At 43.3% G+C, this 54,957-nt stretch carries 71 protein-coding genes (2 of these 71 only partly in view); 15 read left to right on the forward strand and 56 right to left on the reverse strand.

Annotated features, from left to right (window positions below; genetic code table 11):
* The 3 genes in view from ICN26_RS10520 to ICN26_RS10530 are tightly spaced (at most 29 nt apart) and all read right to left on the reverse strand, a layout consistent with a single transcriptional unit that may run on beyond the window.
* Nucleotides 1-188, reverse strand: the beginning of a protein-coding gene (locus tag ICN26_RS10520; RefSeq protein WP_216268335.1) for an MFS transporter. The gene continues 1,057 nt to the left of window position 1, outside the view; the window shows 188 of its 1,245 coding nt (coding positions 1-188); the start codon lies at nt 186-188; the stop codon falls past the left edge of the window.
* A gap of 6 nt (nt 189-194) precedes the next feature.
* Entirely contained in the window at nt 195-950 is a 756-nt protein-coding gene (locus ICN26_RS10525) for a 2OG-Fe dioxygenase family protein (protein ID WP_216268336.1), read from the reverse strand.
* A 29-nt stretch (nt 951-979) separates the two neighbouring features.
* Nucleotides 980-2,281: a TAXI family TRAP transporter solute-binding subunit gene (locus tag ICN26_RS10530; RefSeq protein ID WP_216268337.1), complete on the reverse strand. Its 1,302-nt coding sequence runs from the start codon at nt 2,279-2,281 to the stop codon at nt 980-982.
* A gap of 115 nt (nt 2,282-2,396) precedes the next feature.
* Here ICN26_RS10530 and ICN26_RS10535 point away from each other — a divergent pair, with 115 nt between their 5' ends.
* Nucleotides 2,397-3,158 carry an SDR family oxidoreductase gene (locus ICN26_RS10535; RefSeq protein WP_216268338.1) on the forward strand — a complete coding sequence of 254 codons (762 nt, stop codon included), beginning with the start codon at nt 2,397-2,399 and terminating at the stop codon, nt 3,156-3,158.
* Here ICN26_RS10535 and ccmI read toward each other — a convergent pair whose 3' ends face one another.
* The 17 genes from ccmI to ICN26_RS10620 all read right to left on the reverse strand — a co-directional run bounded on the left by ccmI (nt 3,159) and on the right by ICN26_RS10620 (nt 15,906).
* Nucleotides 3,159-4,349 (reverse strand): c-type cytochrome biogenesis protein CcmI, encoded by a 1,191-nt coding sequence (ccmI, locus tag ICN26_RS10540; protein ID WP_216268339.1) that lies wholly within the window; start codon nt 4,347-4,349, stop codon nt 3,159-3,161.
* Nucleotide 4,350: 1 nt separating this feature from the next.
* On the reverse strand, nt 4,351-4,839 hold the full coding sequence (locus tag ICN26_RS10545) for a cytochrome c-type biogenesis protein (protein ID WP_216268340.1): 489 nt from the start codon (nt 4,837-4,839) through the stop codon (nt 4,351-4,353).
* Entirely contained in the window at nt 4,839-5,363 is a 525-nt protein-coding gene (locus ICN26_RS10550) for a DsbE family thiol:disulfide interchange protein (RefSeq protein WP_216268341.1), read from the reverse strand. Before ICN26_RS10550 ends, ICN26_RS10545 begins: the two co-directional genes overlap by 1 nt.
* Nucleotides 5,360-7,279 carry a heme lyase CcmF/NrfE family subunit gene (locus ICN26_RS10555; protein WP_216268342.1) on the reverse strand — a complete coding sequence of 640 codons (1,920 nt, stop codon included), beginning with the start codon at nt 7,277-7,279 and terminating at the stop codon, nt 5,360-5,362. Before ICN26_RS10555 ends, ICN26_RS10550 begins: the two co-directional genes overlap by 4 nt.
* The gene (gene ccmE / locus ICN26_RS10560; RefSeq protein ID WP_216268343.1) at nt 7,279-7,710 is read right to left on the reverse strand and encodes a cytochrome c maturation protein CcmE; all 432 of its coding nucleotides are present in this window, start codon (nt 7,708-7,710) and stop codon (nt 7,279-7,281) included. The genes ICN26_RS10555 and ccmE overlap by 1 nt, the downstream gene beginning before the upstream one ends.
* A complete protein-coding gene (gene ccmD, locus ICN26_RS10565) occupies nt 7,707-7,895 on the reverse strand; it encodes a heme exporter protein CcmD (RefSeq protein ID WP_216268472.1) in 189 nt (62 codons plus the stop codon). The genes ccmE and ccmD overlap by 4 nt, the downstream gene beginning before the upstream one ends.
* Nucleotides 7,895-8,665, reverse strand: a complete 771-nt coding sequence (ccmC, locus tag ICN26_RS10570) for a heme ABC transporter permease CcmC (protein WP_216268344.1) — start codon at nt 8,663-8,665, stop codon at nt 7,895-7,897. The genes ccmD and ccmC overlap by 1 nt, the downstream gene beginning before the upstream one ends.
* A complete protein-coding gene (ccmB, locus tag ICN26_RS10575; protein ID WP_216268345.1) occupies nt 8,662-9,327 on the reverse strand; it encodes a heme exporter protein CcmB in 666 nt (221 codons plus the stop codon). The genes ccmC and ccmB overlap by 4 nt, the downstream gene beginning before the upstream one ends.
* Nucleotides 9,324-9,971, reverse strand: a complete 648-nt coding sequence (gene ccmA, locus ICN26_RS10580) for a cytochrome c biogenesis heme-transporting ATPase CcmA (RefSeq protein WP_216268346.1) — start codon at nt 9,969-9,971, stop codon at nt 9,324-9,326. The genes ccmB and ccmA overlap by 4 nt, the downstream gene beginning before the upstream one ends.
* A 161-nt stretch (nt 9,972-10,132) precedes the next feature.
* Complete coding sequence (locus tag ICN26_RS10585; protein WP_216268347.1) at nt 10,133-10,885, reverse strand: transporter substrate-binding domain-containing protein; 753 nt, start codon at nt 10,883-10,885, stop codon at nt 10,133-10,135.
* Nucleotides 10,886-10,992: 107 nt separating this feature from the next.
* The gene (locus ICN26_RS10590) at nt 10,993-11,973 is read right to left on the reverse strand and encodes a quinone oxidoreductase family protein (protein WP_216268348.1); all 981 of its coding nucleotides are present in this window, start codon (nt 11,971-11,973) and stop codon (nt 10,993-10,995) included.
* 28 nt (nt 11,974-12,001) lie between these two features.
* Nucleotides 12,002-12,454 (reverse strand): DUF2452 domain-containing protein, encoded by a 453-nt coding sequence (locus ICN26_RS10595; protein ID WP_216268349.1) that lies wholly within the window; start codon nt 12,452-12,454, stop codon nt 12,002-12,004.
* Nucleotides 12,455-12,542: 88 nt separating this feature from the next.
* The gene (locus tag ICN26_RS10600) at nt 12,543-14,069 is read right to left on the reverse strand and encodes a cryptochrome/photolyase family protein (protein WP_216268350.1); all 1,527 of its coding nucleotides are present in this window, start codon (nt 14,067-14,069) and stop codon (nt 12,543-12,545) included.
* Between the two features lie 47 nt (nt 14,070-14,116).
* A complete protein-coding gene (locus ICN26_RS10605) occupies nt 14,117-14,671 on the reverse strand; it encodes a DUF3833 domain-containing protein (RefSeq protein WP_216268351.1) in 555 nt (184 codons plus the stop codon).
* Nucleotides 14,671-15,225 carry a chalcone isomerase family protein gene (locus ICN26_RS10610; protein ID WP_216860411.1) on the reverse strand — a complete coding sequence of 185 codons (555 nt, stop codon included), beginning with the start codon at nt 15,223-15,225 and terminating at the stop codon, nt 14,671-14,673. The genes ICN26_RS10605 and ICN26_RS10610 overlap by 1 nt, the downstream gene beginning before the upstream one ends.
* 10 nt (nt 15,226-15,235) lie before the next feature.
* Nucleotides 15,236-15,631: a thiol-disulfide oxidoreductase DCC family protein gene (locus tag ICN26_RS10615; protein ID WP_216268352.1), complete on the reverse strand. Its 396-nt coding sequence runs from the start codon at nt 15,629-15,631 to the stop codon at nt 15,236-15,238.
* A gap of 5 nt (nt 15,632-15,636) precedes the next feature.
* A complete protein-coding gene (locus ICN26_RS10620) occupies nt 15,637-15,906 on the reverse strand; it encodes a TIGR03643 family protein (protein WP_216268353.1) in 270 nt (89 codons plus the stop codon).
* Nucleotides 15,907-15,977: 71 nt separating this feature from the next.
* Between ICN26_RS10620 and ICN26_RS10625 the strand changes: the two genes are divergently transcribed.
* Genes ICN26_RS10625 through ICN26_RS10635 form a run of 3 tightly spaced genes read left to right on the forward strand, consistent with a single transcriptional unit; the run spans nt 15,978 to nt 17,695 of the window.
* Nucleotides 15,978-16,673, forward strand: coding sequence for an SDR family NAD(P)-dependent oxidoreductase (locus ICN26_RS10625; RefSeq protein ID WP_216268354.1), 696 nt, complete (start codon nt 15,978-15,980; stop codon nt 16,671-16,673).
* Nucleotides 16,674-16,686: 13 nt separating this feature from the next.
* Nucleotides 16,687-17,262, forward strand: a complete 576-nt coding sequence (locus ICN26_RS10630) for a histidine phosphatase family protein (protein WP_216268355.1) — start codon at nt 16,687-16,689, stop codon at nt 17,260-17,262.
* A gap of 52 nt (nt 17,263-17,314) precedes the next feature.
* On the forward strand, nt 17,315-17,695 hold the full coding sequence (locus tag ICN26_RS10635; RefSeq protein WP_046330671.1) for a DUF2237 family protein: 381 nt from the start codon (nt 17,315-17,317) through the stop codon (nt 17,693-17,695).
* Nucleotides 17,696-17,699: 4 nt separating this feature from the next.
* On the opposite strand, the gene ICN26_RS10640 is transcribed toward ICN26_RS10635, so the two are convergent.
* Nucleotides 17,700-18,962 carry a DASH family cryptochrome gene (locus ICN26_RS10640; RefSeq protein WP_216268356.1) on the reverse strand — a complete coding sequence of 421 codons (1,263 nt, stop codon included), beginning with the start codon at nt 18,960-18,962 and terminating at the stop codon, nt 17,700-17,702.
* Entirely contained in the window at nt 18,962-19,159 is a 198-nt protein-coding gene (locus ICN26_RS10645; protein WP_216268357.1) for a DUF2256 domain-containing protein, read from the reverse strand. Before ICN26_RS10645 ends, ICN26_RS10640 begins: the two co-directional genes overlap by 1 nt.
* Before the next feature lie 66 nt (nt 19,160-19,225).
* Here ICN26_RS10645 and ICN26_RS10650 point away from each other — a divergent pair, with 66 nt between their 5' ends.
* Both ICN26_RS10650 and ICN26_RS10655 read left to right on the forward strand, forming a co-directional pair.
* A complete protein-coding gene (locus ICN26_RS10650) occupies nt 19,226-20,128 on the forward strand; it encodes a histone deacetylase family protein (RefSeq protein WP_255534477.1) in 903 nt (300 codons plus the stop codon).
* A gap of 22 nt (nt 20,129-20,150) precedes the next feature.
* On the forward strand, nt 20,151-21,032 hold the full coding sequence (locus ICN26_RS10655) for a transporter (RefSeq protein WP_216268358.1): 882 nt from the start codon (nt 20,151-20,153) through the stop codon (nt 21,030-21,032).
* Nucleotides 21,033-21,041: 9 nt separating this feature from the next.
* Here the strand turns inward: ICN26_RS10655 and ICN26_RS10660 are convergent, their stop codons facing one another.
* From ICN26_RS10660 to ICN26_RS10715, 12 genes are all read right to left on the reverse strand, one after another.
* Complete coding sequence (locus ICN26_RS10660) at nt 21,042-21,497, reverse strand: ion channel (RefSeq protein WP_216268359.1); 456 nt, start codon at nt 21,495-21,497, stop codon at nt 21,042-21,044.
* 36 nt (nt 21,498-21,533) lie between these two features.
* Entirely contained in the window at nt 21,534-21,938 is a 405-nt protein-coding gene (locus ICN26_RS10665) for a translational machinery protein (RefSeq protein WP_216268360.1), read from the reverse strand.
* Nucleotides 21,939-21,988: 50 nt separating this feature from the next.
* On the reverse strand, nt 21,989-22,255 hold the full coding sequence (locus tag ICN26_RS10670; protein WP_216268361.1) for a DUF1488 family protein: 267 nt from the start codon (nt 22,253-22,255) through the stop codon (nt 21,989-21,991).
* 95 nt (nt 22,256-22,350) lie between these two features.
* Nucleotides 22,351-23,163, reverse strand: coding sequence for a spermine/spermidine synthase domain-containing protein (locus ICN26_RS10675; protein ID WP_216268362.1), 813 nt, complete (start codon nt 23,161-23,163; stop codon nt 22,351-22,353).
* A 17-nt stretch (nt 23,164-23,180) separates the two neighbouring features.
* Nucleotides 23,181-23,465, reverse strand: coding sequence for a cupin domain-containing protein (locus ICN26_RS10680; RefSeq protein WP_216268363.1), 285 nt, complete (start codon nt 23,463-23,465; stop codon nt 23,181-23,183).
* Nucleotides 23,466-23,520: 55 nt separating this feature from the next.
* Nucleotides 23,521-24,447 (reverse strand): hydroxymethylglutaryl-CoA lyase, encoded by a 927-nt coding sequence (locus ICN26_RS10685; RefSeq protein ID WP_216268364.1) that lies wholly within the window; start codon nt 24,445-24,447, stop codon nt 23,521-23,523.
* A gap of 15 nt (nt 24,448-24,462) precedes the next feature.
* On the reverse strand, nt 24,463-25,668 hold the full coding sequence (locus tag ICN26_RS10690; RefSeq protein ID WP_216268365.1) for a CaiB/BaiF CoA transferase family protein: 1,206 nt from the start codon (nt 25,666-25,668) through the stop codon (nt 24,463-24,465).
* Between the two features lie 69 nt (nt 25,669-25,737).
* A complete protein-coding gene (locus ICN26_RS10695) occupies nt 25,738-27,039 on the reverse strand; it encodes a lipase family protein (RefSeq protein ID WP_216268366.1) in 1,302 nt (433 codons plus the stop codon).
* Nucleotides 27,040-27,059: 20 nt separating this feature from the next.
* Entirely contained in the window at nt 27,060-27,713 is a 654-nt protein-coding gene (locus ICN26_RS10700) for a cupin domain-containing protein (protein ID WP_216268367.1), read from the reverse strand.
* 67 nt (nt 27,714-27,780) lie between these two features.
* Complete coding sequence (leuD, locus tag ICN26_RS10705; protein WP_216268368.1) at nt 27,781-28,422, reverse strand: 3-isopropylmalate dehydratase small subunit; 642 nt, start codon at nt 28,420-28,422, stop codon at nt 27,781-27,783.
* The gene (gene leuC / locus ICN26_RS10710; RefSeq protein WP_216268369.1) at nt 28,415-29,836 is read right to left on the reverse strand and encodes a 3-isopropylmalate dehydratase large subunit; all 1,422 of its coding nucleotides are present in this window, start codon (nt 29,834-29,836) and stop codon (nt 28,415-28,417) included. The genes leuD and leuC overlap by 8 nt, the downstream gene beginning before the upstream one ends.
* Nucleotides 29,833-30,735, reverse strand: a complete 903-nt coding sequence (locus tag ICN26_RS10715; protein WP_216268370.1) for an alpha/beta fold hydrolase — start codon at nt 30,733-30,735, stop codon at nt 29,833-29,835. The genes leuC and ICN26_RS10715 overlap by 4 nt, the downstream gene beginning before the upstream one ends.
* Before the next feature lie 201 nt (nt 30,736-30,936).
* Here ICN26_RS10715 and ICN26_RS10720 point away from each other — a divergent pair, with 201 nt between their 5' ends.
* The gene (locus ICN26_RS10720; protein WP_216268371.1) at nt 30,937-31,593 is read left to right on the forward strand and encodes a DsbA family oxidoreductase; all 657 of its coding nucleotides are present in this window, start codon (nt 30,937-30,939) and stop codon (nt 31,591-31,593) included.
* A 168-nt stretch (nt 31,594-31,761) separates the two neighbouring features.
* Here the strand turns inward: ICN26_RS10720 and ICN26_RS10725 are convergent, their stop codons facing one another.
* The 5 genes from ICN26_RS10725 to ICN26_RS10745 all read right to left on the reverse strand — a co-directional run bounded on the left by ICN26_RS10725 (nt 31,762) and on the right by ICN26_RS10745 (nt 35,664).
* Nucleotides 31,762-32,796 carry an STAS-like domain-containing protein gene (locus ICN26_RS10725; RefSeq protein ID WP_216268372.1) on the reverse strand — a complete coding sequence of 345 codons (1,035 nt, stop codon included), beginning with the start codon at nt 32,794-32,796 and terminating at the stop codon, nt 31,762-31,764.
* 138 nt (nt 32,797-32,934) lie between these two features.
* Nucleotides 32,935-33,081: a hypothetical protein gene (locus ICN26_RS10730; RefSeq protein ID WP_216268373.1), complete on the reverse strand. Its 147-nt coding sequence runs from the start codon at nt 33,079-33,081 to the stop codon at nt 32,935-32,937.
* A gap of 145 nt (nt 33,082-33,226) precedes the next feature.
* Nucleotides 33,227-33,799 (reverse strand): hypothetical protein, encoded by a 573-nt coding sequence (locus ICN26_RS10735; RefSeq protein WP_216268374.1) that lies wholly within the window; start codon nt 33,797-33,799, stop codon nt 33,227-33,229.
* 279 nt (nt 33,800-34,078) lie between these two features.
* The gene (locus ICN26_RS10740) at nt 34,079-34,945 is read right to left on the reverse strand and encodes a nucleotidyl transferase AbiEii/AbiGii toxin family protein (protein WP_255534478.1); all 867 of its coding nucleotides are present in this window, start codon (nt 34,943-34,945) and stop codon (nt 34,079-34,081) included.
* Nucleotides 34,946-35,019: 74 nt separating this feature from the next.
* The gene (locus tag ICN26_RS10745; protein ID WP_223146604.1) at nt 35,020-35,664 is read right to left on the reverse strand and encodes a DUF6088 family protein; all 645 of its coding nucleotides are present in this window, start codon (nt 35,662-35,664) and stop codon (nt 35,020-35,022) included.
* Nucleotides 35,665-35,776: 112 nt separating this feature from the next.
* Here ICN26_RS10745 and ICN26_RS10750 point away from each other — a divergent pair, with 112 nt between their 5' ends.
* Nucleotides 35,777-37,069: a hypothetical protein gene (locus ICN26_RS10750; protein ID WP_216268375.1), complete on the forward strand. Its 1,293-nt coding sequence runs from the start codon at nt 35,777-35,779 to the stop codon at nt 37,067-37,069.
* Between the two features lie 537 nt (nt 37,070-37,606).
* Here the strand turns inward: ICN26_RS10750 and ICN26_RS10755 are convergent.
* Together ICN26_RS10755 and ICN26_RS10760 are read right to left on the reverse strand one after the other, a co-directional pair.
* On the reverse strand, nt 37,607-38,002 hold the full coding sequence (locus ICN26_RS10755) for a COG4315 family predicted lipoprotein (RefSeq protein WP_216268376.1): 396 nt from the start codon (nt 38,000-38,002) through the stop codon (nt 37,607-37,609).
* Nucleotides 38,003-38,176: 174 nt separating this feature from the next.
* Nucleotides 38,177-38,656: an arsenate reductase ArsC gene (locus ICN26_RS10760; RefSeq protein WP_112314311.1), complete on the reverse strand. Its 480-nt coding sequence runs from the start codon at nt 38,654-38,656 to the stop codon at nt 38,177-38,179.
* Between the two features lie 105 nt (nt 38,657-38,761).
* On the opposite strand from ICN26_RS10760, the gene arsH reads away from it, so the two are divergent.
* Entirely contained in the window at nt 38,762-39,475 is a 714-nt protein-coding gene (arsH, locus tag ICN26_RS10765) for an arsenical resistance protein ArsH (protein ID WP_216268377.1), read from the forward strand.
* A 278-nt stretch (nt 39,476-39,753) separates the two neighbouring features.
* Here arsH and ICN26_RS10770 read toward each other — a convergent pair whose 3' ends face one another.
* Entirely contained in the window at nt 39,754-39,984 is a 231-nt protein-coding gene (locus tag ICN26_RS10770) for a helix-turn-helix domain-containing protein (protein ID WP_216268378.1), read from the reverse strand.
* 123 nt (nt 39,985-40,107) lie between these two features.
* Here ICN26_RS10770 and ICN26_RS10775 point away from each other — a divergent pair, with 123 nt between their 5' ends.
* Nucleotides 40,108-40,557 (forward strand): bactofilin family protein, encoded by a 450-nt coding sequence (locus tag ICN26_RS10775; protein WP_216268379.1) that lies wholly within the window; start codon nt 40,108-40,110, stop codon nt 40,555-40,557.
* Between the two features lie 106 nt (nt 40,558-40,663).
* On the opposite strand, the gene ICN26_RS10780 is transcribed toward ICN26_RS10775, so the two are convergent.
* Both ICN26_RS10780 and ICN26_RS10785 read right to left on the reverse strand, forming a co-directional pair.
* Nucleotides 40,664-40,942, reverse strand: a complete 279-nt coding sequence (locus tag ICN26_RS10780; RefSeq protein WP_216268380.1) for an HU family DNA-binding protein — start codon at nt 40,940-40,942, stop codon at nt 40,664-40,666.
* 737 nt (nt 40,943-41,679) lie between these two features.
* Nucleotides 41,680-41,913, reverse strand: a complete 234-nt coding sequence (locus tag ICN26_RS10785; protein WP_216268381.1) for a hypothetical protein — start codon at nt 41,911-41,913, stop codon at nt 41,680-41,682.
* A 303-nt stretch (nt 41,914-42,216) separates the two neighbouring features.
* Here ICN26_RS10785 and ICN26_RS10790 point away from each other — a divergent pair, with 303 nt between their 5' ends.
* Complete coding sequence (locus ICN26_RS10790; RefSeq protein ID WP_216268382.1) at nt 42,217-42,396, forward strand: hypothetical protein; 180 nt, start codon at nt 42,217-42,219, stop codon at nt 42,394-42,396.
* On the opposite strand, the gene ICN26_RS10795 is transcribed toward ICN26_RS10790, so the two are convergent.
* Nucleotides 42,393-42,575 (reverse strand): hypothetical protein, encoded by a 183-nt coding sequence (locus ICN26_RS10795; RefSeq protein ID WP_216268383.1) that lies wholly within the window; start codon nt 42,573-42,575, stop codon nt 42,393-42,395. The two genes, ICN26_RS10790 and ICN26_RS10795, sit on opposite strands and share 4 nt — an antisense overlap.
* A 253-nt stretch (nt 42,576-42,828) precedes the next feature.
* Here ICN26_RS10795 and ICN26_RS10800 point away from each other — a divergent pair, with 253 nt between their 5' ends.
* Complete coding sequence (locus ICN26_RS10800) at nt 42,829-42,990, forward strand: hypothetical protein (protein ID WP_216268384.1); 162 nt, start codon at nt 42,829-42,831, stop codon at nt 42,988-42,990.
* Nucleotides 42,991-43,099: 109 nt separating this feature from the next.
* Nucleotides 43,100-43,642 carry a GNAT family N-acetyltransferase gene (locus ICN26_RS10805; protein WP_216268385.1) on the forward strand — a complete coding sequence of 181 codons (543 nt, stop codon included), beginning with the start codon at nt 43,100-43,102 and terminating at the stop codon, nt 43,640-43,642.
* Nucleotides 43,643-43,655: 13 nt separating this feature from the next.
* Here the strand turns inward: ICN26_RS10805 and sixA are convergent, their stop codons facing one another.
* From sixA to ICN26_RS10825, 4 genes are all read right to left on the reverse strand, one after another.
* Complete coding sequence (sixA, locus tag ICN26_RS10810; protein WP_216268386.1) at nt 43,656-44,138, reverse strand: phosphohistidine phosphatase SixA; 483 nt, start codon at nt 44,136-44,138, stop codon at nt 43,656-43,658.
* 69 nt (nt 44,139-44,207) lie between these two features.
* Nucleotides 44,208-44,801 carry an SRPBCC family protein gene (locus ICN26_RS10815; protein ID WP_215354598.1) on the reverse strand — a complete coding sequence of 198 codons (594 nt, stop codon included), beginning with the start codon at nt 44,799-44,801 and terminating at the stop codon, nt 44,208-44,210.
* Between the two features lie 268 nt (nt 44,802-45,069).
* Entirely contained in the window at nt 45,070-46,383 is a 1,314-nt protein-coding gene (gene lplT, locus ICN26_RS10820; RefSeq protein ID WP_216268387.1) for a lysophospholipid transporter LplT, read from the reverse strand.
* An 8-nt stretch (nt 46,384-46,391) separates the two neighbouring features.
* The gene (locus tag ICN26_RS10825) at nt 46,392-47,645 is read right to left on the reverse strand and encodes a glycosyltransferase family 4 protein (protein ID WP_216268388.1); all 1,254 of its coding nucleotides are present in this window, start codon (nt 47,643-47,645) and stop codon (nt 46,392-46,394) included.
* Nucleotides 47,646-47,762: 117 nt separating this feature from the next.
* Here ICN26_RS10825 and ICN26_RS10830 point away from each other — a divergent pair, with 117 nt between their 5' ends.
* Nucleotides 47,763-48,398 carry a hypothetical protein gene (locus ICN26_RS10830; RefSeq protein ID WP_046331151.1) on the forward strand — a complete coding sequence of 212 codons (636 nt, stop codon included), beginning with the start codon at nt 47,763-47,765 and terminating at the stop codon, nt 48,396-48,398.
* Nucleotides 48,399-48,419: 21 nt separating this feature from the next.
* Here ICN26_RS10830 and ICN26_RS10835 read toward each other — a convergent pair whose 3' ends face one another.
* Nucleotides 48,420-50,072: an aminotransferase class III-fold pyridoxal phosphate-dependent enzyme gene (locus ICN26_RS10835; RefSeq protein ID WP_255534479.1), complete on the reverse strand. Its 1,653-nt coding sequence runs from the start codon at nt 50,070-50,072 to the stop codon at nt 48,420-48,422.
* A gap of 53 nt (nt 50,073-50,125) precedes the next feature.
* On the opposite strand from ICN26_RS10835, the gene asd reads away from it, so the two are divergent.
* On the forward strand, nt 50,126-51,010 hold the full coding sequence (asd, locus tag ICN26_RS10840) for an archaetidylserine decarboxylase (protein ID WP_216268389.1): 885 nt from the start codon (nt 50,126-50,128) through the stop codon (nt 51,008-51,010).
* Between the two features lie 23 nt (nt 51,011-51,033).
* On the opposite strand, the gene ICN26_RS10845 is transcribed toward asd, so the two are convergent.
* The 6 genes from ICN26_RS10845 to ICN26_RS10870 form a co-directional block, all read right to left on the reverse strand.
* Nucleotides 51,034-51,570 (reverse strand): SRPBCC family protein, encoded by a 537-nt coding sequence (locus ICN26_RS10845; RefSeq protein ID WP_216268390.1) that lies wholly within the window; start codon nt 51,568-51,570, stop codon nt 51,034-51,036.
* A 121-nt stretch (nt 51,571-51,691) separates the two neighbouring features.
* A complete protein-coding gene (locus ICN26_RS10850) occupies nt 51,692-52,132 on the reverse strand; it encodes a tautomerase family protein (protein ID WP_216268391.1) in 441 nt (146 codons plus the stop codon).
* A gap of 464 nt (nt 52,133-52,596) precedes the next feature.
* Entirely contained in the window at nt 52,597-53,067 is a 471-nt protein-coding gene (locus tag ICN26_RS10855) for a DUF411 domain-containing protein (RefSeq protein ID WP_439650736.1), read from the reverse strand.
* Nucleotides 53,068-53,100: 33 nt separating this feature from the next.
* Nucleotides 53,101-53,379 carry a copper-binding protein gene (locus ICN26_RS10860; RefSeq protein WP_216199542.1) on the reverse strand — a complete coding sequence of 93 codons (279 nt, stop codon included), beginning with the start codon at nt 53,377-53,379 and terminating at the stop codon, nt 53,101-53,103.
* Nucleotides 53,376-53,852 (reverse strand): cupredoxin domain-containing protein, encoded by a 477-nt coding sequence (locus ICN26_RS10865; protein WP_216268392.1) that lies wholly within the window; start codon nt 53,850-53,852, stop codon nt 53,376-53,378. The genes ICN26_RS10860 and ICN26_RS10865 overlap by 4 nt, the downstream gene beginning before the upstream one ends.
* Nucleotides 53,853-53,861: 9 nt before the next feature.
* A protein-coding gene (locus ICN26_RS10870) for a multicopper oxidase family protein (RefSeq protein ID WP_216268393.1) crosses the window boundary here: on the reverse strand, nt 53,862-54,957 show its 3' portion. The gene runs 308 nt beyond the window's last position; the window shows 1,096 of its 1,404 coding nt (coding positions 309-1,404); the start codon falls outside the window, past its right edge; its stop codon occupies nt 53,862-53,864.

Consider the following 54,957-nt stretch of genomic DNA (forward strand, 5'->3'; position numbering starts at 1 on the left):
GTTGCTAATGGAACCATCAGCATGTAACCAAAGAAGAAGGCGCTAGCAATGAGTCCAGACTGTAAATTACTGAGATGCCATTCATCTTGCAATGTTGTTAACACCACTGCGTAACAGGCAAAACCCAAGAGCGCACAAGTTTGCGCTACCAGCATTAGGGGTGTGTAACCAGTGGGTTTCAAACGCATAAGAACTTACTGCTGACTGCTATTAGGGGAATCCTGGAAGCCGTTTGAGCGGAAAGTGAGTACCAAAGTATCCCTATAGCCGTACTGATCCAAGGGCTGAATCGGAGTAGATTCATGAATCATTCTTTCATCATTCATCAGTAATAAAGACCAGGGCTCAGTGAGAGTAAATCGCAAACCAGCAGAACCGGTTGCAGCAAAAATTCGGGTCTCGCCACCCTTAATGCCAACCCGATTGAGTAAAAAGACGGCTACAAAATCAACACCGTCACGATGAGCTCCCTCTGGAGTTGGTCGCCCTATCCCATCCGTTGTATCAATCCGAAATTGGTGAGCCTCAATAAACCAGGTATTTACTTGCTTAACGCTATTGAGAATATGAGTTAATCCCAGTAAAAGAGCATGCCAAGTAGGCTTGCTAGTGAGATCAGCTTGCGAAGGCTCAAACCAACGCTCGATACCTCCATGAAGGGCGTTGTAATTAACAGACTGCCAGTGAGCACGATGCGGCACGATAGCCAAAGATTCTCCCTTGACCTCAAAGCTTGAGTGGCGGCGAAAGCGATATCGCCCACCGTCCTTAAGATAGGGATCTCTGGGCAAGCCTTCCCAGAACTGAGTGAGATTGCGTAGCTGATCAAGATCCACATGTGCAATTGCCGCAACATCATGAGCAGAGACAACTGCAAAACCATCATCTCGTAAAGATTGAACCAACTCCCTAGCGGGCGTTAGTGGAGGCAAAAGGCTGGAAAGAGTCATGGGTTTATTTTAGGCGCATACCAATTCATTTAGGAATAACGACTCAAACGGCTGCGCACCTCTCCCACATGGCCTTTTAGGTCATACAACTCTTTTGCATCCAACATGGACACTTTGATATTACCCACCCTTCGCTCAATATTCTCCAAATCCTTCAGGTTCTTTTCTTTTAAATCGGGATTGGAGGCATTTTTTTCTACCACCTTAAGTTCCTCATAGACCTGCGATAACTTGAGTCGCAAGAGTAAATTTTTAGCTGCAGGGATATAGGTAAATAAAGGAATCAAAATCACTAGAAGTGGAATCACAATTTTTGCGAAGCGTCCAATCCATACTGCCGTCCAGAAAGGCAAGTGACGATGCAAAAAAGACGGGCCATCCTTTAAGTAGATTTCAGCATCAACATGCAAAGGAAAATCAAGGCCAGTACCGGATGGAAACTCTCCCGGCTTTTGTAAATATGAATAAGTTTTTAAAATATCGTAGGTGGAGCCAAGCAACAGTGTTACTAATGCAGGACTAACATCGTTCTTACCCACTAAGGTAGCTGTTGCAGCCAGCACCTGAATGTCTTGACGCGGAAGATCGTAGGCGATGCTGACGACACCACGTGGCACTGTTACTTTTGAGAGGAAAGGGAATAAGTGAACATAGGCTTCAGCCTGCTCAAAGCTCATTAAGCGAATGCCCGGAGTTTCATAAAATTTTTTGACTAAAGGAGCTTCGGCAGCACTTACCAAAAATACAGCATCTAGCTCTCCTTTTTTGAACTTCTCCAAAGCATCAAGTGGTTTTAATTTTTCAGCACGAATATCGCTCAGACTCAATCCACTTGCCGCAAGTAATTGAGAGGACAGGGACAAGGTGCCACTACCTTCATTGCCGATTGATACTCGCTTACCTTTTAACTGACTCAATAAACCTAATCGTCCGGATTCACTTGGAAAACTAGACTCTCTATACCAAACCCATACCGGCTCATAAAATACACCGGCGATAGAAATAAAATCGGGGTGCTTGGATAAGTCAGCTACGCCACCCTGAACCATCGCAAAATCAACGCCAGCGTGTGGATCCTTTAACAACGCTAAGTTATCAATTGTTCCACCAGTGGTTCTCAACTTGAGAGAAATGCCCTCCCCAGCAAGTTCACTTTGGAGCTTTTCACCAAATTGTTGATAAAGACCGGTTGGGAAACCCGTCGCTAACTCAATCGACCTAGGTGGGGGTGGCACCAACACCCAGAGTGTGGCAAATAGTATGACAACTAGCATCAAAAAGGCGATGACCACTGCCACAGGATTATGGATATTTTTGCGAATGAAGTTCATAAGAATTCAGCTTGTTTTTGCCATTATGCCCCGAGCCCAAGGATCTGGAGCGGAATGAATTGATTCGAATTATTTCAGGATAAGATGGGGGTTTTAAAGAGCCATTAGGAGAATAATGAATTCAGCTGCCAACAAAGTAGCCCTGGTCACAGGAGCCGGAACAGGTATCGGAAAAGCTGCAGCAAAAGCGCTGCTGCAAGGTGGATTTAGAGTCGTTCTCACTGGTAGAAATCTAGAGAAGCTCAATTTAGCCATTCGCGATATTGGAGGAAGTAGTCAAAACTGTCTCGCAGTGAGTTGCGATGTCGGCAAACCAGAGCAAGTAAAGAAGTTATTTTCTGAAATCCAAAAACAGTTTGGCCGCATTGACGTGCTATTTAATAATGCCGGCATGGGAGCACCTGCCATCCCTATGGAAGATCTGAGTTACGAACAATGGATGAATGTTGTTAATGCTAATCTCTGCGGAGCTTTCCTATGCTCTCAAGAGGCTATCCGCATGATGAAGGCTCAGACTCCGCAAGGTGGGCGAATCATTAATAATGGCTCGATCTCTGCACATGCGCCCCGCCCGATGTCTGCTCCATACACAGCCACCAAACATGCCATGACTGGATTAACCAAGTCTATTGCATTGGATGGTCGTCAATTTAAGATTACCTGCGGTCAAATCGATATAGGTAATGCCGGCACTGAAATGACTATTCCTATGGCTGCCGGTATTTTGCAGCCAGATGGCTCAAAAAAGGCAGAGCCACTCATGGATGTAGATCATGTCGGGCAAGCCGTCCTGCAGATGGCTCAACTGCCTTTAGAAAGTAATATTCTGTCGATGACCATCATGGCAAGCAATATGCCATTTGTTGGTCGGGGCTAATTAAGGCCTAATCTGTCCAATGATGAGGCGAGCATTAGTCGTGCCCACCTTGATCGTTTGTGGCGTAGATATCAAGTCACCGGCTTCTGGCATTGCCATTCCTGTTTTTGAAATACGCACCTCAACCGACACTTCAGCCATTTGAGAAATCAATGCATTGGGGCTCATTGCCAATGCATCATTCAAAACAAAGTTCATTGGGAATGCAGCCACCGGAGTTTTGAGAACAGCCACCGGCATACGCTCACCTGGCTTACGAGCAATCACCATCAAAACATCGCCTGCTTTAATTTTAGATTTCAGTTCTGGCGCAATCTCTACTTGTCCGCTCACGCCTTGATTGTTGATTACTGGCGCAATAGCCGGCGCAAGTCCACCCTTGCTACGCGCCTCTGCAATAGAAGCTGCAATCGTACGAGCTTCATCGGACTCGGGGGGCAATAGCTTTGCTAACTTCTCCCAGGACCGCACTGCCGCTTTATAGTTCTGCGCATTAAAATCAGCAGTTCCAGAAAGCCAAAGAGCCAATAAATTATTTGGATCTTGGGCTAATGCCTGATTAATGAGTTGCTGTGGCTTACCTGCAAAATTACCATTCGCATTGGCTGCTAATACATCGGCATAGTCAGCCAATAATTGGGGGTCAGAATCAACAAAAGAGCCTGCACGAGCATAAGCATTTGCAGCGTCAGTATTGCGACCCAAAATACGATATGAGCGAGCCAGCATGGCCCAACCCTTGAGATTATCAGGCTCTTTATCCATCTTGGCTGCAAACTCTGCAACCATCTTTTCAACTGACTCTTGAGTCATCGGTTTCTCAGCACTCTTCTCGGCAATCTGAGCGGCATCACCAAGGTAGAAATAGAAACCCGCTGAAAGTATCGATACAAAAAGGCAAATCCCAATAATGGTTTTCTGAGGTGAGCCTAATACTGCATGATCATCCGCTTCATCCGTATCCTGAAAAAGCCGTTGACGCATTTCTGCATGAGTCTGCTCATAGCTATGACTATCTACAGTTCCCGCTAAACGATCAGCCTCAAGCTTATCAAGCTCCTCCCGATAGATAGCTGCATTCATCTGACGACGCGAGGTAGCAGATTCTTTTGCAGGAAAAAACAATGGACGTAGTAGCAGTACCAAGACCAGGATCAATAAAAGAAGAGCGGAAATTACAAAACTAGTCATATTATTTTTCTATTGAACTGGACTTGGCATCCTGAAGTAGTGCATCAATGCGACGATTATCTGCTTCAGATAGCGTGGTACTGGGCACAGCCTGATTTCTGCGACGCAGATACACCATCAAGCCAATAATTCCTGCAAGCAAAATTACAAAAGGGCCTATCCATAGGAGCCAGGTGATCGGCTTAACAGGAGGGCGATATAAAACGAAGTCGCCGTAACGCTCCACCATAAAATTCCGAATTTGCTCGTCCGTCTTGCCCTCATTAATCAGGATACGAATTTCTCGGCGCAAATCATTTGCTAGCTCAGAGCGTGATCCCGCAAGGGATTCATTCTGACAAACTAAGCAGCGCATTTCTTCCGAAATCACAATCAGACGCTGCTCGGTGACTGGGTCATCAGCCAAAGGTACTGCATCCTTAGCAGACGCACTGATAGAACACAGCACGACAAAAGTGAGCAAGAGGGATTGAAGCGTCTTTTTCAACATTATTTGAGCTCATCCAACAAAGGAATGATCTTCTTACGAAGTAATTCCATCGTGATCGGTCCAATATGTTTAAACCGAATGACGCCAGTCTTGTCAATCACGTAGGTTTCTGGAACGCCATAGACACCATAATCAATACCCACTCGGCCATTGGCATCAAAAGCCGATAATAGGTACGGGTTACCTTGAAGAGCAAGCATGGTCATGGCGTTCTCACGCTTGTCTTTGTAATCCAATCCAATAATTGGCGCCACTTGCAATTTACCCAGCTCAACAAGTACGGGGTGCTCCTCACGGCAAGCTACGCACCAAGAGGCCCAGACATTCAAAATCCAAGGCTTACCTTTCATGCTCTCTGGTGAAAAGGTCTTTTGAGGATCTGCCAGTTGAGGCAATTCAAAAGCAGGCGCCTGCTTCCCAATCAGTGGCGAAGGTATTTCCTGTGGGTCACGATTTAAGCCTACCGCTAAAAATCCAACCAAAATTACAAACAAAATTAGCGGAATTAAAAACTTGGCTTTCATGCTGCTGCCTTCTTTAATTTCATGCGATAGCGCTTATCAGACATCGCCAGCAAACCACCCAGAGCCATCAATACACAACCACCCCAAATCCAATCAACAAATGGCTTGTAATAAACCCGGACTGCCCATGCTTTGTCATCCAACTCTTCACCTAATGAAACATAGATATCTCTCGTAAGACTGGCATCAATCGCCGCCTCGGTCATAGGCATCGTTGATGAAAAATAACTGCGCTTTTCTGGGTACATCGTCGCTTCTAGCTTACCATTGCGAGTTAACAAGAAAGTACCTTGCATCGCTTTATAGTTTGGCCCAGGAACAGGGCTAACGCCCTGCAGCTGAATGTCATAGCCACCGACACTAACGCTTTCACCGGCGAGCATACGCACATCTTTTTCCTCTTGATAGGTGCCCACCATGGTGACGCCAATCGTAAAGACTGCTATCCCTAAATGCGCTAGCTGCATACCAATAAATGAACGTGTTGGCTTACCCGCCTTTGCTTGGCGAATAATTTGCAGCACCCCAGAAGAAATCACCCAGAAAGCCAATAAGAAACCAAGGCTGCTAAGCCAAGTAAATTCACCCATAGCAAACGGAATTAAAGCCGCCGCAATCACAGCTACTAGGGCTGCAATCCATAAGCGCTTGATCACATCCAAGAGATTCGAGTTCTTCCAACTTGTCCAAGGCCCAATCCCCATCAGAACTAACAAAGGAATCATGATGGGCACAAAGACGCTATTGAAATATGGAGGCCCTACTGAGATCTTTCCTAAATGCAGCGCATCAATCAGTAAAGGGTAAAGAGTGCCCAAGAGTACTGATGCAGCAGATACCACTAAGAAAACATTACCAAGCAAGATAAAGGTTTCGCGCGACGCTAAGCTGAACTTACCGCCAAGAGTACTTTTGGGAGCACGCCAAGCGTAAAGCGTCAAAGAAGAGCCCACCACCAGTACCAAGAAAATCAAGATAAAGACGCCGCGTGTAGGGTCAGTTGCAAATGCATGTACTGAAGTGAGCACTCCAGATCGAACCAAGAAGGTTCCCAAAAGCGATAGTGAGAAAGCGGTAATTGCTAACAACACCGTCCAACTCTTAAAGCCGCCGCGCTTCTCGGTGACCGCAAGCGAATGGAGCAAAGCGGTACCAACCAGCCAAGGGATAAATGATGCATTCTCCACAGGATCCCAGAACCACCAGCCACCCCAACCGAGTTCGTAATAAGCCCACCAAGAACCCAGTGCAATACCGAGCGTGAGAAATACCCAAGCAGCCGTTGTCCATGGCCGCGACCAGCGCGCCCAAGCAGCATCTAAACGGCCGGACAACAAAGATGCAATCGCAAATGCAAACGCCACTGAGAAACCAACATATCCCATATACAACATTGGCGGATGAAACACCAAGCCTGGATCTTGCAGGAGTGGATTGAGAGATCGTCCATCCTGGGCGGCTGGTAGCAATCTCTCAAAAGGATTGGAGGTGGCGATCACGAACAGTAGTAGACCGGTAGTCACTAAACCCAATACACCGATTACGCGCGCCACCATAAATTCATCTAGCGCCTTCGAAAGCTGAGCCACTAAAAATGTCCAAGTCGATAGCAAGAAAACCCAGAGTAATAGTGAACCTTCATGACCGCCCCATACCGCACCCAAGCGGTAAATGACGGGCATTTGTGAATTTGAATGCTCTGCTACATAAAGAACAGAAAAATCATTTGAGTAAAAGCTCCAAGCCAAAATCACAAACGCAATACCAAGCAATAGAAAAACAGTTTGTGCAGCTGGTCTTGCTAACAAAATCCATTCACGGCGACTTTGATGCGCGCCGACTAATGGAAGTGCCCCTTGAATGATGGCGATACATAAGGCAAGTATTAGTGCGTAATGTCCAAATTCAGGAATCATTATTTATTTCCATTTTTTTGAGCCTGCTCCAAAGCATGCTTCGCCTCTGGAGGCATATAGTTCTCATCGTGCTTAGCTAAAACTTCACTTGCAACAAATTGTCCACTTGGATCGAGACGACCTTGAATCACTGCGCCCTTACCCTCTTTAAACAAATCCGGAAGAATGCCAGTGTATGCCACCGAAATATCTTTCACCATATCGGTAATCACAAAGTGCACCGTTAAACCATCTCGTTTAACCGATCCATCCTTGACCATGCCACCAATACGGAAGACTTGACCAGCCGGTGACTTACCAGCAGCTACCTCACTCGGGGTGACATACAGAGCAATATTACTGTTAAGGGCATTCAAAATTAATACTGCCGCGATGCTAATGGCAATCAGTGCGCCAACAATAATGGCAGCTCGCTTATGTCTTGGTTTCACTTGCCACCCTTTTGATCAAACTGCTCAGCCAAAACTTCACGTTGCAGTCTGCGTACGATTGCCCGATGGCGCGTACGAACAGCCAGAGGCTCTAATAAGAACACCAAGGCGCAGGCACCAAAGCTGCACCATACATATAGGGCATAACCACCCATGGCAAAGAATTCAGCCGAACTATTCCACATCAATGCTTCACCTCATTTAATTGCCTAACCCAATCAGTATGAGCTTCGCGCTCCAAAATGATGGCGCGCACACGCATTAACCCTACTGCAATTGAGTACATCCACAAGCATAAAGCCATCAGTAGCATCCCCCAAAGCATAGTCTGGGCCATGGCTGGTGCCTTAGTGAGCGAAACAGAGGCACCTTGGTGCAAGGTATTCCACCATTTCACTGAAAAATAAATAATAGGCACATTGACCACGCCCACTAAGGCCAAGATCGCACCCGCTTTATCGGCACGGCGGACATTATCAATAGAGGCTTGCAAAGCGATAAAACCGAGATACAAAAAGAGTAGGATTAATTCCGAAGTTAAGCGCGCGTCCCATACCCACCAAGCGCCCCACATAGGCTTACCCCAAAATGCACCAGTCCATAGGGATAAGAAAGCCATCCAGGCGCCGATCGGGGCTAAAGCCTGAGCCATCATGGCCGATAGGCGAGTATTAAATATCAGACCCAGTCCAGCCCATACAGCCATCACTACATAGATGAACATCGACATCCAAGAAACGGGTACATGAACAAAAATAATGCGGTAGCCCTGACCCTGAACTGCATCTACTGGCGCCACAAAGAAACTGACCCACAAACCGGCAGCTCCAAAAATCATGGTGAGCGCCCAAAACCAAGGAATCATTTTTCCAGCTAGCGGATAAAAGGCGCTCGGACTCGAGAATTTGAACCAGCTCATTACGTGACTAGAAGATAAATTGTTTACATTACTCATTCAATAGCAATCTTTACGGCGCTCGCACAAACCCAAGGTACAAATGCTAATGCCAAAATCAATAAAGCGCCTAACAGTGAAAAATGCCCTGTGATATCGAGCCCTACACTACTGGCGTATACGGCACCTGCACCAAAAATTAATACCGGAATATAGAGCGGCAAGATCAGAAGGCTCATCAATACGCTACCACCCCTCACTCCAAGGGTTAGGGCCGCCCCAACAGAGCCTAGCAATGATAAAACAGGTGTTCCGAGCAACAAGGCTGCCATTAGCACACCTAAAGACTGGGCATCTAAGTCAAACTGAATACCGATCACCGGCGCTAACAACACCAAGGGCAGCCCACACACCAGCCAATGGGCTACGATCTTGCCAAATACTAAGGCGGTAAATGAATTCGGGGACAAGACCAGTTGCTCTAAGGTGCCGTCTGCGTAATCAGCCGCAAACATCCGCTGTAAACCAAGCAAGGTTGAGAGTAAGGCTGCAACCCAAATCACACCAGGCGCAATCTTTCTCAACAAGGCAGTATCAGCACCAATTCCCAATGGAAATAAGCTCGTCACAATCACAAAGAAAGATAATGCAGTAAGAACCTCGCTCTTACGACGCATCACTAGCAACAGGTCGCGATGAACAATGGCGATAAAGGCGTTCATAGGTCTAGCACTCGCAGACCAGAAATAGCTAAGGACTGATGACTAGTCAGTACGATCAAACCATTACCCTGAAGATGCTCGACGATCAAATCTTGCAACTCCCCAATGGCATGGGTGTCTAGGGCATTAAAGGGTTCATCCAAAATCCAGACTTGCGCCCGTCGCGTTAGCATCCGCGCCATCAAAACACGTTTTTTCTGTCCGGCCGATAAACAATTGACAGGCAGGTCTTCGCGCCCTTTTAGGCCAAATCGCCATAAGCTAGCAAAAGCGTCTTGCTCGGAGAGTGCAATGCCATCGATCGCAGCATACATACGCAAGTTCTCAATAGCACTGAGGTCTTCTTTCAGTGCATCGCGATGACCTAAAAACAATAGTTTGCTGTGATATTCCGATGCTTGTTTTTTGATGGGTTGACCATACCAAAGCACCTCTCCAGACTCGGGAGAAGCCAAGCCCGTGAGCAAGCGTAATAGGCTTGTTTTACCAACGCCATTCTCGCCACGAATATGGAGGCACTGCCCAGCAAATAACTGCAAATCAAGACCTGAAAAAAGAGCTCTTTCACCACGCACGCAAGTGATGTTCCGAGCCTCAAGGGCTGCGGTTGTAGATGCTGGAAAGGAGGAGTTGGTCGTTGTCATTGGAAGCAATGGCTTGAATCAAACCACCTCAGGCATTGTCCAAGACCCACTTGGGGCTGTCAAACAAGCTAAAAACGGTCTTTAAAAAAGAAACTTCTTTTAATTCAATTACTTAGATAATTATAAGCTCGATACCATTGATTACGGGAATACTAAAATTATCAGTCTTTTAAAGGCATTCGAGAGAGTGGTGCAACTGATACGCCTTGCACCTGATATTGACTAATCAGATCAGCCACCAAGCCAGATCTAATGAATTCTTCTACACAAGCATCCAAAAACTCAATCGACTCTAGGTGGGACTTATGTGCAGTAATCGCCTGTTGTATTCCAGTAAATTGGCCATCCAGAATTCTGGATCCAGGAATATCTTGAGAAGCAGCAACTAGGCCAGTTCGTAAACCTGCCAAAGCATCTAATTTCTTGCTAACGAATAATTCAATACTGGCTTTCACACTGTCAGCATGCACTAAGCTGGCATGCTTGAGATTACGCTGCAACCATAGGTCATAAGCACTTTGTTGAAAAGATGCAATCTTCACTCCTGGCTGATCTACCTGTGATAACTCAGTTATAGGAGAGTTGGCGGAAACCAGATAGCTAGCTTCTAGTTCGACATAAGCTGGTGTGAAAGTAATTTTTTGAGCACGAGCAGGATCAGAGCCTAACAACGAGATACCGCATCTTGCACTAACGACAGCCTCAACTACCTCAGCCTGCGTATTGAAGCCTACGAGACTTAACTCCACGCCCAAACGCTTTGCAATAGCTCGACAGATATCTGGTGAGATCCCTGTAGGCTCACCAGAAGATGATCGACCAGTCACCAACAAGAAATTACCTAAATACACTGCAGCAGACAGAACACCATTCGGTGCGAGCTGCTCTAATACTTTAGGTGAAATCGTATTCAAGTAAGTCTCCAAATTTTTATCAACTGTTTTACGACAAGTAGGCATAAAAAATCCCCACTAAATCAGCGGGGATGTGGTGCAAACTAGGTTAGTCAGCAAACCAAAAATTAAGGCGTGATGACAATCGCGCCCGAAACTTTTCTACCTTCTGCAGCTTTATGAGCTTCAACAGCCTGCTCAAGCTTAAATCTAGCGCCGATCTGTACTTTCACACGGCCTTGGGCAATCGCATCAAATACTGCGCGAGCATTTTCCTGAAGCAACTCGGGAGTAGCATTGTGCGGGAATACAGAAGGTCTAGTTAAGAAGAGGCAACCCTTCTTATTGAGAATCTCTGGCTGAATCTCTGGAGCAGGTCCAGAAGCGGCACCAAATAAAGCCACCGTCCCAAATGGTGCAGCACAATCGAGTGAGCCCAAGAAAGTAGTCTTAGCAACTGAGTCATAAACCACATTCGCTTTACGACCGCCTGTTGCCTTCATAAACTCTTCGACCCAATTTGGTTTTGAGTAGTCCACAACAGCATCACAGCCAGCCTCTTTTGCTGCGGCAAACTTGGCTTCAGACCCTACTGTACCCACTACAAAAGCACCCAAAGATTTTGCCCATCCCGATAGAATTTGACCAACACCACCAGCGGCAGCGTGAACTAAGACGACGTCACCAGACTGCACCTTATAGGTTTTTTGAACTAAGTACTGAGCAGTCATTGCTTTAAAAAACACAGCGGCGGCAACTTCATCGGATACATTATCTGGCACTGAAACCAATTTATCCACTGCAACATTACGCGCACTGGCATAAGCACCAATACCGGCATTCATATAGGTGACACGATCACCTAGCTTAAATCGAGTAACGCCTTCACCAAGCGCCTCAACTACACCGACCGCTTCATGACCTAAACCCGTTGGTAATTCCAAGGGATAAAAACCAGAACGCTGGTACACATCAATAAAGTTAAAACCAATAGCGGTTTGACGGAGTTGCACTTCGCCCTTACCCGGAGCTGGAAGCTCTTTATCGATTAACTGAATCACATCGGCATTGCCGAGTTCTGAAAGACTAACAATTCGAGCAGTTGTCACAAGTCACCTTATTATTTTTATAAAAAAATTATCTTACTGCAAGCGAGGAAGAGACAACCTCGTCCTCCTCAACGATAGCCCAGGTGCTATCGCCAAGTTTTTTGACTGCCATCGAATAAGTCCAAGCATCCGGAATGCCACAACTCCACTGATCAGGTCCATTTTGAATCAATACATTGCTGCCAATACGGCTATCGAAGTAGAGATGGTAGGTTTTTCCATGGAGGGGATTAAAACTAAATTTGGCACTATGGACCATTTCTGTAGCATCCAAACGAGCCTGCAGAGAACGTGCTTGCTTCATTAATACTTCGGCCTGTTCCATGATGCGATCGTATTCAAGCTTTGCGTTCTGGCGCGCGACATTGACTGCCTTGTCTTTTTCTTCCAAGACCTTAATCGGTGCAAATACAGGTGCACCCACTTCCATGGGATATTCAATGCCAGCATGCCGCGCTGGATCAGTATCTTCAATTCTCATAACTTTTTTAACCTGCTGATTTACTTAGTGAAAGTGTGACACAAATTCACAAAATGTGTTTTTTAGAGCTACAAATAGGGTGAGTCTCTTACAGGGAGTTCAAATCCCCTAAAAGGCCTTTGGCATGCAGTGTAATTGCCTGCTGATCTGTATCGCTAATACGGGATAAGTTGGCAGTCATCAGCCGGGTACGTGGGCTTGCCTCAAATTGGGTGCGATGCTTAATGAGAAAGTTCCAATAGAGGGTAGTCATGGGGCAAGCACTCTCCCCAAATCGGATATCAGGCTTGTATTGGCAGGAGTCGCAATAGTTACTCATTCTCTTAATGTAAGCGCCACTCGCAATATAGGGCTTGCTGGTGAAACGCCCACCACTTGCAAATAAGGCCATGCCCGCTGTATTGGGCAATTCCACCCACTCAACTGCATCAATATAGACCGCTAAATACCAGTCACAAACGTCTTTTGGCAAGATTTCTGCAAGCAACGCAAAGTTACCAGTCACCATCAGGCGTTGAATATGGTGGGCATAACCATACTCCAGGGTTTGATCTATCGCCTGCTGCATACACTTCATCTTGGTGTTGCCAGTCCAATACCAGGAGGGCAATGCATTCTGATGGTCATAAAAATTATCTAAAGCCATTTGCGGCATATCAAGGTAGTACATGCCCCTTACAAATTCTCGCCAACCCAGAATTTGACGAATAAATCCTTCTACCGTTGCAAGATCTAAATCGTCTTTCTTCCACGCCTTGAGGACGGCCGCAATCACCTCTCTGGGATTGAGCAACTTTAAGTTCAATGAACTCGATAGCAGGGAGTGCCAACCAAAAGGCGTATCTGTCCACATTGCATCTTCATGAATACCAAAGGTCACTAAGCGGTGCTCTACAAACCCTTTGAGTGCCTGTAAGGCTTGTGTGCGCGTAACCGGCCACTGAAAGTGCTCCAGAGATCCAGGATGTTTGGGAAATTTTTTCTCAACTAATGCGATGACTTCTTGAGTAATGTCATCGGGCTCAAATAACTCCGGCGGCGGAATTAAGCCTGGTCCTTTTTTTGGAAACGGCTTGCGATTGTCTCGATCAAAATTCCACTGACCACCTTCAGGATTACCCTCTTTATCAACCAAGATATTGTGAGTCTTACGCATCAGTCGGTAGAAATACTCCAAACGCAATTCTTTTTTGCCTGCAACCCAATTTTCAAACTCATGGCGTGAGCAAAAGAAATGGGGGTCCTCTTGCATTTCTAAATCGATGCTGAATTCAGATGCGACATTCTCTATTTCGCACTTGAGTCGATACTCCCCCGGCTCAAGACATACCAAGTGTGTAAATTGTTTCTTGGGAATCAAGTCTCGTAAGGTATCTCCGATCGACTGCGGAGACTGCTTAATATAGATCAGCGGCAAACCCCGCTCTTCCAGTTGCTCAGCAAAATGCCGCATCGCCGATAAGAACAAAACGATTTTGGCCTTATGCGACCAAACATACTGAGCCTCATCGATAGACTCAATCATGACGACTTGCTCAGTCTTGGGATTCAGGTTTTTTAATATCGGGCTATCGATATCCAGCTGGTCACCCAGAATGAGAACAAGCTTTTTCAATTCACATCTTTCAAAGAGACACTCAATATTAGGAGAGGAGTCAGCGCTTAGCGTTTATAAAAACTGAGAGTCACTTCACCCAAATTAATACCGAATTTACTCATTTGAGCCCTATTAATCATGACCTTCGGGCTTACTAAATACATCCAGTCGTCAAATTGCACATGATAGATAGACTTATCTACAGGCAGAGCCAATGTATAAGACCAGTTCAAGGCATTGCCAGCAGATTCACCAATGGCCTCACCGATGACGTCATCTGCAGTGCCAGTGTATTTTCCAGGAGCGGTTTCTACTAAAGTCCAGATACGCTTTTGCTTCGTGCCATCGGAGTACTCAAAGCTCTCATCCAAAATGCCCGTCTTTTTACCATTGACAACTGACCATTTGGCAACTAATAAAACGGTAAAACGTTTTTTAACCTCACCACTACGATCGGTGAAGATGCCATACGCATCAATCGTACCGTTGAAGTATTCACTTAGATCAAGCTTGGGTGTCTCTTGTGCGTATTGATTGACTGAAGGTGAGGAACAACCAAATAGGCCGAATGCAATCAAACCAATAGCCAAATATTTTTTAACGAAGTAGGTCTTTGACATTAACAGGCTCCAGTAATTAGTGGGGGTGGGCAACCGTTGCCCAGTAATTCAGATCTCAGCTTGGGTACGCTCGTTTTGGAATCAAGCCAAATCCCGAAGAATGCCTTTGAAAAATCTGCCCCCGGAAATTGAGCAATTTTCTTGCCGTCATAAAAAAAAGTGGTGCCTTGTTTTGGTGAGTAGACTCCCGTGAGCGTTTGTCCAGACTCTACATTGGGTAAAACCGTAGCAAGCTCTTTTCCCCAAATTGCGGACTGCGCCTCTGATACACCCATGTTCTTCATTTCATCAGCAGTGCGGCTTGCGATGGCCGCCCCAGAGAATGATTTTTGATATTTAATGTCCAAGGCAAATTCAGCAGAATCCTTGCCTGCAGAGCGATATAGGGTCACATCATAAACATGAAAACCCCAAAAGTTCAGACGGCCAGTACCCTGAGGCTGCACTTGATTAATTACGCTCTCAATGTGCGCCAAGCTCTTAGCTGACACAGAACCACTCAGCAGAGCTAAGCACAGTAATAGGACGACACTACTTTGTGAAATTATTTTCATCATCGTCCCTTTATTTATCTTTACGAGTTAAATTCACCAACCATAAAGCAGATGGTCCAAATAGACCTGAAATAGCATGTCGGTTCTTGGCAAAAAAACGATAGGCCCCGGTCAATATAGGGCGCAAGCTTGGTCGAGAAAATAACCAAGCTAACTTCGGTAAATTTGCTCTCGCATAGGCAGCCGAAAAAACATCCACGCCATTAATCAGTTCGCCGTCGTCATACTGAGCATACATCGAATCTAAGGCCTGTTGGCAAGATACGCCAACCTCATCAGCGTTATAACGATTTGAGTTCACATCTACAAAGCTCAATAAACCAGCTTGATTGCGGTCAGACAAAAACAGAATCTCTGCCTGACATAGAGGACAAAGGCCATCGTAGAACATAGTGAGTTTCTTCATGGCAGCTACTTTTGCTTGTACTGCATCGAGCAATAGGCGCGGGTTACCAATTTACTTCTTAAAGCGACATGCTTGGTTGCCCTACCCGTTACCCGCTCACGCCATAGATTGAACGAGCCTCTCTTAAGCTCTTTGCGCATCAGCGCAATCACTTGTGGCTCGGATAGTCCAAAATGTTGCTCAATCGCATCAAATGGCGTGCGATCTTCCCATGCCATCTCGATCACCCGTGAGAGATCGGCAGCGGAGAGTGCTTGAGTTATCTTGGTGCCCATCAAGCAAGTTTAAGACTTATTCAATAAACTAGCTGAGCCTGCTTTCACCCGATACTTAAGCCTCTTTATTTATGCCCCTAGTTCCAAAACCCTTTCGAGCTTTGATTATTGGATCCTCTGGGACTATTGGGTCAGCATTTATGGAGCTTCTAGAAGCCTCTCCTGACTGTGAGGTGGTTTGGGGTCTAAATCGCAACTCGGCACAGCCAATCAATTACCAAGATCTCACCACGATTGAAGCTGCTGCAGCTAGTCTTATTCAGGAGGGCTCTTTCCAGCTCATTATTAATACGATTGGTGTATTGCATTCTGAGCACTGGATGCCTGAAAAGAAATTGGATGATCTCAACGCCGAACAGTTACAGATATTGATGCAGACCAATGCCGTTGGCCCTGGACTAACAATCAAGCATTTCTCCAAATTACTCGACCCAGCGGGATCGGTTATGGCAACCCTCTCCGCTAAAGTAGGCAGCATTGAGGACAATCGTTTGGGAGGCTGGTTTAGCTATCGCGCCTCTAAGGCGGCCCTGAATATGCTGATCAAAACAGCCTCCATTGAATTTACCAGAACAAAACCCAATACGGCCTTAGTGGCCTTGCATCCGGGAACGGTAAACTCTCTTTTATCCAAGCCCTTCAAAGGCGAGCAAATAGGAAGGCCTGCTTTAGATGCTGCAAGCGATATGCTTGCGGTATTACTCTCACTTCAAAAGACTGATTCAGGTAGTTTTCTAAGTTACTCCGGAGAAAAGTTACCTTGGTAACCCAATCATGATTATGAAATTTTTATCCCTATTGCTGATTGCACTCACTACCCTCATTGGAGCCCATAGCAACGCTCTCGCCCAAACTGAGTTGGCTAACGCAATGCAAGATGGCCAGCATGTCTTACTCATGCGACATGCTGACGCGCCTGGGTACGGAGATCCAGCGGGCTATCAATTAACGCAGTGCTCCACCCAACGCAATCTAGGTGAAGCAGGTAAGCGTCAGGCTCAGCTGACCGGTGAATGGCTAGCCGAGCAGGGCATTACCAAAGCGCAGGTCTATAGCAGTCCTTGGTGTCGTTGCTTTGATACGGCAATCCTTCTGAATAAGGGTGCCGTTACCAAGGAGGCAGCGTTGGGTTCTTTTTTCGATGATATGAGTCAGGCTAAAAAACAAACTGATGATTTAGCCAAGCTGATTCAGGATGAGCGCAGCAAAAATCCTAAAGTACCAATCATCATGGTGACTCACCATGTCAATATCCAATCCTTTACCGGCAAGGTTGTTAATTCAGGGGATATGGTTTTGGTAAAAGTAAATTCATCCGGTCAAGCTGTATCCCATAGGCTTTACCCTAGCCCGTAGCTTTATGCGCCAATCCATCAATCGTCCATACATCACCACTTAAAGAACATTCATGTCTACTGAATTACCCCTCAATGTTTTAGGCCAACCCTTAGTTGCCTGCTCGTTTGATCCACTCACTGGATTTTTTAGAGATGGTTGCTGCAAGACCAATGAACAAGATCTTGGTAGTCACTTAGTCTGCGCGATTGTGAGTAATGACTTTCTACAATTTAGCCTCAAGCGTGGCAACGATCTCATTACCCCACGTCCTGAATATCAGTTCCCAGGACTGATTGCTGGAGATCAGTGGTGTCTTTGTTTGAACCGCTGGATTGAGGCCTTAGAGGCCAACTGTGCACCTAGGATTAAGCTAGAGAGCACACACATCAAAGCTTTGGAGAAAGTCTCGCTAGAAGTACTAGAACAATATGCAGCGGTAGAGCAGTTATAAAAACCTATTGGGGTGAGAGCCAAAGTTTGCGGTAGATTTCTTTTGGATCATGGTCTTGGGTTTGCTTGGCCACATTAAAAGGTCTGCCACCCCTGGGATCCGTTCCGCGTCCAGCAATGTAAAGCCAATTTCCTTGATTGCTATAGACGTCATAGTCAATTAGCTGAGATTCAAACCACGCTGCACCTGCGCGCCAATCACCTTTCATATCGTATATCCAATAACTAGCCACAATCTGACGCATACGGTTGGATAGATAACCGCTCTGATACAACTCGCGCATACCTGCATCAACTAAAGCAGTGCCCGTAGTGCCTGTACGCCATTGTTCAAAGCTGGGTGCATAAGATGGTTTTACGGGCACACCAGTTAAACCACTGGCGCGATACAACTGCTGACCATACTTGAAGTGAATAAAACGGAAGTAGTCACGCCAGAGTAATTCAAACCAAAGCCAATAGGTCCCATCATTGGCGCCATAGTGATTTTCATACTCGTTGATTTGCGCTGCGATATCCCGCGCTGAAATGCAACCTAAAGCCAACCATGCTGAAAACTTACTAGAGTAATCTCTCCCAATGAGTTGATTGCGGGTCTCCTTATAACCATCAGGAAGACGTCGCTCTAGATATTGACTAAGATGTGCTTGTGCAGCAGTAGCGCCTCCTAAAAAGAAAGGGTGAGGGTGAAACTTAGATTGAGGACTACAGGACAATGTTGAGCTCCGAGGTAAGCCTGCTGGCAACATCGGAATCTGCTTAGGCGCATTGATGGGCTGAGCGAACTTGAGTTGCGCCCGTTCTACATCACGACGAAATGCCGTAAATACATCGGGCATGTTTTCCAAGGTGAATGGAAAGTCTTGTGGATCCAACATACTCGATTGCCAAAACACTTCAACATCAATACCCTGCTCTTGCATTACTCTGACTTGCTCGATTTCTTCAGGGGCTTCGATTTGCTCGCAATAGATTGCCGTTGCAGCGGTATCTTTGACTAGCTGCAGTAATACTTTCGCTGACTTTCCGGATAACTCCAACAGGTCTGACCCTTGGACCTGAAGCTGAGCCTTTAAATCATCTAAGGATGTCCTTAAAAAAGTCTGTCGATGAGGTCCTTGTCGCTCAAAGCCATACACAGTCTCTTGTTCTTTTGAATCGTGCACATAAACCGGCAAGAGCTGGTCAGCTTTTAAACATGCTTCTACAAAGGCAGAATTATCTGCCAAACGTAAATCATTTCTAAACCAATAGATGATGACTGTCACTAATTCTTTCCGCTGGTACTAGCTGCGGTATTTATAGTTGTTTTTTTAGAGCGGCAAGCATCGGAGCAATACTTCACCTCATCCCAATTTTTAGCCCAGGACTTACGCCAAGTCATTTCTTTACCGCAGACCACACAAGTCTTACTAGGCAGAAATGATTTGTTTCCTTTAAAACCCAATTTTTCAGCTCGAGCCATACTTACCTATTGAAAAACGAATAGACTATTCAACACACTCAAGAGCCAAGAAAAGTCCAGATCGCATTGAAAGCCTTTTATACCGACCACTATGTTTTACCACTTCCGCCGGGACACCGCTTTCCGATGGAAAAGTACAGCCAGCTTCGTGATTTAGTGAGTAAGCTGGCAGGGTTAGATCTGGTAGAGGCTCCCGCCGTCTCTGATACTCAGATTCTGTATGCGCATGATCCCAGTTATCTCATCAAAATCCTCTCAGGCAATTTGAGCCCTAAGGAGCAGCAAGACATTGGCTTTCCTTGGAGCGAGCTAATGGTCGAGCGCTCACGTCGCTCTGCTGGTGCTACCCTTGCCGCTGCGAAGGCAGCGCTCAATGAGGGCTTAGCAGCCAATCTCGCTGGCGGTACGCATCACGCTTATCGTAATAAAGGAAGTGGCTTTTGTGTTTTTAATGATTCTGCTATTACTGCTAGAGCACTCCAGAGGGAAATCAACACCAACTTAAAAGTTGCCATCATTGATCTGGATGTTCATCAAGGCAATGGCACTGCTGCTATTTTAGAAAATGACTCTTCCATATTTACCTTATCGATACATGGGGAGAACAATTTCCCTTTTACAAAAGAGCGTAGCGATCTTGATGTTGGTCTACCAGACGAAACGGGAGATGCTGCCTATTTAGCAGCGCTTCATCAAAGCCTAGAAATAGTAGATACCCGCTTTAAGCCCAACTGCATTATTTACTTAGCTGGAGCCGATCCCCATGAAGGGGATCGCTTAGGTAAGCTCAGCCTGACTCAAGCAGGAATGCGACAGCGGGATGAGGCTGTATTTCAGTATGGCTTAGATCGCCAAATTCCAATTGCTTTTAGTATGGCAGGCGGATATGGCAGAGAAATTGCGTCAACTGTGGATATTCATTTTCAGACCATCCAAACTGCGCTTCAGCTTCAACAGAAATACAGTTGACTTACCCTAGAATACGCTCACCATGATTTCTATTAGAGTCGCCCTACTTTTATTGGTATTAATCAGACCAGCTCAAACATGGGCGATAGATTTGCAGCCTAACGATATTGTTGCACCTCTGCCTAATAAAAATTACGTCACGGTGAGTTACCTGAATACCGAGAACAATACACTCTATCGAAACGGTAGCATTGCATCGAGTAGTCCTGTTATTGATACCCAGAGCGCGATTTTTCGTGGCACCAGAACATACGATCTTGGCAGTCTGCCAGCAGTCAGCTTTATTCAATTACCTTACGGATCTATTCAACCAGGGGGTTCACTAGTAAGCCAAACAGGCGATACCGGGATTGGTGATCTCACTATTGCAACAGCCATATGGCCGTATCACAACAGAGCCACCAGAACCTATCTTGGTCTAGCGGGATACCTCATTAGTCCAACTGGCAGCTATTCTAGTCAGCGAGCTTTTAATGTGGGTGAAAATCGCTTTCGTACGGACTTGCAGATGGGCTTTCAAACGCCGATCACCTCTAATGTGGATGGCATGATTGCGGTTGACACCATGTGGTTTGGCGGCAATAGTCAATGTGCTACTGCATGCAACTTAACTACTAACGGATCCTTAACCCAAAAGCCACTGACCACCACTCAGCTAGGGCCTATCTACCGTATCAATCAAACCTTTACCGTAGCAGCCTCTTACATTTATGTCGCTGGTGGTGCAACATCAATTAACAACAACTATCAAAATAACGTTGCCAATACACAAAGATTCTTACTAAGTGGGCAAGCCCATACATCGATTGGTAGAATCTCTTTGCAATACGGACGTGATACAGAAATTAAAAACGGCTATGTTCAAACGCGCTTACTTGCTGTCAGACTCATGAAAGAGTTTTAATCGCATTACTCAATACCGATTGGCCTTATAAGTAGTCCAGTATTTTTGCATCTCAATGAATAGAAATGAAGCAGACCAAGTAATCAAGATGAAGCCAGTCAGCGCTTCCACTCCAGTCAAATAGCGTAGGTAGCCTTGCGCCACAATCTCGCCGTAACCTAAAGTTGTGAAGGTAACAAATGACAGGTAGGCGCAATCCAACAAAATGCCATGGCCTGAAAGCTCACCAACGAGACCGCCCATAAGAGGGAACTGCAAGGTAAAGAAGTAGCCTAAGGCAAACAGCCAGATCTCTACTACATGCGCCATGAAAATGGCGCCAACCCCTACTAGCACCCGAAAACGCGGTGCAATATGAGCTATCTTAGGGAGCAGCTTATCAAGCTGAAAAAGAACTTCGTAATGCAATAGGATCGCAAGCAGTGCCAGCGATCCATTAATGATGAAGGCGGTGATGAGTAACATCGCTCAATGATCCCCCATTTTCGGAGGGATAAATAATCAACCAGTAATAATGGTATCGCCTTTTAAGGCATCTACTTTGACAAAGTACTTTTTGGCATATGCCAATAGCTGACCATCACTTGGATGATCAACTGTTTCAATACCAACTATTTTTTCAGCAATAGCATGATCATGCTTAGTAGCATGTTTCATCAAATCCAATTTTGCAGAGCCTGGCCCCACAATCAAAATCTCTTTAGATTCTATGACCGCTTGAATAACTTCATGTAAGTAATGCTGATCTGGTTCAGCGCGCGCGCCACTGACGGAGCCGCTTTTATGATGAACGTTTTTATGCGTAGATCTAGTCTTGATGACTTCGCTCTCACTAGTAGTGGGGTTAAAGTAAATAACGTGTGCCTCTTGATGGTCAATCCAGATTACTGAGTGATTAAATGACATATATTTTTCTTTCTAGTTAAAAAACGGAATGCTTAATGCAGTAGAAATAATTAATCCAAAACTAAATCATGACTGAAAAGGTGCACGGCACCATCTACAGCATGACCATTCAGAATCTTTTGCTCAACTATCGAGAGTAGCTTTAATTGATGGGTTTTAAACAATTCCAATACATTTGTCTCAACACCTTCAGGGTCTAAGTCCTGAAGAGCTTCATAACTAAAGCTGCATTTGAGATCTTTGCCATCCAACACTGCCGGGTAAAAGACATCACCAGTTTCTAAAAGGGATGCGGGACCAACAAATTCAAGCTTCATATAGGTTCACTTTATTAAGAGTAGTCAAACAACGTTAATAGTCTGAACCCAATTAGGAAAGTGTACTTGATATAAATCAAAGAACCTATCTCTAACTAGCGAGAATCTAGCTTTCGCTGTGCCAAAAAGTTTTGAGCAGTTCTTGCTAAATGGATATCATGTTTTTTACTCAAGGCTGTAGATCGCCTTAGAAGATCCTCAGCAGGGATACTGAGACTTGGATCATTGCTCACAAATAGAATTTGATTCATTTGGTCATCCTCCGTAACCAATACCGACGGATAAGCAAAGCCTCGATCGATTCGCTTTTGATAAACTTGATTCAGGTCTGCCATACCAGAAAAATTAATAAGCAATAGACCACCTGGTTTTAAGCATGCTAGGCAGCTGGCATAAAAATCCTCGCTACAAAGTTGGGTCGCTTGCCCGAGCTTGTTATACCCATCAACCAGTAATACATCAAATGCTTCTTCGGTATCCCGTAAATAAGCTGCGCCATCTGTCTCCAGCACCTTAAAGTGACTACTATTTTCAGGCACATGGAACTTAGCTTTAAGTGCAATCACCTTAGGGTTATTTTCCAAAACTAAGATGGATGCTCTTGGCAAGTAATGGTGGCAATACTTAGCAAGCGAGCCTCCACCCAAACCAATCATGGCAATACTTTTAGGATCAGATTGGAACAGTAGAAAACCCATCATTGTTTCCGTATAACTCACCACCAAACGAATGGGTGCCCGCATATCCATCAGGCTTTGCGTGGATTCGCTATCAAAATAGAGCGCTTTGAAGTGATTGCTTTCAACGATATAGGGCTCGCCCTGTGTACCGTCAAACTTTTCCTTTAACTTGGATAGGCTTTCTTTGAAGAGCTGCAGACCCGTAGGGCTATTTTTTAGCCTAGACAATCAACGCTCGATACCAATCAATTACCTTCAGATCCATCTTTCCTACTTGCCAAGTATTGCACGCCATTACTTCCATAGCGCTCAGTATGAACTTGATTTGCTGACAGGTGAAACACATCCCCAGAAACATATATTGTTCTCACGCCATCAACCACTAGGTCAATTTGCCCAGAAACCACCAATGCCTTGACCTCGAAGGGATGTGTATGGGCATCCAGAAATCCGCCTGCCTCCTGCTCCACTAGGATTGGCTCCGGATATCCCCTCAAGACCAGCATACTTAAAAATTGATCTTTAGTCATCTGAGAAAGCTCAAACAAGCCCCCATCTATCAACTTCAATTTATACAAAAATGAATTAACGCAACTCACCAATATAAGCTGGGGCTGGATGTAAAACACAGCTACTACCAGCCTTAGCAACTTGCCCTGGCACGGGATGCCCAACAATCAAAGGAAGCTCACATGCTAAGTCGATTAATTTCTGGATGTTGATGCCCGTATCGTATCCCATGGCATCGAGCATATGAACAGCGTCTTCACTAGAGATGTTGCCGCTAGCACCTGGTGCATAGGGACATCCGCCCAAGCCACCTAGGGAGCCATCAAACCGAGTAATCCCGGACTGCACTGCAGCTAGCACGTTAGCCAAGCCCATTCCACGCGTATTGTGAAAATGAAAGGTCAGCTGCAGATCAGAAAACTTCTTCTGTAAATCATTTGCCATTGTCGCCACTTGTCCAGGATGCGCCATCCCGGTTGTGTCGCAAATAGAGACGCCACGTACACCCAAGTCTGCAAAGCGCCGCACCAAGTCCTCCACTACGCTTTGCGGTACATCGCCCTCCATGGGGCAACCAAAAGCAGTCGATAGCGAAACATTGATGGGAGTTCTGCCATCCACATACTGGATCACTTCAGCTAATCCAGCAAAACTTTTTTCTCGGCCCATGCGCAAATTAGCTAAGTTATGGGTTTCAGAAGCAGACATCACCAGATTGAATTCATCTGCGCGAGATTCAAAGGCGCGCTCCGCGCCACGCAGATTAGGCACTAAGACTGTATATTCAACGCCGGGTACACGCTTAATTCTACCCATAACCTCTTCTGCATCGCGTAGCATTGGAATAGCTTTAGGCGAGGTAAACGAGGTCACTTCAATCTTGGCAAATCCACACTGACTAAGCTCATCTACCAGCTTAACCTTGTCATCCGTAGGAATGAAATTGGGCTCAATCTGAAATCCGTCTCTAGTCACAACGTCATTGAAATAAATTCTAGTCATAAGATTGAATTGTTTTTAGGTTGATGATTTTTTAGTAAAGGCAATGCCACGCTCTTTTAAGGATGCCACCTGAGCCTCTGTTAAACCAATACTTTGTAAAATTTCATCCGTGTTTTCTCCAATATCCGGAGCCAGAGTTTTAATGGATCCAGGGGTACGTGAGAGCTTTGGCAGTACGCTTGGAACATCTAATTTAGCTCCATCGCGCATCTGAATATGTTCAATATTTCCACGGGCTTTGTAATGCGGGTCGCTAGCAATATCCGCTACGGTATATATTTTCCCTGCAGGAACGGCTACTGTATCAAGTAACTGTAGAGCTTGATCAGTCGTCATTGTTTGTGCCCAAACACCAATTGCCTGATCCAACTCTGCAACACGAGCCACCCTGCCATCATTATTTTCAAGTGCTAGGTCATTCGCTAAATCTGCTCTGCCAATCAAATTCATCAGGCGCTTAAAGATACTATCGCCGTTCCCAGCAACTAATACATAACCGCCATCAGCGCAAAGGTAGGCATTGCTCGGGGCAATGCCTGGCAGGGCGCTTCCACCTGCTTGCCGTACCTCTCCAAAAGCGCTGTATTCGGGTATCAAGCTTTCCATGCAATTAAAGACTGCTTCATATAAAGCAACATCAATTACCTGGCCCTTGCCACTCTGATGACGCTCTTGAAGTGCCAATAAAATTCCAATCACGCCATGTAATGATGCCAAGGTATCGCCGATGCTAACACCAACACGAACAGGCACTCTTCCTGGCTCAGCAGTTAAATGTCGCAAGCCACCCATCGCCTCTGCAACTACACCAAATCCCGGCTTATCTCGATAAGGTCCAGTTTGACCGTAACCACTAATTCTTAAAACAATCAACTTAGGATTGAGCTCAAGTAATTTCTCTGGATCAAGCCCCCAACCCTCTAAAGTGCCCGGTCGAAAATTCTCGATCAATACATCTGCTTCTTTAATTAAGGTGCGAACAATTTCTTGGGCTTCGGCTTGCTTTAAATCTAATGAGAGAGAGCGCTTATTGCGGGACTGAACCTGCCACCAGACTGAAGTGCCCTCCTTGAGCAAGCGCCATTTACGTAAGGCATCACCTACTTTTGGTGACTCAATCTTGATGACATCGGCACCAAAATCACCCAGCGTTTTAGCGGCAAATGGTCCAGCGATTAGCTGGCCCATCTCAATCACTTTTAACTTGGCTAATGGCTCCATATTGATCCTTGATTAGGCTATGTTTTAATAAATTATGCTCTTTTAGCCTGCTTAGGATTAAGCACCTAACTAATTTGCTGGACATCCATTTGCTAACTGCTTTCCAGCAATCCGATCTTTAATCCAAGCTAGATACATTGGGGCTGAGACACTAGGAGTAGTAAAGTGGGTTTGCTCTCCTGGCAACTGGACTCTCTGTACATTTGCACCTATAGTGCACATCTGCTTTTGATACAGCTCATGCTCGATTGGGGGAACTGCAGTATCTTTGGTGCCCCAGTAGATAACGACTGGGGCTACAGGCTTCACTGGCTTCACACTCCCATCAATTAATGCCTTCACCCAAGCCAAGGAGTTGCTAGCCTGTGGCTTCAGTAAAGACTTGTACTTATCTCCATAGGCATAGTTAAAAGAGTCTGCCATCACATGGACACATTTATTGCTAGCCAATTTATCCACAAACTTTGCACCCTCATCCGTCAGAATATCTGTCAACTTGAGATGTGGATATGCGGCTTGAGTACCCCAAAGACCCATCACATAGTGCGCAAATAAAAATATGTTTGGGACGTTAGCCTGAGTAAATCCATTGATCAATTTATTCGCCCCAAGCTCATCAGTCGGTGGGTTGCGGAGCATAGCTGCTTGATCATCTGGCGCCAAGCCAACAAAACCAAGGTATTGAAGATTGTCTGCGACAGTGCCTGGAAGGGTCTGATAGTCAGGCAGACTTGCAGCAGCAAGAATTGCTCCACCACCTTGCGACCAGCCATAAGCAATCGCCTTCTTACCAGCACCTAGCTCTTTCATTGAGCTTGCTGCTCTTAGAGAATTAATCACATCCCTACCATTGGTTGCCGCAACAGCATATTGATGCTTACCGCCACCACCCAACCCTTGATAATCCGTGGCAACGATCACATAACCTTCCTTAATGAATTGCTCAACATTCGGAATACCGTAGTCAGTCCAAGAGTTTCCATCCGCCAAGAAATATTCATTTAAAGGAGCGGTTGGATCAATAATTTGGGAAGGGCCGCAATTTTGAGCTGAACCCGTAGTACCGTGTGCCCAAGCCAAAATGGGTCTCCCTTCTTTTGGGGCAACCCCCAGAGGGGTAATAGCAACCCCAGTAGCAATAGTCTTGCGCTCACCCACATCAGATGAAATATAAGCAATTCTCCATGCTTGCGCACCCTTCACTGATGTTTTAATTTTCTCTTGCTTTACGATTTGCCCCAATTTTCCTTCGGGGCTCATTTTTGTTACGGCTTCATAAAATGGAGGAAGTGGTGGATCTGCTTGTGCGCACGAGGGAGTTAAGCCAATTAAAAATAGGGGGAATAAAAATACTTTGAATAAATTTTTCATAAAAAATTCCGTAAACACAATCAATCTAATAAATGCCCAGTCTTAACAAATATAGTACATCCCTCTTTGCTGAAAGGCTGATGCAAACTTAGATGAGGGCTCCTGATCCAGGATCCAGCTGGATAACGTCCATGTTCATCTTCAAACACACCATCCACCACAAAGATTTCTTCGCCACCATAGTGCTTATGTGGATTGAAATAGGTTTGGGGAGCCCATTGCACCAAAGTTGAGCCATTGCCCTGCCGCATGAGTGGCATTACATGAAGGCCAGGCACCATGCCTTGATGCCAAGGGGCTTTTTTTGTATCGATGAGCTCTCGTTCCACATGCTCAACGCCAAGATGTCGTAGTTTCACAAAAAGAGTGCAGCCAGTTTTACTGTGAGGTGCATGAGAGGACCCAGGGGGATTCATGATGTAGGTGCCAGCCGGATAATCGCCGGTTTCATCGCTAAATACCCCATCCAGCACTAATATCTCTTCACCAAATTCATGGGTGTGCGTTGGAAAATGAGCATTAGGTAAATAACGAACGATCGAGGTTGCTTTTGCAATTTCATCGCCAATACGATCAAGCATGCGTCTCTCAATACCTGCTTCAGGGCTAGGAACCCAAGGTAAATCATGGTGATTAATCACGACTCTCTTGCTATAGTCAGAGTTGATATTCATTTATTACATTCAGATATTTCAAATGATACAAAGCATAGCAAGCAATTGAATCTGACGCTGAGTAAACTCAATTTAACCTATCCATAGTTTTTCTTGCAACATCCTTTACCCAGGGTTGCTCATTCCAGTGCTCTTGGGCAAAGGCATCAATTTCTGTCTTGTACTTTAAGGTAAGACCAATCACATCCAAACCTTCCAAGAACATACGGCGATGCCTTGCTGACATGACAAATGTGAACTCATGATGAAGAGTGCGAACCGTGAGATTCTCAATATCAATATCGAGACTCATTGGTGCGCCCTTGTCATCAGCCTCTTTCATTAGGGCTTGCACTTGATCTTCAGGCAAAACAGCCAACAATAAGCCATTCCCCATTGCATTGGAGTAGAAGATTTCTGCAAAGCTAGAAGCAATGACTGCCTTAAACCCAAACTGCTGCATTCCCCAAACAGCGTGTTCACGACTAGAGCCACATCCATAGTTTGGACCTGTAATCAAAACATCAGTTCTCTCATAAGCAGGCTGATTCAAAAAGAAGTTTTGTTTTGGGTTTCCATACTCATCAAAGCGCAGATCATAAAATAAACCCTGTGCTAAGCCAGCCTTATCGATACCGCGCAAAAACTGCTTTGGCATTACTTGATCGGTATCGAAATTAGCAATGTGCAATGCGGCAGCATGACCATGAATTTTGGATAGCTTATGCATTTACAGCTCCTTGTAATTTACGCACATCCGTAATCTTGCCGGTAACTGCGGCAGCAGCGGCCATAGCAGGACTCATCAAATGGGTAATTGCGCCTCTACCTTGACGACCTTCAAAGTTCCGATTAGTTGTAGAAGCACAGCGTATGCCAGCAGCCAGAACATCATCATTCATAGCAAGGCACATAGAACAACCAGGCTTGCGCCATTCAAAACCAGCAGCAATGAGCTTGTCAGCAATCCCCTCTTTTTCAGCTTGGGCTTTAACAGCGCCAGAGCCAGGCACAACCATGGCTCGAACACCAGATGCTACTTTGCGATCGCCGATTACGGCAAGCACGTTCCGCAAGTCTTCAATGCGCCCGTTAGTGCAAGAACCGATAAAGACGTGGTCAATTGGTGTGCCCTCCAATGTTTGACCATCAGATAACTTGGTATATCTCAACGCTTGTTCAAGACTCAGCTTATCTAGCGGATCCTTAATAGAATCCTTTTGAGGAATTGAGTCATTAATGGCAATCGCTTGATCTGGACTGGTTCCCCAAGTGACAAAGGGCGCCATATCACTTGCATCGAATTCATATTCTTTTTCAAACTGAGCATCTTTATCGGAATATAAGTCTGCCCAATACGCTAATGCACGGTCCCTCATCTCGCCCACAATATCAGGACATCTTGCTAATACGTAATCAATCGCTGTTTGATCTGGTGCAATTAAAGCTCCTCGAGCACCTGCCTCCACTGCCATATTGCATAAAGTAAAGCGCGCCTCAGTACTCAAATCTTTTAATGCAGATCCGCTAAACTCCACTACGTAGCCAATTGCACCCTTAGCACCAATCTGACTAATGATGTTCAATATCATGTCTTTAGAGGTGGTACCCACTGGCAATGTGCCACTGATCTTGATGTGCATATTTTTAGCTAAGCGGTATACCAAAGTTTGTGTAGCCAACACGTGCTCAACTTCGGATGTGCCAATACCGAAACCTAGGGCTCCTAAGGCTCCGTAGGTAGTAGTGTGACTATCGCCACAAATGATCACCATCCCCGGACGTACCATGCCATGCTCAGGGGATACGACATGTTCAATACCTTGTAATGGATGATTAGTATCAAACAAAGGGATATTGTGCTTCACACAATTCTTCTTTAGGTTGAGAGCTTGCAATGAAGAGGCTGGATCAGCAATCTTTCTGGGCATTTCATTATGGGTGGGGATGATGTGACTTATAACAGAGATGTTCTGCCCCGGAATAAGCACTCCACGACCTTTTTCATCGAGACCTGAAAACGCTTGTGGACTCGTATATTCATTCATCAAATGTAAATCGCAGAAGAGCAGCACATTCTCCTCATCCAACTTCACTACCGTATGAGAATCCACTAATTTTTGATACAGGGTTTTAGCGCTCATAAACTATCCCGATTTAAAAATGTCGTCACTTTTTCCAGCAGAATCTCTGGAGCCTCCTCTGGAAGATAATGCCCGCATGGCAAGGTCTCACCAACCACACTTCGACAAATCGCCTGCCACTCCTCTAGGGGCTTAAAGCATTTATCAACAACTCCATCTGCACCCCAAAGTACCATCGTTGGCATCTCCAACTTCCTACCAGCTGCAATATCTTCGCGATCATGAATCAAATCAATTCCAGCTGCAGCGCGGTAATCCTCACACATGCCATGAGCAGCTCCAGGCAAGGCAATACAACGCATGTATTCAGCTAAAGCCCTAGGATCAAAGGGCTTGAGTCCGGCATGGCGCCTTCCCATTAAATCCCGAATATAAGCGGCAGGATCCGCCTCAATTAGTCGCTCTGGTAGAGGAAAAGGCTGTATTAAAAAGAACCAGTGCCAGTAGGCTTTGGCAAATGCATCATTAGTTTTTTCATACATAGAGAGCGTTGGAGCAATATCGAGCATGATCAAGCTTCTGACTGATTCGGCATGGTCCATTGCTAGACGATGAGCGACTCGCGCACCGCGATCGTGCGCCAGCACATCAAAACGATTAAATCCAAGTTGCTGCATTACTTCCACTTGATCCTGCGCCATCACTCTCTTTGAATAATTACCATGATCACTTGTACCCTGTGGCTTAGAAGAGTCACCATAACCCCGTAAGTCCGTCATTACTAATGTGTGCTTCTTCATGAGCTCTGGCGCAACCTTATGCCAAATGGCGTGGGTTTGGGGATGTCCATGCAGCAGCAATAGTGGTGAGCCAGTCCCACCCACATGGCCAGCAATCTGAACCCCATTCACCTCAAAAACACGTGCCTGAAATCCAGAAAACAATGCATCTAATGACATAAGTACCATTCGTATATTGATTTAAGCTACAGTAATACTAAGCTGATTTATCTATGCCTTTAAGCTGAATGTAGTCCAAAAATACCAACCCTAGAGGTGGGATTAATGTTGCTGGTGAGGCTACTAGAACCCCAACTCTAGCACCACATTCGAAAGTTAATATTTCAATCCCAATAACTTGGCTTCTGTAGAATAAAGCGCATGAAACCAACAATCAAAATTGACTATGTATCGGATGTTGCTTGCCCTTGGTGTGCCGTAGGCTTAGGCAATCTTAATCAGGCAATTGCCCAATTAAGTGATAAAGCAAATTTTGAAGTTCATTTTCGACCCTTTGAGCTCAACCCGAAGATGCCCTTAGGTGGTCAAGACGCCATTGAACATCTCACCGAAAAATATGGCTTAACCGTAGAACAGGTCCAAGCTAACCAAGCTAATATACGAACGAAAGCTTCAGAAGCAGGATTTGAGTTTCATCCGGAAGGACGGAAAAGGGTTTACAACACCTTTGATTGTCATCGTCTTTTGTATTGGGCCGCGAAAGAATACAGCTTGCAAAAACAAGCCGAGCTTAAAAAAGAATTACTCATTACTTACTTTTGCCTTGCCGTAAATTTAGATGATCAAGATAACCTGGTAGATGCAGTAATGCGTGCCGGATTAGATAAAGACCGAGCTCGAGAAATACTCAAAGGCAAAGAGTTTACTGACGAAGTGCGTGAAGAACAATCTACCTATACAGGCGCTGGTATCAGTTCTGTTCCTTCGATTATTCTTGATAACCAGCATCTTTTACAAGGAGCTCAGCCTCCTGAGTCATTTATGAATGCATTTGAGCAACTAATTCAAAAGAGCTAAAAGACAAAACCCCTACCATTGCTGATGAGGGTTTGCTTTTCTGGTGGGCCCACCAGGACTTGAACCTGGGACCAAAGGATTCCGGTTTGTGTAGCTTTCACTACTCCCTTGACTATGCCTTCATCATATCGATTGCTCGACTTAGCTGGATGCCGTCTTGTTTCTACCCTAAATGCTTTGAGCAGCCTTAATCATTTTTTTAACCTCTAAGCTCTCATTAATAGGGTGAATGGTAATTTGCGGATTTTGTTTAATAAAAACACGAAACACTTCGTCCGCAAATGCCTGACCAATTGATTCAACACCTTTAAAATCTAATAGTACAGTCTTAAAACGATCAACACGATTTAAAATTCGCTTCGCCTGCGAACGCGAAATAAGTTGCCCACCTTCATATAGAGCCAACTTCACTGGAACAACGGTTTTATTAAACGCGTAATCTTCATCTTCCGTACCGCTAAAACTATCAAATACCGTACGTAGTACTCTTTCTGAATTAAGCGCTATTTTCATGACAACCCTGGTTCCTTGATGACTGTTTTCGTTATGAAGTAAAAAATCTATTCCCGAACCATCAGCATGCGTAAAGACTAAATCACCAGAGAAAATAAAGAATTCATCGAACGCACGGGATGAGAAAAAGATTCCTTGCCCAGTATGATTTCGTGGATCGGTAGTGAGCTTTCCTTTGCTCAACTCCAAAATAGACTCGCGTGGATCATGTAACTTCAATAATCTAGCAATATGGTTAAAAATTCCCTCGCCATTATCAACAATTGATATTGAAACAAAATCAGGCGTTCTTTCTACATGAATATAGACCTCAGTACCTTCTGAATGATCAATGGCATTGTTTAGCATTTCAGTAAAACCGTAATGGCAAATATTGGCAATTTCTTTAGGCAAGCCATTAAATATTTCACTAAAGTCACGTGAATAGACTTCAGACTCCTCCAGCCCACTTAATTTAAATAGGCCATCATGAAATCGTTTTACGCCTAACTGATATACACGCGCCTTCGTGCTGCCGCTGGAAGCTAAAAATCCATCCTTAACTAACGCTGCAAAATGAGCATGGATAGCCTGCCTTGTAAGGCCAAACCTTTCCATTGCGGCATGAGCTAAATCGAGTTGATTGGCTTTAACGCCATCTACCAAGAACTGACGTATTTCTTGGGAGCGCTTTGTATTGGCAAATTTCATATCTATTTTTGTAAAGTTTTGTGAAATTATTGTAAAGTTTTATTAAATTATTGTAAAGTTTTTCGTCAAGGATTGACAAGAAACCCTGAATAAATAGTACTTATATGCGCCCTGAGGCCCTTTTAACCCTATTCACCGCTAAATCAAGTGAGTCTCTTTGGTAGTAGAGCGTATCCACTTGTTATCCACCTTATAGCGACATTGCCACACGGCGCTATGCTCGCGCTGATAGAGGGTTAGGTTACGGTGTATGAGTTGATGTGTACTTTCTTTTTTAGTTGCCATACACATACTTTAGCTTCTGACGCTAGGCTAGAGCAAGCTGATTGGAGCAAAAACAGGGGTCAATTTAGCCAAAAGAAAGTGTGGCTATTTTTGGTGATTATTGGGGAGATTGCGGGGAACGAGCGTAACTTAAAGTAACGCTTATCTATGATGTGCCAATTGCTATTTCTATTTGAGATATTTTTTCAAGATAAAAATCTAGACCAATTGCTGCAATGATATGCGGGGTTTCGGTAGAAATATCTTTACCTGCACATATTTTAGGCGGATCAAATTTTTTCCCACAATTGATTACCAAAATAATATGTAAAGAATCAATTTTGAATTCAATATCAAAATTTCCCTCTATTACTAAATTATCGGGCGCTTTTCCACCTTCAAGAATTCCTCTAATTATTTTTCCACCACCCAATCCGCCTGTAATTTTTGTATAACCTCCAGCCTTATCGGTAATCTGACGCATAGAATGCTCATCCGAATTTCTTGCTTGCATTAGGTAGGCTATTAAAGGATCTGAATTTCTAGCCGTGTTTATAGTATCAATTACCCTTTTAGCTCGCTTATCATTTTTATATAAATCTTTTAGCTTATTAAAGCCTCTATCTAAACTGTGTAGAAATTCTTTCCAATACTCTTCATGCTCCTCTAGATTAGATACTGAGGACATAAGCTCTATTAGCTCTTTAGCTTTCTCGAATTCTTTAATTTTTTTCTGCATACCTAATTATGGACAAAAAAATACCAACCCGAAGGTTGGTATTTTCATTTCTGGTGGGCCCACCAGGACTTGAACCTGGGACCAAAGGATTATGAGAGCAGACATCCAAAGAAAACCATTAGGATTTCAAGAGGTTACAGCGTCTCATTATCGGTGTGTGAGTATTTGTGTGACTAGATTAACAAGATCACAATAAACACAATCTCACTCTTTGGTTTTCCAAACCAAAGGAATTTTGGAGCAACCATCTAACACTTCGTTGCTCCAAAATGGATATACCTACAAAACCTTTAGATGCTGACTTATCCGATTTAATAGATCAGGAAAATTTGGCTGGCCTTTGTAATATAGGCTAGCTACTTTTTGATATTCTGATTCAAACAACTTTCGGTCTTCCGAATCACTCAGAAGAAAAGCTGGGTTTTGAGAAATGATTAAGTTATCGGACTTGGGAAAACGCTCTACCTTCCTAGTCTGATACCTATCAGTCTTAATAAATTCCAACACTGATGGGTAATCCAATAAACAATATACGTCGTAGTAATGCCTTAGGAAGTTCTTAGGAAATCCTTTGCCATCTTTGTATTGGCGATACTTCGTAGAGATGGTTTGCAGTTTTTCCACAAAAGTATATTCAGGCAAGTAACACAAGACATTTTTGGCTCTATTATCATCAATGTCTTTGACGTACTTAATTGCATAATCGTATGCCCATGATGAAATATCTACCGGCTGATTGGGTGCCGTATCGTCAAAGCCTAACTCTAATAAAACACCATCCTTTAAACCACCCAACGATGGCATTATTGATTGGTAATTTAAGCGGACCCCACCACTGCGCATTTTTTCTGAGTCATCAAATGCATGATCTCGCACAACATCTTGTATACCAAGAATCTTCAGTTCACTGGCAACCCAATCGTAAAAATCAGATCGAGATTTTATATGCGCTTCTTTATCTTGATTTTTGCCAGTCTTAACATCCATGCCTGCTGGCGGCTCAATGCGGATATCAATATCTTCGGAAAAGCGATGAATGAGCCCAAACCCCTTGGATAATGAAGTTCCGCCTTTCAATTCAAATGTAAATCCTTGTTGCTGCAATCCCCAAAGGCAATGCATGATCCAATAATCCTTTTCAACCAATGTGGGATCAATACCCATATTGTCTGATACAGTAGCAATCAGATCTTTGAAATCCTTATGTTCATGCAAAAGCACTAAGTACTCGCTCTCTGCGTATCACGCAACCAAGATGAAACCCGCTTCTTCGTTCTCCCTGCCCCATAAGCACTAACTGTTTTTTGCAATTTAGCAGTTTCAAACTTATTTAACTGCTTCTCTGCCTTAGCCAATACATCATCTTTATTCTCAGCAAGCGAATCTAGATTATTCAGTAGATCCACCAATAAGAATTCTTTATCCAGCTTTTTTGGAAAGCGCGGTTTTACCCGAAATTCAAAACTTCTATTACCCAATTTAAAGACGCCATGGCGTTTATGGTTATACACCACAGTCTTGTTATAGAGCTGGGTTGTTCCTAGACCCAAGGAGTTGTAGCTATTAGGTGAGAGCAACAAAAAGTTCTCGTCTTTTAAAAAAGCTTCTACTAGCTCACTGTCTTTCGGAGGCACCCTACCAAATACAGATGATTTGGGTGCGTAATATAGTCCTTGGGCAAGCTTTTCTAAATCACCTGCATCAACCAATTGTTTTAAATGACGATCAACTGCATTGGAGTCACCTAGAAGATCCTCTCTTCTATAGACATGACCCCTCTTAAGGTGCGAGCGAAGTCTCCCCAATGCGCTATTGCGCACTTCAGGCAAAGTACTTAAGGAGGCTTTTACTGGCTCTTTTTGCATGATTTTTTATTGAATTTTCATGCATATTAGCATAGGTAAACGATCTTAACAAGCGTTACTTAAAGTAACGCTCTCGCGTAATCTTCATAGAATTCCACTAAAGGAGGATCCCATGAAAACCACCCGTTTAGAGCTCTTTGAACAAGTTTGGGTTACACCCATGACTAAGCTTGCTAAAAATTTTGGTTGCAGCGATGTTGGGCTTCGTAAAGCTTGTATTAAGTTTGAGATTCCGCTGCCGCCACAGGGTCATTGGCAAAAACTACTTTACGGCAAAGGCTTTGCAAAACCTGAAATTCCAAGACCCAAATACAACCCCGAAATTGAAATTAATCCCGTAGCTATCAAGGTCGCGAGAGAGGCACATCAACGTGATAAGGCCATAGAGGAGGCCTTAGAAAAATCGCCAGAGCAAAAACTAAAACCTCTTAAAGATCTAACTAAGTTGCATCCACTCACCAAGAACATCTACGACTTAGCAACACGCTATCAACAGGCTATTGAAAAGCATCGTAAAAATGGCAACTCACGTTACAGATCTTTAGGTGACGATATGCCATACGAGGATAAAGGACGATTTCATTATCGGCCCTCAGATGGGTGCATTCCCATTTGCGCATCCTTTTCCACAATGTTTCGAAGTCTAAAAATCCTAGATCCAATTCTTAAAGCCTTGGCTGATGAAGGGTACAAATTCTTATTTGAGGAAAAAGATCGTTATAGACAGAAAGAATTCGCTATAGAAAAGGATGGCGAAAAGATGTATATCAATATTAGAGAGGGTTATTCGAAAACCAGCTTGTCAATCAAGAGTCAAAAGTTGCTTGAGAAGCTTGACGTTTATAGCGGCGACTACAGAAATTATCCCAATGGCGTTATTTACTTTGAGATTAAGCATGAGTTTAAATATTACCCTGAGATATTCAAGGACCAAAAACGCATCAAACTAGAGCAGCAAATGGATTTGGTTCTGCACTATCTTTTAGAAGCGCCAAGTGACATAAAAGCTGAACGGGAACGTCGATACAGGGAGCAAGTTGAATACGAGCGCAAAAAAGCCATAAGAATTCATAATGAAAACATAGTTACAAGTCAACACGCTCAACTTGATAAAGCCCTTCAAGAATCAAAACTTATTCAAGAACTACGCGAGTTAGAAAACTATCTAATTAGCATTGAAGCTGCCACCAATGATTTCTCAGATCAAGAAAAGAGATACGCAGAACATTGGCTCAATATTGTTCGACACTTTGCAGAAGAAAAGCATCCCCTGAAGAAAAGGGTAAATTTATTCAAGAAGCTTGCAACTGAACCAGAAGATCCATACAAATACTACTGGGCCAAGGAAGAGAAAAGCTATGTGGGAATTACTGAAGATGAGGATGCCGATGAAGAAGATTACTAATTTCAGGTTCAGTTAAATGTACTAATAGTTAAGATGCCCAAGCTAGAGCCATATATCTATTGGGGTCTAACGGTGATATGCGCTACACACCAACTACACAGAAAGAAAAACAACTTAGGAATTTCTCCCTAAGTCGTTGATTTCATTGGTGGGCCCACCAGGACTTGAACCTGGGACCAAAGGATTATGAGAGCAGACACCCAAGATAGACCTATATAAACAGGGGATCTGCGGGTGGTCAGTGTCGGTGTGTAAGCAAATGTGTAAGCAAATTCATGGATTTAAAGGAAGTAGCCTCTCACTCATTGGTTTTCAAAACCAAAGGAATTTTGGAGCAACCATCTAACACCTTATTGCTCCAAGGTACTTTTGAGGGATTGATAAGCGTGACTTAAAGTAACACTCACTTTTCTGGACGGTGGCTAACGACCCATATTAGACACCCAAAGAAAAACCACCCGAAGGTGGTTTTGGTATTTCTTGGTGGCCCGGTGTGGAATCGAACCAGAGCCTCAGGACACTAATCCTGAATAACTGTTACATCTTGATAATCTGCCAAGCACCCTCTGAGCGGCCATCACCAATCTTGTCCCCTGGTTTTGTGTCCTTGGCATAAAAATACAAAGGCATGCCATTAAAGGCTAACTGCTTTTTGCCATCATCGCGAGTAACGATTGAATAACCAGCAGAGACGGCAGGACTTCCATCAACTAATAGGGGCGGCCAATTCGTTGCGCACATGCCATTACAAACTGACTTGCCTGAACCGGCTACATCCTTGGTATAGATATACAAGGTCATATTGTTATTGCCTGCTAAAACGCCATCGTTAGCCTTAGTAAATGGTGCCAATGCCACTCCAGTCATTGAAGCGCAAGCGGCTAATGTAGCCGTAGCGATCAAAGCAATTAATACGCTCTTAATACGATTCATTTAGATCTCCTTTTAAGGTTATGTAAATACTCTACTGGTAATTTATGTTTAATGTGTGACGCGAGTAAAACTAAGGGGCTAGGCATGAAAAAACCGCCCGAAGGTGGTTTTGGTGTTTCTTGGTGGCCCGGCGTGGAATCGGTCAGAGCTGAGGATGCCTAATCCATTTAAGAATCAAGCCTTGGTATGAATCTCTTTTAAGCTCATTGAGTCCAGCTTATCTAGCGGCATAGATGCCAAGAGCTCGATACGCTTTTTCAAACCAATCATGACATCTTTAAACGCCTTACGCTTTTCTTCATCACTACCTTGAACTTGCGATGGATCAGGAAAGCCCCAGTGAGCTGTCGCTGGGTTACCGGGCCATACTGGACAGACTTCACCGGCGGCATTGTCACAAACAGTCACAATGAAATCCATCTTAGGGGCATCGGGCAAGCCATACTCATCCCAGCTCTTGCTTCTCAACTTGCTTTGATCGTAGCCCATTTCTTTAGTCAATTCAGCCGCAATTGGATTGACTGAAGTGCCAGGAGTTGATCCTGCGGAATATCCAACAAATAATCCACTTTGATGTGTAGATGCCAAAGCCTCTCCCAATACTGAGCGAGCGGAGTTGTGGGTACATAGAAAGAGAATGTTGTATTGCTTCATTTGGCTTAGATCCTACTTTTTGTTGATTGATTTTTGATTGTACGGAATCTACTTTGCTAATCTATGACAGTTTTATTACAGCCAATTACTCATTACACTCTACCTATGACCGACCTTCCTAATATCGACAAAGAACTCTTTCATAAGCCAAGTCTTGATGAAACTCACGGCAACTCTTTGTCTAGTCACCCACCTAAGATTTTGCTTTTATATGGATCATTGAGAGAGAGGTCCTTTAGTCGCCTTTTAGCAGAAGAAGCGGAACGCATATTAAAGGCGATGGGCTGTGAGACTAAGTTTTTTAATCCTCATGGATTGCCGCAAGTAGATGACGCTCCTGAAACACATCCCAAAGTAGTAGAACTCAGAGAACTTGTAGAGTGGTCGGAGGGAATGATTTGGAGTAGTCCAGAGCGCCATGGCGCTATGACAGGGCTGATGAAATCTCAAATCGATTGGATACCACTTAGCGTTGGCGCTGTCAGACCCTCTCAAGGTAAGACTTTAGCTTTATTACAAGTGAGCGGTGGTTCGCAATCTTTTAATGCGCTCAATCAAATGAGAGTTCTGGGCAGATGGATGCGGATGATCACGATTCCCAATCAATCATCCGTACCCAAAGCATTTCTAGAGTTTGATGACACCAATCGCATGAAGCCATCCGCAAACTATGATCGTGTAGTAGATGTGATGGAAGAGCTGGTTAAATTTACCTTATTGACTCGCTCAGTTTCAGGCTATTTGACTGATCGCTACAGTGAGCGAAAAGAAAGTGCTGAGGAATTATCAAAGCGGGTGAATCAAAGATCTAGCCAATAGATCACAATCGCGCCGTGCAATAAACCTTCTATCCTAGAAAACTAAACCCCTGTTAATGATTGACCATTTTCAGTAATAATAGATTTCAGACTTTAATTTAAATCTTCAAACTCAATCTCAGGTCCATCTTCCACCTGATAAGAGATAAGCTTAGACTTTCGATATATATCTTGAACCTTGGACATAGCTTCTCTCAAACTCTCTCCATGTATTCTGATCTTTGAGCTATGTGATCCACTTTCATCAAAATGACGAACTTTAATAGTCCAATACATTACTCAACCTATTGACTCACTTGAAGATAGAAACTGATCCTCTGAAAGGCCAAGATGATTGCCAATCTTCTTAGCAGCTTGTATTTTGATGTTCATTGTGTAAAAGGTGGAAAAACTTTCAGCTTCTTCAATCTCTCTTATGTGCCACTTTTTTAAGCAGACAGCTTTAGCAAGTTCTTCATAGCCCAAGCCTCTCTCCTCACGTGCTACCTTCAGCACTTCTTTGAGAATCACAATGACTACCTTAGTTTTAGGTGCTAGAAACATAGAGGCCGATTAAATAGTTGTCACAAACCGATGCTAGAGTAAGTAATTGACAGTTTTATTACTAATCATTAACTGAGAGCGGTAGTGACTATGTTTTTTAAAAAAGAGATAGAAGCGCCCCCAAATACACAATCAGAGATGATTCCTACTAAAGACTTGCCTCATAACGAGGAGATTGGTGAAGCAATCCAAAGTGCGCCAACTTTGCCAGAAGAGCAAAATATAAGGCGAGCAGGAAATCTAGTTGTTGGTGAGGGGGTTCGCTTAAGAGGCAGTTTCAGCGTCCCCAATAAAACCACCGTAACCGGGTTAATTGAAGGCAGCCTTGCTACGACAGAACTATTAGTTGAGAAAGAAGGTAGAGTCCAAGGCGAAGTCAATTGCCAATTAGCAGATATTGCTGGAAACGTTGAAAACGATCTTCAAGTACATATCGCCCTTACGATTCGGGCAAGCGCAGTCATTGCAGGCAATATTTTTTATCAAGAAATTACGATTGAAAAAGGTGCCAAGATTAGTGGCAAATTAGCCAGACTCTAACTGGACTTAGATAAGCTGGCTTAAAGTTACTCAAAGAGTCAGCCAATAATTCTCATTCCTCCAATCGATAAAGCACCCATTAAAGCCTCACTTTGCATCTATCAGATTAAGAATGATTAACCTGTCTTTTGAAAGCTGAGCTAGCTCTAAAGCCTACTGACTTCATGGCTGGGATTTGCACTGAGAGCCCAGTGGAAGGGTTGCGCCCCACTCGAGCACTTCGATTAACTTGGAGAAACGAACCCAGACCTCCAATCTGGACTACATCATTTGCGCTAACTGCCTCCACAATTCGATATACGATTGACTCCAATGCAAGCTTAGCAACAGTATCTGGGATATCTGCCCCGACTGCAATCAACTCTATTAGCTCTACTTTATTCATATGGCTTTTATTTCTTTGGCTTCAATATTTCCTAATTTCGTAAAGCAATTTAGCATAGCTATATGTCAATCAGTAACGTAATAGTCAATCAATTGTCATAAAGTAATTAAAGATTCAAACGGCCATTGCTCCGTATTACAAGTGAGTCTTGTTAGAAATTAATGAAATGGATAAGCGTTAACAGCCATAAAAATACTATCTTTGTTAATTCAGGAGTTCCACACCACCCAACTGTCGTTTTTAACCATCATCTAAGCGCTTAAACGGGATATTTTTATCATCGCGATAGACATGTAATTTTTAGATGATCACACTTCCGCTTGCAAGGTGACTGAGAGTAAAAGTAATTTCATCAAAAAATGCAATGCCTATCCTCTTCAGTCTATAGGTCAAAAACCTTAATAGATCCTGGAGCAAGCGATGACAATTCATTATTATTTTAGTGAGTATGATGATTCATTTGATGAGTACACAGATTCAATTAAGCACGATCTTTTAAAAGAGCGACTTACATGGCAACACCGAATCCGAAAACAACTTCATTTGGAATATCAATTTTATGATGATGATTTCGAATCAAACCTCGATTAACGAACATTTCCGTCCAATAGGCCGGTGCACTCTTATTCAAATATTTCTCACCACCAATACTTGAACAAATGAGGCCCAACACAGGCGATGGTAATTAGTGCAAATACAGCCTCAAACCACAGGTGCTAGCATTAATTTTAGTCTTATTACTCAAACTCAAGCTCGAGATGCAGACAAAATTCTGCGTCAGCTAGCTCTGCACATTCCGTCGCATTCATCTGGTCTTCAAATGACAGTTGCGCGAAACGCTCTGCAGCTATGAAATTATTTTCTCTGTAGTTATCTAATGCTAATAACTGATTCCATGCCGCCTTTTGATAATACTCAGCAGACATTCTCCTGAGATTGATAATTTTGTCACTTAGACTTTGATTTAGCATTTTTTATCTCCTTCAATTTTTATTGAACTTGATTGTGATGCTCCACTTTTCTCATGACATCTCTGTGAATGCTTTAAAGTTTTTGTCACATTTGAAGCCGCTTTATCAAGCCCAAATATGACAATTTCACCTCTTAAAATTTAGCCCTCAATATTTCAGTTAACGATAGATTTGTCACATTTATTGATTGAGAATGCAATCTACTTATGGGAGATGAAGAGCAATTCTGCTCCTTTCCGGTCTCCTCAGCTTGCTCTAACAGCCCATAGGTAACCACTTCTAATTAATTTAGGGAGAGCGCTAATGACTACCTTTACTACTGAAGATCGTGAGCTTGCTGAAAAAGAACCCATACCCTTTTATGGCTACTACCATTTAACCGATCCATCGCCAAAGGATGCAAACCCACTTTTACATCCGGTATTAAAGAAAATACAGCTGGAATACCGGGTAGATGACAGCAGCGAGGATTCGGAAGATTAGGCCTTAATGCTCTTTATGTTTCTTGCCCAATTTTTAGGCTTACCGTTGCCATAAAGACACCACTCTTTAATTTCCTCAGTGAGGACTTCAAGTTCTTTCATCTTGAGATTTCTAAAGTCTTCCAGCCCAATAGTTCCAGTCTGCTTTAATTTCTCAACAGTCTCTAGCAATCTACTCATAGGAATGTCCTTTCTTATCTATATAAGGTGGGGCTTAAATTTTATCCCGTAACTTTATATTGACAAAAAGACTGTCAAAATCAAATTGCTCCATTTTTTCTTCCTTGTAGGGGCTTAGTTAGAAACATTGCATTTTTTATAGAAATAATGGGGTTTTTAGTGTCAAAAGTACCTTGCTGTCATGCAACATACTTGCAAAGGTGATAATCTAACTAAGTATTAACCCTAATACATTTTAGATAAGGAGCCTTAAATGACACAATTATTGAGCCTCTTCAATCAAGTTTTTGGTGACCAATCCAAAAGCAACGATTTAGAGCATTTCATCAATAGCCGCAACCCTAATAGCCACCAGCAATTAGAAGAACTCACTCGTGATTACCTGTATCACTTCACCACTTCAAGAGGACTTTAAATTATGAGAAATATTGAGCGAGTAATTCTAGATCTTTGGGCTGCATGGTTAGATGCTAGATCTGCGCAGGCAAAGTATTACAACAAGCATAGTCATATTGAGTAATGCCATGTTGATTACTGAGTTTCTATTGCGAAATCAGTATTCAAAATATGGATCTTGGTTAAAAGCCCAAGATCCACAAACTCTTCATGACTACTTTGGTCATTCAATGAGTAAGAAATCCATTGATAGCCTAGTTAAACAGTTTGCGAGTGATCCTAAAAAAAATCATTTTTTAGTGGCTAAGATTGATGGCAAATGGGCAGGCACCATTCATATTGCCTCGCGTGAGTCTGAAGTAGAGTTTGGTGTCATTGTGAGCCCTCAATATCGCAAGCAAGGTATTGCTAACACCATGATGGATGAAGCTATCACGTGGGCTCGCAATCGCCATTACCGCCACCTTTTCATGCACTGCATTAGCTGGAATCGCCCGATCAAACGTCTCTGTGAAAAGCATGGCTTATTGCCACGCAATATGATGGGTGATTCAGAGGCCAATTTGATACTTCAGCCACCAACACCGGCAACTTTTTTTAAAGAGCAGATGAGTGTTGCTATGCGAAATTGGTTAGCATTAATCTGGCTACAAAGATTAAATTCGGCCTAAAAATTGACGGGACTTAATTTAGCAGCCTCATTTTGACTAATGATGCTTTATCTAAATGCTTCCAATCTTTAAATTCGAAGGAAAGCTCTATTAATGCGCAGGTCGACATAAAAATTGATTCACCGGCAATTAATAAAACGAAATCCTCTAATGCGGGGTTATGGCCTACAAGCATGACACTTTTGATTTTCTTATGCAATTTTCTTACTATCGCCAACAACGCAGTGGAATCTGCCTGATATAACTTTTTATCAACTTCTAAAAATCTTTGCTTATGATCAAGTTGATTCGATATGATTTGAGCAGTTGTGATGGCTCGAATTGCAGGACTTGTGAGAATAAGATCAAATCTAATTTCTTTTTTAATGAGTTTTGTGGCCAATTTTTTAGCATCATCAATACCTCTGTTAGATAAGGCGCGATCCTCATCTGAAGACTGAAGAGTTGCACTTTCAGCTTTAGCATGTCGTAAGAGGTACAAAGATCTTGTATGCATCGTGACCCTCATTAGCAATTCAAACCACTCTACTGCTTAAATGTAATCCTGACTACTCCTTATAGAAAATCATAATGAAGCCAATTTCGCACAACTCCCACCCAAAGTATTTTTTTGCAGCATCACACGATCGGCCATCATTTCAAAGCGCTTGGTAGCACTATTTTCCATAAAGAATCTAATTAAAAAGAATGGGATAGATGTTTCCAGCTCAAATGTTGCGTGATGTGTAAAACGGGTACCATTTTTATCGGGCTCAATAGTCCAGCTACCTTTATAGGATTTTGCATCACCTTCTATCTGGATGAATTCCTGACGTTTATCCGAAACCTCCGAAAACTCCAAGATTGAGCGCAGGAGAATGGGATAAAACAACACTCTCTCTTCTGCAATCCTTTCAACCTGAACTTTATTACCTGCCCTGGAGAGTACTTTAGAATCCCTAATACCGGGGATATTTTTAGCACCTTCGTAATCGGTTAAAAAAGCATAAGCTTGACACTCATTAACCGGTGCCACGTAAGTAGCTTGCACTTGAAAACCAGAGCCGGATCTTCCTACAAATACCTTTAAATCAAAAGGCACTCCATCACTGGCAGCAAAGCAGGCAAGGGGTATTAGCAAAAGTTGCAAACATAAAATTCTTGCTAAAAAAATACCCATAACACCCTCAAATTTGGAATAAGCTCTTATTCTTATTTTAATTTATGACCGCTTGATGGCAATTTGACGATTTTTTTGATAAAAATAAAAGCAATTCGTCAATACTTTTTTTAGTTACTCATTGAATAACTTAAATTGAACACTATAGATAATACTTTTTGCATTCTTGAATCAAATATTACGCGACTAAAAAATTATCGCTACCGATTCAAACTTTATATATTGCCGTTGTGATGTGAGCAGCTTACTTGTCCAATAGTGAAATTGTCTAGGCTATTTGATTTTCTATTGGATCTACAGCTCGTTTACCTAAGCGAAAATATTGATACATGATCAATAGTGTTAATACAGTAACCGATCCACCAAAGCCTAAAATGATCAGTGGAAGGCTTACATCAAACCATAAGAGTGCCGAGTAAATCAACAACATCAACAAAACAGCAATATTTTCACAAAACCCTTGAGCGGCAATTGACTGGCCGGTAGACATTAATGCATAGCCTCTAGATTGCAATAAGGCATTCATGGGAACTACAAAGTAGCCAGATAAATAGCCTAAAAGCATGAGTAAGATATAGGCGGGCAGATGGTTCAGAGTCAATGCTATCGAAGATAGATTAAAAATCACGGTTGGAGGCAGAAGCCCATCATGATAGATTGCCATTCCACAGACTACGAATCCCATCATGGCACCATAGGGCAAAACCTTGGTAGAACTTTTAAGTGACACAGTATACGCAGCATAAACTGCACCAGCGGCCACACCAATTGCTGAAACAGCTTGAAGTGCAGCACTCTCAGCGAGATTCATGTGTAAAGCATATTGAGCCCACTTGAGCATAATAAATTGCAGTGTCGCCCCTGCACCCCAAAATAGAGTAGTTACCATCAAAGACAGTTTTCCAAGATGGTCTCTAGATAATATAGTCAAACAGACTGCAAACTCCTTTAAAAGGAATTGGTAATCTAACTTTAGCTTGTTAAATGTCAGGCCGACATTAAATATCGGTAAGTTTAAAAGCGCTGCGAGTAAATATAAAAAGGCAATAAAACAGATGGCAATCTCGATAAGGCCATATGAACCTGTTTGCAAAAGTTCAGGAGCGAATTTGACTAGCGATTGATTCAGAGTGTCGCTAATGAGAAATCCACCCAGTAAAGTACCAAAAATAATGGCGGCAATAATTAAACCCTCCATCCAGCCGTTGGCAGCCACCAATTTATCCGAAGGAAGTAGCTCAACTAAAATTCCATATTTAGCGGGAGCGTAAAGAGCCGCACCAATTCCAACGATTCCATAACCCAATAATGGATGCAAGCCAAATACAATCAATATGCAACCACCTGTTTTAAGGATGTTAGAAACCAGCATGACCTGACCCTTAGGTCTTGAGTCTGCGAATGCGCCAACGAAAGGCGCAAAAATCACATAGGGAATAACAAAGAAAATTTTCAGTGCCGGAGAAAACCAACTAGGCTCACTCATTTGAACCAACAAAGCAATAGATGCAATTAGTAAAGCGTTATCTGCTAGGGAAGATAGGAATTGTGAAGAAGCAACGACGTAGAAAACACGATTCATTATTTAATTCAGGCCTCGCTTAAAGCAAGGGTATTCATCTTTTTTTCTTGTAGAGGATGACTGTGCAAGAGCTCGATGTAATTTTGGATTAATTTAGCGGTGACAGATTCCCAGGAAATATTCAAGGTAGTTTGTCGAGCATTTTTTCTTAGAGCATCTAACTCGGGGCCTTTCTTTAACAATTCCAAGCTTTGATTAACGAAGCTATTCGGTTGGTTGCAGTCAGCCAACATTCCGTTTACCCCACTCTGAATAATTTGACCAGCAGCTGCGTAGTCATACGCCAATACCGCTAAGCCACTAGCCATTGCCTCTAAAGTAACATTCCCGAATGTTTCACTTAAGCTTGAGAAAAGAAAAATATCGCCACTGGCATAGTACTGGGCGAGACTTTCTCCAGACTGAATACCTGCAAAAATACTGTTAGGGCATGTAAGCTCTAAAAAACTTTTTTGTGGCCCATCGCCAACCCATACTATCTTCAGATTTGGCTTGACGGCCAGCATCGCCTTAAAAGCGCTTACAGTCACCAGCAAATTTTTCTCTGACGCCAGTCTACCAACGTAGACAACTACCTCTTCATCACCCTTAACGCCCCAGCTTTCTCTTAATGCTTTCGATCGCTTGGAAGGATTAAATAAGCCAGTATCAATCCCTCTGGCTAGCACTCTCAGCCTCTCAAAACCAGCATTGTGAAGCTGATTTTTAAGCCCTTGGGTCGGAACCATAGTGAAGTTTGTTCGGTTGTGAAAATACTTCATGTATTTTTGTATAGGGCTTTTTAGCCAACTCAAACCGTAATGAGATGAATAAGCATCAAAGTTAGTTCGGAAATCTGAGCAGATAGGAATGCCTAGTTTCTTAGCAGCCTCTAGCGCTGACCAGCCAAGAGGACCCTCTGTCACGATATGAACTAGATCAGGGCGATTTACTGACCATTGCTGGAGGAACATCCCTCGCCTTGGCAGACCAATTTTTAAAGAGCTATAACCAGGGATAGGAATTCCTTGGGTCAATATTTCCTGAAAATGAGCCTGGGTTGCGGGGTTATCACCCCTTCCTTGACGCGGTCTTATGAGCGTGATGTGGTGGCCTAGATCTCGTAAACCTCGGATGAATCGGGCTAGCGTGCTTGCAACTCCATTCACCTCTGGAGGGTAGGTTTCTGTGACGATGGAGATATTTAAGGGCTCGGCTAAAAGAGCATTATTTTCTAAATGGTTATCTACACAAGTCATCGACCGAGTATTCGTTAATTTCATAACAGTTTTATGACAGTCTTAGTCTTGACTGTCTTGTTACTGTCATATTTAAACTGTAAATATTACTTAGGCGTCACTATTTTGTCATGATGTTCACTCTAAGTATTGGAAACTAAATTGATTCATTTTCTAGAAACTTTAAAAAAGCAACGATGGGATGATCATCGCTACTATCACCATAGCCGAATCAACCAGTCATTACACTTAGTTAGTGCAATCAGCTTTTTGACTGCTTATGTTTTACTTTTTATAGATCCCATTGCAGCATCATTGCTTGCATGGCTTGTTGCCATGACAACACGACAAAGCGGTCACTTCTTCTTCGAGCCAAAAGGTTACGACGAAGTAAATAAAGCCACGCATGAATATAAAGAACAAATTAAAGTGGGCTACAACCTCAACAGAAAGGTCGTTCTTCTGTCGATATGGGCTGCAATCCCTCTGCTAGTCTGGGCTAACCCAATATGGTTGCAAAAATTTGTTGCCCTTAATACCTTCACAAATACTGACGGATTCATAAGGCAGACAGGATTACTATGGCTTTGGCTTGGCGTTGGCGGAGTTTTGTTCCGCACATTCCACTTGTTCTTTATTCATAATGTGGAAGCTGCCTTTGCCTGGATGACAAAAATTATGACCGATCCGTTTCATGATGCAAAGATTTATGCCACTTCCCCACTATATTTACTGAAGGGTCAATTAATCGACCCAATGGATCATGGCAGCTATGAGGAAGAACCGCTTCCTCAGTAAAGTCTCCGCTAAAGAAATGATTTAGGACTTTCTACCAAAAATCATTTCTCTAAGAATTTGTCGCTTGATGATTTTGTTTGTCAAGCCACCTTCATTCCACCACCAACCATCCTGCTTCATGGCTTGAGCGGCGCGAATGAATTTTTCTTGCACGATAGCCATATCCGCATCACTGTAATTCAAGCTAAAGATAAATCTTCCAGTCCCAATCCAACTGAGTGCCAAACCCTGCTCCTTTAGGTAGTACTGGAACATCCAGTTGTAACGAGATGGCTCTGTATAGCAAATAGTCCAAATACTAGACATATTCACTACCTTGACAGGCAAATTAAGTGTTAGAAGACTTTCGTTCAGATCGTTTACGCGACGGTCCCAAACGACATCCAAGTCAGAGTAAATCTTTTTAACCGGATCAGTATCTAGACTCTCTAAGAAAACTTGCATAGCACCCATCACATAAGGATGAGAATTGAAGGTACCTCTTGCAAAACAGATATCAGCAGGCTTGTTTGCTTTAAATCGCATCATCAGTTCTTTTTTGCCACAAACGACGCCGATTGGCAAACCACCGCCCAGAGTCTTTCCATAGGTCACCATATCAGCCTTAACCCCAAAGTACTCTTGCGCGCCACCTAGCGCCAAACGAAAGCCTACAAAAACCTCATCAAAAATTAAGATGATGCCTTTATCGCTGCATACCTGCCTGAGTTCCTTGAGCCACTTTGTATAGGCTTCACGATCAAAAAATGCATTACGTGAACTATCTAAAAGGGATGAATCGCCAGGAGCACCCTTATTAGGATGTAAGGCCTGAAGTGGGTTTACTAACACACAAGCAATATTCTTTTTATTACGAAGAACGCGCAGCGTATCCTGATCAACCTCTTTGAGCGTATAGGTTTCCCTCGGAGGAAGTGGGTTGCCTATGCCTGGTTGAACATCCTCCCACCAGCCATGATAGGCTCCACAGAACCTGACAACATGACTCTTTTTAGTGTGATATCTAGCTAAACGAACCGCCTGCATAACTGCTTCTGTACCCGACATATGAAAAGAGATCTCATCATGTCCAGAAACTTCTTTTAAGCGCTTGACGTTATCTGCAACGATGGGATGATAAAACCCTAAGACAGGACCTAGGTCAGACACTCGCTTTGCCCCCTCCTCTATCGCGTTCTTATAAAAATCGTACCCAAGAACGTTGACGCCATAGGAACCAGTCAAATCATAAAATATATTTCCATCTAAATCTGTCATTGAAACGCCAGAGGAAGATTGCATGAAACTACCGGACTTTAGATGCTTACTAACGAGATCGCTAAATTGAAAGGGGACGCGATATCTTCCTGTAAATTGAAGATCTGATATCACTTCAGCAGCCTGATTAGTCAACTCAACGGATTTTGTAAAACGCTCTTTGTAAGCTTTTGAGAGGCGCATAAAGCCCGCCTCTCTCAAAAGCGCAATTTCTTCAGGAGCTCCATCAACCTTAAAAAAGACGTCCTGATTAAATGAGTAATGAGGGATTAAACGAGCCACCCGCTTGGCCATTCTAGAGTGCCCAGCCAATGAAGGATGTTTTGCCATAGAAAGTTGCAGTCTTGTATAAACCTTCTTAATAATCCAAAGACCGAGGCCAGCACCGAATATACTTAGCGCAAGTTGGTTTTCCATTAATACCCCCATTAATATTCATTACACTTTTACTTCATTTATTTGACACAAATATGTCAATCAAGAAAACCATACAAAATCTCTTATCCCAGGAAGATCTAAATTTTCTTTTAACCAATCGCATTCCTCGAAATACCCTGACTCGCTTTATTGGGTGGTTTAGTAAAATCGAAAATCCCTTGATCGCCTATGCCTCTATCAAAATTTGGCAATTCTTCTCTGCTTTGGATCTAACAGAAGCAAAAGACACCCACTTTAAAAGCATGCATGCCTGTTTTACGCGCGAGCTTAAGCCCGATGCGAGACCAATCCATCAGGACCCGGACGTCCTCAATAGTCCCTGTGATGCATTAGTGGGTGCATTTGGCCAAGTAAAGGATGGGGAAGTTTTTCAAGCCAAGGGGTTTCCATACACCATCAAAGATTTAATACCTATCCCCTCTTTGGCCATGCAATACGATGGCTGTGATTATGTAACTCTCAGACTCACTTCTAGCATGTATCACCGCTTCCATTCACCAAGCTCAATGCGCATGAAAAGAGTGACCTATATTTCTGGGGATACCTGGAATGTCAATCCTATTGCACTAAAAAGAGTCGAGCGACTATTTTGCAAAAATGAAAGGGCAGTTCTTGAATGCGAGCTCACCGATCAGAATGGGTTAGATACAGGGGCTACATTGACTATTGTTCCAGTTGCAGCAATTCTAGTTGCTAGCATTCGCCTGCACTGTCTTAATCTTCTTTTACATCTTAAATACCAAGGTCCTAATACTATTGAATGCGATGTTCAATTTAACCGAGGCGAAGAAATGGGATGGTTCCAACATGGCTCAACCATTATTGTCTTTGCACCAAGTAACTACCGATTACTTGAGAACCTTAAACTAGGGGACGCTATTCGTATGGGTGAGCCTCTCTTTAGCAAGCTTAACTAAGATCTTGACCGATACCGTTAATATTACCTGCAGGCTAAATTAAGAGCATCACGATTCTTATCCATTGCTTGAGCAATATTCTCAAAGCTCTTTTGCATATTATTTTTCATAAAATATTCAATCACCCCTTTTGGGACGGAAGAGTTGGGCTCTAAGAATGCTTGATAACGTACCTGAACTCCCTTATCACCTGTTTTAAGACGCCAACTGCCTGAATAGGCCTTGCTATCACCCTTCGTTTGAACAAAGTTCAAACCTTGATTTAGCTGTTCTGTGTACTCAAGAATAGAATGCATCCTTAAGGGAAAAAGGAGCGCTCTTTCCTCAATCAATCTTTCTATGGTGACTTTATTGCCTTCTCTCTTTTTGACTTTAGATTCAATCAAGCCGGGCGTCATCCCAACAACCTCATAGTCCGTTAGAAAAACATATGCCTCACACTGACTGACGCTGGCAATGTAACTTGCTTCAATGGAAAATCCAGCGCCTACCCTATCAATGCTGACTTTTAAATCGTATGGGGAAGAGCTCTGATCTGCTCGAGAATGCTGATTGCACATAAGCGCTAGCAAGAGGAAGGAGATTTTAAAAACTGTACTACGGTAATGCATAGCATGGAATCTTCTTAATAGACTATTCAAATTATTTCTTCTTGCTTATGATCAATCATGATTTAAAAGATTAGGAATTAAGGCGGGTTAATTTGTTTTGTATAGAAGCTGGCAATGTTGCAAACCATGCCTTATCACTGCCCACAGATGGCAAAATTTGTCCGTATTCAATCATCAGGGATGGTGCAAGTTCGTCAAGATATGCCCATATTTGATGACCGGCAAGCTTGGTGATTTTTTGAATCGCAATTTCGATCTCAACTAGCAATTGCTTTTTGATCTGCTCACTTCGTCCATTTCTAATCTGGCCACTCAGAAAAATATGGGGCTCATCGAGTAAGACGCCCCCGATAAAACAGTCATGAAGATCTAGCTCTTTAAAGATAACTTGAGCAAAGTAAGCCTCAGCACCCGTGACATTTGCATGAATCTTGGTAATTTCTTGCGCTAGAGTGAACTTTTGAAAGGTATTTAAGGATATACCCGCATGATAGATGCTGTATGTTGCCATCTAAGTCTCTTGAATAGATAAAGATTAATACTAGTAGTGGTTTATTAAATATTTATTACAAGATGAGTACGAAGAGTATTTGGCATGCTCAGCGTTACTTAAAGTAACGCTCAAATGACAAAACCCCCACCATTTCTGATGAGGGTTTGCTTTTCTGGTGGGCCCACCAGGACTTGAACCTGGGACCAAAGGATTATGAGAGCAGAAGCCCAAGGTAGACCCATATAAACAGGGGCTCTGCGGGTGGTCAGTGTCGGTGTGTAAGCAAATGTGTAAGCAAATTCGGGGATTGAAAGGAAGTACGGAGCCACTCTTTGGTTTTTGAAACCACAGGATTTTTGGAACAACCGTGTAACACCTCGTTGCTCCAAAGTACTTTTTGAGTGATTTGTAAGCGTTACTTTATGTAACGCTCAATAGATTGGCATCCTAGAGCAAAGTCAGCCAGAATTTTGGATATCAATCTACTTATAGGACTGATAGACAGAAGGCTCGCCATTCAGCCCAATTATTAGAACATCGTATGGATCTTTTCTGCCTTTGTATTCAGCGCCATCCATGCCTGGTGAGCCAATCGGCATAGCAGGAACAGCGAGCCCAATTGCCTTGGGTTTTTCTGCCAAGAGTCGCTTAATTTCTTTAGCAGGTACATGTCCTTCGATAACATAACCATTGATTTGAGCGGTATGGCATGAGCCAAACTGAACTGGCATCCCCAGCTTTTGGCGCATTTCAGTATTGCCGATATCAATTGCCTTTACATTAAAACCATTTTTTTCTAAGTACGCCGCCCAATCTTTACAGCAACCGCATTTTGGGCCGCGCCACATCGTGATAACTTGCTTTTCAGTCACAGCAAAACTCAATGTCGGCAACAAAGCTAGGCCAAAAGAAATAAGCCTTCTTTGTTGATTTACTGATCTAACAGTTTTCATCATTTCATCTTTAATTAAATTCAATTTGACCTCCTACTGAACTTTTCTAAACTGCTTTGCAAATAGCTTAGTGCCCTTTTGCTCCGCTACAAATTCAACTTGATCCCCAGGGTTAACTCCCTTTAAAACTTCTGTAGTCTCAACATTAAAAACCATGGACATCGGCGCCATATCAAGGCTTTTAATTTCCTCATGCTTGATGGTGACTTTCTTATTTTCAGCATCAACACGACGAATTTCGCCCTTAGTCCACTCGGTAGCTCCAACAGCAAAACTTACTAAACACATCATTAAGGTTATTATTTTTTTCATTGCTGTACCTCAATCTTTCCAACCATTCCAGCCTGATAGTGCCCGGCAATCAAGCAAGCAAAATCAAAACTTCCAGCACGATTAAATTTCCAAATAATTTCACCTTTTTTACCAGGTGAGATATGTGCCATGTAGGGTTCATCATGCTCCATATTGGGATGCTTTACCATCATCTCGGCATGCTTATCAAGCACTTGCTTTGTGCCAATTACCATTTCGTGTAACAGCTTTCCGTTATTTTTAATTTCAAAGCGTATAGTTTCACCAGCCTTGATATTGATTTTTTCTGGCTTAAATTTCATATCATCACCCATTGATATAGCAATGGTTCGATTCACTTCATTCTTTGTGCCGCCAATACCCCACTCCTCTTGTTGAAAGGATGCCTGTTGATTCATTTTTTTATGCTGATCCCCATGAGCAAAGCTAAGCTGAGCTATTGCTAAACCAATCATTAAATAAATTATTTTCATTTTTTACTCCTAGTGTTTGTGATTATTAGTACCTGGCTTTTTAACCTGTACTTCTACCTCGGGTTTGGGTTGAACGCGATTCATCGCTGATTCGCCAGCATTATTACTGCGCTTGGCTGCGGGCATGGCGCCCTTCCACTCATACGCCCTAGTGCCTGCTGGCTGTTTAAACCAACCAGAATTTCTATAGTCGTTAGGCGCTTGATCTTTCCGAACCTTTAATACAGTAAACATGCCACCCATTTCAAGCGAGCCATAAGGACCATCACCTGTCATCATTGGAATGGTATTAACAGGTAATGGCATCTCCATTTCTGTCATATCAGCCATACCTCGCTCACCCATAGCCATGTAGTCTGGAATAATTTTTTTTATCTTTCCAGCTAATCCGCGGTGATCAACCCCAATTAAATTTGCCATATCGTGACCCATCGCATTCATAGTGTGATGGCTTTTATGGCAATGAAATGCCCAATCTCCCTCTTCATCTGCTAAGAATTCAATTTGGCGCATCTGCCCTACAGCAACATCAGCCGTAACTTCATACCAACGACTTGCTTTTGGAGTCGGCCCACCATCTGTGCCCGTAATTTGAAATTCATGGCCATGAAGATGTATTGGATGGTTTGTCATTGTCAAATTACCAACACGAATCCGAACCTTGTCATTTAATCGAACATTCAATGTATCTATTCCAGGAAAGACTCTGCTATTCCATGACCAGATATTAAAGTCGAGCATGGTTGCTGGTTTTGGGGTGAAGCTTCCTGGATCGATATCGTAAGCGCTTAACAGAAAACAAAAATCACGATTAACTTCATCAATGTCGGGATTCTTGACTTTTGGATGCGTTACCCAAAAACCCATCATGCCCATCGCCATTTGAGTCATCTCATCGGCATGCGGGTGGTACATAAACGTCCCAGGACGCCGAGCGGTAAATTCATAAACGAAAGTTTTGCCTGATGGAATGGCTGGCTGATTTAAACCAGCTACACCATCCATGCCATTTGGTAAACGCTGGCCGTGCCAATGAATTGATGTGTGCTCTGGTAGCTTATTAGTAACAAATATTCTTACCTTATCGCCTTCAACAACCTCAATT

The sequence above is a fragment of the Polynucleobacter hallstattensis genome, assembly GCF_018881835.1.
GTDB lineage: Bacteria > Pseudomonadota > Gammaproteobacteria > Burkholderiales > Burkholderiaceae > Polynucleobacter > Polynucleobacter hallstattensis.

Bases quoted from the DNA above. Each gene is read 5' to 3' on its own strand.
- ICN26_RS10690 (WP_216268365.1), bottom strand. From the start codon at position 25,668: ATGGAGCCATTAGCCAAGTTAAAAGTGATTGAGATGGGCCAGCTAATC.
- ICN26_RS10815 (WP_215354598.1), bottom strand. From the start codon at position 44,801: ATGGGTATTTTTTTAGCAAGAATTTTATGTTTGCAACTTTTGCTAATA.
- ICN26_RS10625 (WP_216268354.1), top strand. From the start codon at position 15,978: ATGCCCCTAGTTCCAAAACCCTTTCGAGCTTTGATTATTGGATCCTCT.
- ICN26_RS10620 (WP_216268353.1), bottom strand. From the start codon at position 15,906: ATGGGCACCAAGATAACTCAAGCACTCTCCGCTGCCGATCTCTCACGG.
- ICN26_RS10700 (WP_216268367.1), bottom strand. From the start codon at position 27,713: ATGAATATCAACTCTGACTATAGCAAGAGAGTCGTGATTAATCACCAT.
- ICN26_RS10780 (WP_216268380.1), bottom strand. From the start codon at position 40,942: ATGAATAAAGTAGAGCTAATAGAGTTGATTGCAGTCGGGGCAGATATC.
- ICN26_RS10660 (WP_216268359.1), bottom strand. From the start codon at position 21,497: ATGTTACTCATCACCGCCTTCATCATTAATGGATCGCTGGCACTGCTT.
- sixA (WP_216268386.1), bottom strand. From the start codon at position 44,138: ATGCATACAAGATCTTTGTACCTCTTACGACATGCTAAAGCTGAAAGT.
- ICN26_RS10800 (WP_216268384.1), top strand. From the start codon at position 42,829: ATGACACAATTATTGAGCCTCTTCAATCAAGTTTTTGGTGACCAATCC.
- ICN26_RS10545 (WP_216268340.1), bottom strand. From the start codon at position 4,839: ATGTTGAAAAAGACGCTTCAATCCCTCTTGCTCACTTTTGTCGTGCTG.
- ICN26_RS10595 (WP_216268349.1), bottom strand. From the start codon at position 12,454: ATGAGAATTGAAGATACTGATCCAGCGCGGCATGCTGGCATTGAATAT.
- ICN26_RS10790 (WP_216268382.1), top strand. From the start codon at position 42,217: ATGACTACCTTTACTACTGAAGATCGTGAGCTTGCTGAAAAAGAACCC.
- ICN26_RS10615 (WP_216268352.1), bottom strand. From the start codon at position 15,631: ATGAAGAAACTCACTATGTTCTACGATGGCCTTTGTCCTCTATGTCAG.
- ICN26_RS10645 (WP_216268357.1), bottom strand. From the start codon at position 19,159: ATGGCTCGAGCTGAAAAATTGGGTTTTAAAGGAAACAAATCATTTCTG.
- leuC (WP_216268369.1), bottom strand. From the start codon at position 29,836: ATGAGCGCTAAAACCCTGTATCAAAAATTAGTGGATTCTCATACGGTA.
- ICN26_RS10680 (WP_216268363.1), bottom strand. From the start codon at position 23,465: ATGACTAAAGATCAATTTTTAAGTATGCTGGTCTTGAGGGGATATCCG.
- lplT (WP_216268387.1), bottom strand. From the start codon at position 46,383: ATGAATCGTGTTTTCTACGTCGTTGCTTCTTCACAATTCCTATCTTCC.
- ICN26_RS10735 (WP_216268374.1), bottom strand. From the start codon at position 33,799: ATGCAGAAAAAAATTAAAGAATTCGAGAAAGCTAAAGAGCTAATAGAG.
- ICN26_RS10805 (WP_216268385.1), top strand. From the start codon at position 43,100: ATGTTGATTACTGAGTTTCTATTGCGAAATCAGTATTCAAAATATGGA.
- ccmA (WP_216268346.1), bottom strand. From the start codon at position 9,971: ATGACAACGACCAACTCCTCCTTTCCAGCATCTACAACCGCAGCCCTT.
- ICN26_RS10685 (WP_216268364.1), bottom strand. From the start codon at position 24,447: ATGACTAGAATTTATTTCAATGACGTTGTGACTAGAGACGGATTTCAG.
- ICN26_RS10775 (WP_216268379.1), top strand. From the start codon at position 40,108: ATGTTTTTTAAAAAAGAGATAGAAGCGCCCCCAAATACACAATCAGAG.
- ICN26_RS10825 (WP_216268388.1), bottom strand. From the start codon at position 47,645: ATGAAATTAACGAATACTCGGTCGATGACTTGTGTAGATAACCATTTA.
- ICN26_RS10785 (WP_216268381.1), bottom strand. From the start codon at position 41,913: ATGCTAAATCAAAGTCTAAGTGACAAAATTATCAATCTCAGGAGAATG.
- ICN26_RS10665 (WP_216268360.1), bottom strand. From the start codon at position 21,938: ATGTCATTTAATCACTCAGTAATCTGGATTGACCATCAAGAGGCACAC.
- ICN26_RS10715 (WP_216268370.1), bottom strand. From the start codon at position 30,735: ATGTCATTAGATGCATTGTTTTCTGGATTTCAGGCACGTGTTTTTGAG.
- ICN26_RS10855 (WP_439650736.1), bottom strand. From the start codon at position 53,067: ATGAAAACTGTTAGATCAGTAAATCAACAAAGAAGGCTTATTTCTTTT.
- ICN26_RS10760 (WP_112314311.1), bottom strand. From the start codon at position 38,656: ATGAAGCAATACAACATTCTCTTTCTATGTACCCACAACTCCGCTCGC.
- ICN26_RS10850 (WP_216268391.1), bottom strand. From the start codon at position 52,132: ATGGCAACATACAGCATCTATCATGCGGGTATATCCTTAAATACCTTT.
- ICN26_RS10630 (WP_216268355.1), top strand. From the start codon at position 16,687: ATGAAATTTTTATCCCTATTGCTGATTGCACTCACTACCCTCATTGGA.
- ccmC (WP_216268344.1), bottom strand. From the start codon at position 8,665: ATGAGTAATGTAAACAATTTATCTTCTAGTCACGTAATGAGCTGGTTC.
- ICN26_RS10695 (WP_216268366.1), bottom strand. From the start codon at position 27,039: ATGAAAAATTTATTCAAAGTATTTTTATTCCCCCTATTTTTAATTGGC.
- ccmD (WP_216268472.1), bottom strand. From the start codon at position 7,895: ATGTGGAATAGTTCGGCTGAATTCTTTGCCATGGGTGGTTATGCCCTA.
- ICN26_RS10725 (WP_216268372.1), bottom strand. From the start codon at position 32,796: ATGAAATTTGCCAATACAAAGCGCTCCCAAGAAATACGTCAGTTCTTG.
- ICN26_RS10635 (WP_046330671.1), top strand. From the start codon at position 17,315: ATGTCTACTGAATTACCCCTCAATGTTTTAGGCCAACCCTTAGTTGCC.
- ICN26_RS10730 (WP_216268373.1), bottom strand. From the start codon at position 33,081: ATGGCAACTAAAAAAGAAAGTACACATCAACTCATACACCGTAACCTA.
- ICN26_RS10795 (WP_216268383.1), bottom strand. From the start codon at position 42,575: ATGAGTAGATTGCTAGAGACTGTTGAGAAATTAAAGCAGACTGGAACT.
- asd (WP_216268389.1), top strand. From the start codon at position 50,126: ATGTCAATCAAGAAAACCATACAAAATCTCTTATCCCAGGAAGATCTA.
- ICN26_RS10755 (WP_216268376.1), bottom strand. From the start codon at position 38,002: ATGAATCGTATTAAGAGCGTATTAATTGCTTTGATCGCTACGGCTACA.
- ccmI (WP_216268339.1), bottom strand. From the start codon at position 4,349: ATGACTAGTTTTGTAATTTCCGCTCTTCTTTTATTGATCCTGGTCTTG.
- ICN26_RS10655 (WP_216268358.1), top strand. From the start codon at position 20,151: ATGATTTCTATTAGAGTCGCCCTACTTTTATTGGTATTAATCAGACCA.
- ICN26_RS10530 (WP_216268337.1), bottom strand. From the start codon at position 2,281: ATGAACTTCATTCGCAAAAATATCCATAATCCTGTGGCAGTGGTCATC.
- ICN26_RS10845 (WP_216268390.1), bottom strand. From the start codon at position 51,570: ATGTGCAATCAGCATTCTCGAGCAGATCAGAGCTCTTCCCCATACGAT.
- ICN26_RS10720 (WP_216268371.1), top strand. From the start codon at position 30,937: ATGAAACCAACAATCAAAATTGACTATGTATCGGATGTTGCTTGCCCT.
- ICN26_RS10865 (WP_216268392.1), bottom strand. From the start codon at position 53,852: ATGAAAATAATTTATTTAATGATTGGTTTAGCAATAGCTCAGCTTAGC.
- ICN26_RS10670 (WP_216268361.1), bottom strand. From the start codon at position 22,255: ATGAAGCTTGAATTTGTTGGTCCCGCATCCCTTTTAGAAACTGGTGAT.
- arsH (WP_216268377.1), top strand. From the start codon at position 38,762: ATGACCGACCTTCCTAATATCGACAAAGAACTCTTTCATAAGCCAAGT.
- ICN26_RS10535 (WP_216268338.1), top strand. From the start codon at position 2,397: ATGAATTCAGCTGCCAACAAAGTAGCCCTGGTCACAGGAGCCGGAACA.
- ICN26_RS10555 (WP_216268342.1), bottom strand. From the start codon at position 7,279: ATGATTCCTGAATTTGGACATTACGCACTAATACTTGCCTTATGTATC.
- ICN26_RS10750 (WP_216268375.1), top strand. From the start codon at position 35,777: ATGAAAACCACCCGTTTAGAGCTCTTTGAACAAGTTTGGGTTACACCC.
- ccmB (WP_216268345.1), bottom strand. From the start codon at position 9,327: ATGAACGCCTTTATCGCCATTGTTCATCGCGACCTGTTGCTAGTGATG.
- ICN26_RS10605 (WP_216268351.1), bottom strand. From the start codon at position 14,671: ATGTCAAAGACCTACTTCGTTAAAAAATATTTGGCTATTGGTTTGATT.
- ICN26_RS10550 (WP_216268341.1), bottom strand. From the start codon at position 5,363: ATGAAAGCCAAGTTTTTAATTCCGCTAATTTTGTTTGTAATTTTGGTT.
- leuD (WP_216268368.1), bottom strand. From the start codon at position 28,422: ATGCATAAGCTATCCAAAATTCATGGTCATGCTGCCGCATTGCACATT.
- ICN26_RS10525 (WP_216268336.1), bottom strand. From the start codon at position 950: ATGACTCTTTCCAGCCTTTTGCCTCCACTAACGCCCGCTAGGGAGTTG.
- ICN26_RS10745 (WP_223146604.1), bottom strand. From the start codon at position 35,664: ATGCAAAAAGAGCCAGTAAAAGCCTCCTTAAGTACTTTGCCTGAAGTG.
- ICN26_RS10860 (WP_216199542.1), bottom strand. From the start codon at position 53,379: ATGAAAAAAATAATAACCTTAATGATGTGTTTAGTAAGTTTTGCTGTT.
- ICN26_RS10835 (WP_255534479.1), bottom strand. From the start codon at position 50,072: ATGGAAAACCAACTTGCGCTAAGTATATTCGGTGCTGGCCTCGGTCTT.
- ICN26_RS10610 (WP_216860411.1), bottom strand. From the start codon at position 15,225: ATGAAAATAATTTCACAAAGTAGTGTCGTCCTATTACTGTGCTTAGCT.